This window comes from Lutibacter oricola (assembly GCF_900106565.1).
Taxonomy (GTDB): Bacteria; Bacteroidota; Bacteroidia; order Flavobacteriales; family Flavobacteriaceae; genus Lutibacter; species Lutibacter oricola.
Genome location: NZ_FNNJ01000002.1, coordinates 461,374 through 519,044, shown reverse-complemented (window position 1 = coordinate 519,044; position 57,671 = coordinate 461,374). Strand labels below are relative to the sequence as shown.

The 57,671-nt window shown below is 29.9% G+C and carries 44 protein-coding genes and 1 other RNA gene (2 of these 45 only partly in view); 21 read left to right on the top strand and 24 right to left on the bottom strand.

What is annotated here, in order from left to right; translation table 11 throughout:
* On the bottom strand, positions 1 to 70 hold the 5' portion of the coding sequence (locus BLU40_RS06870; RefSeq protein WP_090121506.1) for a zinc metalloprotease. Its footprint begins 1,076 nt before the window's first position; 70 of the gene's 1,146 nt are visible here — the first part of the coding sequence; it begins with the start codon at positions 68 to 70; the stop codon falls past the left edge of the window.
* A gap of 99 nt (positions 71 to 169) precedes the next feature.
* Between BLU40_RS06870 and BLU40_RS06865 the strand changes: the two genes are divergently transcribed.
* From BLU40_RS06865 to BLU40_RS06825, 9 genes are all read left to right on the top strand, one after another.
* Positions 170 to 1,651 carry a S41 family peptidase gene (locus BLU40_RS06865; RefSeq protein ID WP_090121504.1) on the top strand — a complete coding sequence of 494 codons (1,482 nt, stop codon included), beginning with the start codon at positions 170 to 172 and terminating at the stop codon, positions 1,649 to 1,651.
* Between the two features lie 91 nt (positions 1,652 to 1,742).
* Complete coding sequence (locus tag BLU40_RS06860) at positions 1,743 to 2,783, top strand: WD40/YVTN/BNR-like repeat-containing protein (RefSeq protein WP_090121502.1); 1,041 nt, start codon at positions 1,743 to 1,745, stop codon at positions 2,781 to 2,783.
* 5 nt (positions 2,784 to 2,788) lie between these two features.
* The gene (locus BLU40_RS06855) at positions 2,789 to 3,346 is read left to right on the top strand and encodes a hypothetical protein (RefSeq protein ID WP_090121501.1); all 558 of its coding nucleotides are present in this window, start codon (positions 2,789 to 2,791) and stop codon (positions 3,344 to 3,346) included.
* 62 nt (positions 3,347 to 3,408) lie between these two features.
* The gene (gene pepT / locus BLU40_RS06850) at positions 3,409 to 4,644 is read left to right on the top strand and encodes a peptidase T (protein WP_090121499.1); all 1,236 of its coding nucleotides are present in this window, start codon (positions 3,409 to 3,411) and stop codon (positions 4,642 to 4,644) included.
* Between the two features lie 151 nt (positions 4,645 to 4,795).
* The gene (gene lysA, locus BLU40_RS06845) at positions 4,796 to 6,004 is read left to right on the top strand and encodes a diaminopimelate decarboxylase (protein ID WP_090121498.1); all 1,209 of its coding nucleotides are present in this window, start codon (positions 4,796 to 4,798) and stop codon (positions 6,002 to 6,004) included.
* Between the two features lie 356 nt (positions 6,005 to 6,360).
* Complete coding sequence (gene thrA / locus BLU40_RS06840; RefSeq protein ID WP_090121496.1) at positions 6,361 to 8,805, top strand: bifunctional aspartate kinase/homoserine dehydrogenase I; 2,445 nt, start codon at positions 6,361 to 6,363, stop codon at positions 8,803 to 8,805.
* A 3-nt stretch (positions 8,806 to 8,808) separates the two neighbouring features.
* The gene (locus tag BLU40_RS06835) at positions 8,809 to 9,732 is read left to right on the top strand and encodes a homoserine kinase (protein ID WP_090121492.1); all 924 of its coding nucleotides are present in this window, start codon (positions 8,809 to 8,811) and stop codon (positions 9,730 to 9,732) included.
* A 70-nt stretch (positions 9,733 to 9,802) separates the two neighbouring features.
* A complete protein-coding gene (gene thrC / locus BLU40_RS06830) occupies positions 9,803 to 11,098 on the top strand; it encodes a threonine synthase (RefSeq protein WP_090121489.1) in 1,296 nt (431 codons plus the stop codon).
* A gap of 54 nt (positions 11,099 to 11,152) precedes the next feature.
* Entirely contained in the window at positions 11,153 to 11,650 is a 498-nt protein-coding gene (locus BLU40_RS06825; protein ID WP_090121486.1) for a DUF6265 family protein, read from the top strand.
* Between the two features lie 3 nt (positions 11,651 to 11,653).
* On the opposite strand, the gene BLU40_RS06820 is transcribed toward BLU40_RS06825, so the two are convergent.
* The gene (locus tag BLU40_RS06820; RefSeq protein ID WP_090121485.1) at positions 11,654 to 13,114 is read right to left on the bottom strand and encodes an aminopeptidase P N-terminal domain-containing protein; all 1,461 of its coding nucleotides are present in this window, start codon (positions 13,112 to 13,114) and stop codon (positions 11,654 to 11,656) included.
* A gap of 192 nt (positions 13,115 to 13,306) precedes the next feature.
* Here BLU40_RS06820 and gcvT point away from each other — a divergent pair, with 192 nt between their 5' ends.
* Complete coding sequence (gcvT, locus tag BLU40_RS06815; RefSeq protein ID WP_090121483.1) at positions 13,307 to 14,389, top strand: glycine cleavage system aminomethyltransferase GcvT; 1,083 nt, start codon at positions 13,307 to 13,309, stop codon at positions 14,387 to 14,389.
* A gap of 51 nt (positions 14,390 to 14,440) precedes the next feature.
* On the opposite strand, the gene BLU40_RS06810 is transcribed toward gcvT, so the two are convergent.
* Both BLU40_RS06810 and BLU40_RS06805 read right to left on the bottom strand, forming a co-directional pair.
* Entirely contained in the window at positions 14,441 to 14,986 is a 546-nt protein-coding gene (locus BLU40_RS06810) for a 1-acyl-sn-glycerol-3-phosphate acyltransferase (protein ID WP_090121481.1), read from the bottom strand.
* 70 nt (positions 14,987 to 15,056) lie between these two features.
* Positions 15,057 to 15,812 (bottom strand): hypothetical protein, encoded by a 756-nt coding sequence (locus BLU40_RS06805; RefSeq protein ID WP_090121478.1) that lies wholly within the window; start codon positions 15,810 to 15,812, stop codon positions 15,057 to 15,059.
* Between the two features lie 471 nt (positions 15,813 to 16,283).
* On the opposite strand from BLU40_RS06805, the gene BLU40_RS06800 reads away from it, so the two are divergent.
* Both BLU40_RS06800 and rmuC read left to right on the top strand, forming a co-directional pair.
* Positions 16,284 to 17,786, top strand: a complete 1,503-nt coding sequence (locus BLU40_RS06800; protein WP_090121475.1) for a reverse transcriptase domain-containing protein — start codon at positions 16,284 to 16,286, stop codon at positions 17,784 to 17,786.
* Positions 17,787 to 17,828: 42 nt separating this feature from the next.
* Positions 17,829 to 19,151, top strand: a complete 1,323-nt coding sequence (gene rmuC / locus BLU40_RS06795; RefSeq protein WP_090121472.1) for a DNA recombination protein RmuC — start codon at positions 17,829 to 17,831, stop codon at positions 19,149 to 19,151.
* A gap of 172 nt (positions 19,152 to 19,323) precedes the next feature.
* Here rmuC and BLU40_RS06790 read toward each other — a convergent pair whose 3' ends face one another.
* Positions 19,324 to 20,490 (bottom strand): proline dehydrogenase family protein, encoded by a 1,167-nt coding sequence (locus tag BLU40_RS06790; protein ID WP_090121468.1) that lies wholly within the window; start codon positions 20,488 to 20,490, stop codon positions 19,324 to 19,326.
* Positions 20,491 to 20,576: 86 nt separating this feature from the next.
* Here BLU40_RS06790 and aroB point away from each other — a divergent pair, with 86 nt between their 5' ends.
* Entirely contained in the window at positions 20,577 to 21,644 is a 1,068-nt protein-coding gene (gene aroB, locus BLU40_RS06785; RefSeq protein WP_090121465.1) for a 3-dehydroquinate synthase, read from the top strand.
* On the opposite strand, the gene bshA is transcribed toward aroB, so the two are convergent.
* The 4 genes from bshA to dnaB form a co-directional block, all read right to left on the bottom strand.
* Entirely contained in the window at positions 21,641 to 22,774 is a 1,134-nt protein-coding gene (bshA, locus tag BLU40_RS06780; protein ID WP_090121462.1) for an N-acetyl-alpha-D-glucosaminyl L-malate synthase BshA, read from the bottom strand. The two genes, aroB and bshA, sit on opposite strands and share 4 nt — an antisense overlap.
* A 173-nt stretch (positions 22,775 to 22,947) precedes the next feature.
* Positions 22,948 to 23,793, bottom strand: coding sequence for a transketolase (locus tag BLU40_RS06775; protein WP_090121460.1), 846 nt, complete (start codon positions 23,791 to 23,793; stop codon positions 22,948 to 22,950).
* A 96-nt stretch (positions 23,794 to 23,889) separates the two neighbouring features.
* Complete coding sequence (locus tag BLU40_RS06770; protein WP_090121456.1) at positions 23,890 to 25,203, bottom strand: asparagine synthetase B; 1,314 nt, start codon at positions 25,201 to 25,203, stop codon at positions 23,890 to 23,892.
* Positions 25,184 to 26,701 (bottom strand): replicative DNA helicase, encoded by a 1,518-nt coding sequence (gene dnaB, locus BLU40_RS06765; RefSeq protein ID WP_090121453.1) that lies wholly within the window; start codon positions 26,699 to 26,701, stop codon positions 25,184 to 25,186. The genes BLU40_RS06770 and dnaB overlap by 20 nt, the downstream gene beginning before the upstream one ends.
* A gap of 252 nt (positions 26,702 to 26,953) precedes the next feature.
* Between dnaB and BLU40_RS06760 the strand changes: the two genes are divergently transcribed.
* The 8 genes from BLU40_RS06760 to BLU40_RS06725 all read left to right on the top strand — a co-directional run bounded on the left by BLU40_RS06760 (position 26,954) and on the right by BLU40_RS06725 (position 37,152).
* A complete protein-coding gene (locus BLU40_RS06760) occupies positions 26,954 to 28,027 on the top strand; it encodes a DUF3810 domain-containing protein (RefSeq protein WP_090121450.1) in 1,074 nt (357 codons plus the stop codon).
* A 25-nt stretch (positions 28,028 to 28,052) separates the two neighbouring features.
* Entirely contained in the window at positions 28,053 to 28,859 is an 807-nt protein-coding gene (locus BLU40_RS06755; RefSeq protein WP_090121446.1) for a TrmH family RNA methyltransferase, read from the top strand.
* Between the two features lie 3 nt (positions 28,860 to 28,862).
* Positions 28,863 to 30,095, top strand: a complete 1,233-nt coding sequence (locus tag BLU40_RS06750; protein ID WP_090121444.1) for a M48 family metallopeptidase — start codon at positions 28,863 to 28,865, stop codon at positions 30,093 to 30,095.
* Positions 30,096 to 30,142: 47 nt separating this feature from the next.
* Complete coding sequence (locus BLU40_RS06745; RefSeq protein WP_090121443.1) at positions 30,143 to 32,362, top strand: RelA/SpoT family protein; 2,220 nt, start codon at positions 30,143 to 30,145, stop codon at positions 32,360 to 32,362.
* 106 nt (positions 32,363 to 32,468) lie between these two features.
* On the top strand, positions 32,469 to 32,915 hold the full coding sequence (locus tag BLU40_RS06740; protein WP_090121441.1) for a Fur family transcriptional regulator: 447 nt from the start codon (positions 32,469 to 32,471) through the stop codon (positions 32,913 to 32,915).
* A gap of 14 nt (positions 32,916 to 32,929) precedes the next feature.
* Positions 32,930 to 34,201 carry an adenylosuccinate synthase gene (locus tag BLU40_RS06735; protein ID WP_090121440.1) on the top strand — a complete coding sequence of 424 codons (1,272 nt, stop codon included), beginning with the start codon at positions 32,930 to 32,932 and terminating at the stop codon, positions 34,199 to 34,201.
* Positions 34,202 to 34,351: 150 nt separating this feature from the next.
* Positions 34,352 to 35,968: an OstA-like protein gene (locus tag BLU40_RS06730; protein ID WP_090121438.1), complete on the top strand. Its 1,617-nt coding sequence runs from the start codon at positions 34,352 to 34,354 to the stop codon at positions 35,966 to 35,968.
* On the top strand, positions 35,965 to 37,152 hold the full coding sequence (locus tag BLU40_RS06725) for an aspartate aminotransferase family protein (RefSeq protein WP_090121436.1): 1,188 nt from the start codon (positions 35,965 to 35,967) through the stop codon (positions 37,150 to 37,152). Before BLU40_RS06730 ends, BLU40_RS06725 begins: the two co-directional genes overlap by 4 nt.
* Here BLU40_RS06725 and BLU40_RS06720 read toward each other — a convergent pair.
* The 15 genes from BLU40_RS06720 to BLU40_RS06650 all read right to left on the bottom strand — a co-directional run.
* A complete protein-coding gene (locus BLU40_RS06720) occupies positions 37,149 to 37,706 on the bottom strand; it encodes a TlpA family protein disulfide reductase (protein ID WP_090121433.1) in 558 nt (185 codons plus the stop codon). The genes BLU40_RS06725 and BLU40_RS06720 overlap by 4 nt on opposite strands.
* A 112-nt stretch (positions 37,707 to 37,818) precedes the next feature.
* Positions 37,819 to 38,694, bottom strand: a complete 876-nt coding sequence (locus BLU40_RS06715) for an anti-sigma factor (RefSeq protein WP_090121429.1) — start codon at positions 38,692 to 38,694, stop codon at positions 37,819 to 37,821.
* A gap of 71 nt (positions 38,695 to 38,765) precedes the next feature.
* Positions 38,766 to 39,437: a Crp/Fnr family transcriptional regulator gene (locus BLU40_RS06710; protein ID WP_090121427.1), complete on the bottom strand. Its 672-nt coding sequence runs from the start codon at positions 39,435 to 39,437 to the stop codon at positions 38,766 to 38,768.
* 97 nt (positions 39,438 to 39,534) lie between these two features.
* The gene (locus tag BLU40_RS06705) at positions 39,535 to 41,931 is read right to left on the bottom strand and encodes a glycoside hydrolase family 31 protein (RefSeq protein ID WP_090121426.1); all 2,397 of its coding nucleotides are present in this window, start codon (positions 41,929 to 41,931) and stop codon (positions 39,535 to 39,537) included.
* Positions 41,932 to 42,070: 139 nt separating this feature from the next.
* A complete protein-coding gene (gene glgB / locus BLU40_RS06700; protein WP_090121424.1) occupies positions 42,071 to 43,978 on the bottom strand; it encodes a 1,4-alpha-glucan branching protein GlgB in 1,908 nt (635 codons plus the stop codon).
* A 3-nt stretch (positions 43,979 to 43,981) separates the two neighbouring features.
* Positions 43,982 to 45,241, bottom strand: coding sequence for a glucose-1-phosphate adenylyltransferase (locus tag BLU40_RS06695; RefSeq protein ID WP_090121423.1), 1,260 nt, complete (start codon positions 45,239 to 45,241; stop codon positions 43,982 to 43,984).
* A complete protein-coding gene (locus BLU40_RS06690; RefSeq protein WP_090121421.1) occupies positions 45,228 to 46,652 on the bottom strand; it encodes a glycogen synthase in 1,425 nt (474 codons plus the stop codon). Before BLU40_RS06690 ends, BLU40_RS06695 begins: the two co-directional genes overlap by 14 nt.
* 332 nt (positions 46,653 to 46,984) lie before the next feature.
* On the bottom strand, positions 46,985 to 49,762 hold the full coding sequence (locus BLU40_RS06685) for a bifunctional aconitate hydratase 2/2-methylisocitrate dehydratase (RefSeq protein WP_090121419.1): 2,778 nt from the start codon (positions 49,760 to 49,762) through the stop codon (positions 46,985 to 46,987).
* Between the two features lie 233 nt (positions 49,763 to 49,995).
* Positions 49,996 to 50,293: RNase P RNA component class A (gene rnpB / locus BLU40_RS06680), an RNA gene on the bottom strand.
* Between the two features lie 157 nt (positions 50,294 to 50,450).
* Positions 50,451 to 51,584, bottom strand: a complete 1,134-nt coding sequence (gene dnaJ, locus BLU40_RS06675) for a molecular chaperone DnaJ (protein ID WP_090121417.1) — start codon at positions 51,582 to 51,584, stop codon at positions 50,451 to 50,453.
* A gap of 76 nt (positions 51,585 to 51,660) precedes the next feature.
* Positions 51,661 to 52,188, bottom strand: coding sequence for a nucleotide exchange factor GrpE (locus BLU40_RS06670; protein WP_090121415.1), 528 nt, complete (start codon positions 52,186 to 52,188; stop codon positions 51,661 to 51,663).
* A gap of 193 nt (positions 52,189 to 52,381) precedes the next feature.
* Positions 52,382 to 53,689: a UDP-N-acetylglucosamine 1-carboxyvinyltransferase gene (murA, locus tag BLU40_RS06665; RefSeq protein WP_090121414.1), complete on the bottom strand. Its 1,308-nt coding sequence runs from the start codon at positions 53,687 to 53,689 to the stop codon at positions 52,382 to 52,384.
* 16 nt (positions 53,690 to 53,705) lie between these two features.
* Entirely contained in the window at positions 53,706 to 54,332 is a 627-nt protein-coding gene (locus BLU40_RS06660; protein ID WP_090121412.1) for a DUF4290 domain-containing protein, read from the bottom strand.
* Positions 54,333 to 54,394: 62 nt separating this feature from the next.
* Entirely contained in the window at positions 54,395 to 56,734 is a 2,340-nt protein-coding gene (locus BLU40_RS06655; protein ID WP_090121411.1) for an ATP-dependent helicase, read from the bottom strand.
* Between the two features lie 71 nt (positions 56,735 to 56,805).
* Positions 56,806 to 57,671, bottom strand: partial view of a hypothetical protein gene (locus BLU40_RS06650; protein WP_090121409.1) — the 3' portion only. The gene runs 358 nt beyond the window's last position; 866 of the gene's 1,224 nt are visible here — the last part of the coding sequence; the start codon falls outside the window, past its right edge — the gene reads right to left on this strand; it ends in the stop codon at positions 56,806 to 56,808.

Here is a 57,671-nt window from a genome sequence, read left to right as displayed (position 1 = left end):
TTAAACCTTCTTTTTCACACCCTGCAAATAACAGGACAAATAACATAATAAATAAATAATTCTTTTTCATATTTTTTCATTTAAATTTAAACAAATATATAATTATTTAAATATAATTATATTATTTTTTTGTAATTTTCGGAATAATTCAAATCTAATTAAATCAAGAATGAAAAAAATCATAAAACTTTATATTTCTGCATTTATATTAATTATAATTTCCTGCTGTAGTAATAAAAATGACAACTTTACACCAACTGCTAGTTTAGAAATTCAAGATTTTGTTTGGAAAGGTTTAAATACTTATTATTTATGGAAAAATGATGTTCCTAACCTAAACGATAGCAGATTTTCATCTGATAAGGAGTATTCAGATTATTTAAGTGACTACCCACAACCTGAAGATTTGTTTGAAAGTTTGATTTACAATAGATCAACAACTGACAAATGGTCTTGGATTGTTGATGACTATATAGATTTAGAAAATTCTTTTAGCGGTATTAGTACTAGTAATGGTATGGAGTATGGTCTAACTTATGAAGCTAATAGTACTACTGATATTTTTGGGTATGTTCGCTACGTATTACCAAATACAGATGCGGCTAATAAAGGAGTTAAAAGAGGAGATGTGTTTGACGCTATTAATGGAGTGCAATTAACTATTAATAATTATAAGGAACTTTTAAGTTTGGATTCTTACACGCTTAATTTTGCAGATATAAATGGTGGGAATCCGACTTCTAATAATACTTCTGCAAATTTGGTAAAAAGCGAATATCAAGAAAATCCAGTTTATATTGTTAAAACAATTGATGTTGACGGTACTAAAATTGGTTATTTAATGTATAATAGTTTTACAAGTAATTATGATGTTGATTTAAATAATGCTTTTGCACAATTAAAAAATGAAGGAGCTACTGAGTTGGTTTTAGATTTAAGATATAATGGAGGTGGAGATATAAAAACAGCTGTTTACTTGTCGCAAATGATAACGGGACAATTTACTGGAGAATTATTTGCTAAAGAAAGATGGAATGATGAAATACAAGAATGGTTTGAAAACAATGAGCCAACATATTTAGTGAATAATTTTGTTGATAGAATTAGAAAATATAACGATGATGATGAGCTTATCGTTGATGACTTTATAAGCAGTTTAAACCTTACTCGTTTATATGTTTTAACAAGTGGTAGTTCTGCTTCAGCAAGTGAATTGGTTATAAATGGTTTAAACCCATATATTGATGTTGTTACTATTGGTACAACTACTTTTGGTAAATATACAGGGTCAATTACGCTATATGATTCAGATGATTTCTCTAAAGATGGAGATAATTTTAATCAAAACCACACTTGGGCAATGCAGCCTATTGTTTTAGAAACTCTAAATAAAGTTGGAGAAAATAGTCCTTCTGGCTTTACACCAACTCATGAACTAATTGATTATATAGATTTAATGCAACCTTTAGGAGACAAGAGCGAACCTTTATTGGCTAAAGCAATATCTTTAATCACTGGAGCTTCAACAAAAAGTAAGGCTAGAGTTAGCTCTTTTGAAGTTAGAGATTTTAAAAACTCTAACAGCTTTAAACCTTTCGGTAATGAAATGTATGTAGATAAAAAATTACCTCTTAGTTTATTTATAAAATAAACGTAAAATATAAATTTAAAGACAGACTTAGGTCTGTCTTTTTTTTGTTAAATAATTAAGTATTTTTGCTTTAATAAAACTAATCAATACAATGAAAATTAAAATTGCATCTCTGCTCCTGTTTAGTATACTAATTAGCTGTGGAAAAGGTTACAAATCAAGAGAGTCTGTAACTGTTGAATTTGAATATGTAAAAAAAGATAGTACTGCAAGTTATAGAGCTATTGAAATTGCAAATGATTCTACAGTTGTTTATGCAGGTTCAAATGGTAGTTTTGGAGTTATAACTGGAGGTAAAGATTTAAAATTAGCAACGAGTATTAATACAGACACTTTGGTTCCTAATTTTAGAGCACTTGCGTTTCATAAAGATGCAGCTTTCGCTATAAACATTGGAAATCCGGCTTACATTTATAAATTTATTAATGGAGCTATTGAAATGACATACAAAGAAGAGGGTGAAAAAGTTTTTTACAATTCTATGAAGTTTTTTGATGAATTAAATGGTATTGCAGTTGGAGATCCAACAGAAAATTGCTTATCTATATTAATTACAAGAGATGGTGGTAAAAATTGGGGTAAAATTCCTTGCGAATATTTACCTGCTACTGCTGAAGGTGAAGCTGCATTTGCTGCAAGTAACACTAATATTTCTATTGTAGGTAAAGAGGCTTGGATAGCAACCGGAGGAAAAAAGGCTAGAGTTTTTCATACAAGTGATATGGGTATAAATTGGGAGGTTTTTGAAACACCTATTGTACAAGGAAAAGAAGCTACAGGTATTTATTCTATTCATTTTAGAAATAAAAAAAATGGAATTATTGCTGGTGGAGATTATACAGATAAGTTTGGGGATTCAGCAAACAAAGCAATTACTAAAGATGGTGGTAAAACCTGGAACTTAATTGCAGAAAATGAAGCTCCAAAGTATGTTAGTTGTGTGCAATTTGTTCCAAAAACAAGAGGTAAAGAAATTATGGCTGTTTCTACAAACGGACTATTCTACTCTAATAACGCTGGTAAAAATTGGCAAAAAATTAGTGATGAAGCTTTTTATAGTATTCGTTTTTACGATAAAAATAATGCTTGGGTTGCTGGTAATGGTAAAATTGCTAAAGTAAAAATCAACTAAATTTAATGAAGAAAATTGGTTTAATCATTTTACTTACAGTGTTAGTAATAAGCTGTAAAAAACAGTCGCAATTAAGTGCTAGGTTTGATTGTGGTAACGAAAGTGTTTCTAATACTAAACAAATTTTAGACTTCAATAAAAACTTTAAAGTAAGCATACCAAGTAGTTGGAATACACAGCTTCACTACAGCACTTCTCAATCTCAAATTTTTACTGCAGATACTACAAAACAACTTTCTAAAACCTATATTTTAGATACTTCGTTTAATTATGGAGAAATAAATTTTGATTCTGATTTCATTAAAAAAACAGATTCCATAATTAAAAGTAAAAACTTAATTTTAGTAACTTCAGAAAAAGAAAAATTTAAAAATAAAGACTCGTTTTGGTATGTGGTTAAAGGCTTAAAACAAAAAATGACCTATCACCAATTAAATATGATTATTAAATTATCCAACAATACATATTTTAGTGCAAATGTAGATGTTTATGGAGACACTCGAATAAATGAACGTTTATGCGAGTCTTTGTCGATATTAAATTCCGTAGAATTTTTAGAATAATTTATGAATATTCAATTGTATAAACATTACCTATATTGTACTTTTGATAAAAATATAAAAAAATGCAAAAAATAATAGATAGATTTGTTAAGTATATTACTGTAGATACACAGTCTGACCCAGAAAACCCAGCTTTTCCAAGTACTGAAAAACAATGGGATTTAGCCAAAATTTTAGTTGAAGAGCTAAAAGAAATTGGAATGGAAGATGTAACGTTAGATGATAACTGTTATGTAATGGCTACATTACCATCTAATGTAGATTTTGAAGTACCTACAATTGGTTTTATTGCGCATATAGATACAAGTCCAGATTATTCTGGAACAAACGTTAAACCGCAATTTCACCCTAATTACAATGGAGAAGATATTGTGCTTAATAAAGAAGAAAACATTATTTTATCTCCAAGTTATTTTGAAGATTTATTAATGTACAAAGGTCAAACTTTAATTACTACTGATGGTACTACACTATTAGGAGCTGATGATAAAGCAGGAATTACAGAGATAGTTTCGGCGATGGAATTTTTAATTAATAATCCAGAAATTAAGCACGGTAAAATAAGAGTTGGTTTTACGCCAGATGAAGAAGTTGGTAAAGGTGCCCATATGTTTGATGTAGATAAATTTGGTGCGGAATGGGCTTATACTATGGATGGTAGCCAAGTTGGTGAGTTAGAGTATGAAAACTTTAATGCAGCTGGTGCTAAAGTTACTATTAATGGTAAAATTGTTCATCCTGGTTATGCAAAAGGAAAAATGATTAATTCTATGACTATTGCTGCGGACTTTATTAAAAGCTTGCCAGCAAACGAAGTTCCTGAGCACACTACAAATTATGAAGGTTTTTTCCATTTACATACTATGAATGGTGAAGTTGAAAAAACAACTTTAGAGTATATTATTAGAGATCACGACTTAAAATTATTTGAAGGAAGAAAAGAACTTTTTCAAAAATTAGTTGATGATTTAAACAAAAAATTAGGAGCAGATTTAATTGAAGTTGAAATTAAAGATCAATACTTTAATATGCGCGAGAAAATTGAGCCTGTAATGCATATTGTTGATATTGCCGAAGAAGCAATGAATCACCTAAATATTACTCCGCTAATTAAAGCTATTAGAGGTGGTACAGATGGTTCGCAATTATCATACAAAGGTTTGCCTTGTCCAAATATTTTTGCTGGTGGACATAATTTCCACGGAAGATACGAGTATGTACCTGCAGAATCTTTACAATTAGCAACTGATGTTATTGTAGAAATTGCACGTATTACAGCCAAAAGAGCTAGAAAATAATAATTAAAAAAAAACAAGAAACTCCCATCTAATAATTATTAGATGGGAGTTTCTTGTTTTTTAACAAAATGTTAAATATTGTTATTATAATAAATATTGTTTTGTTAGAATAGAAAACATTCTACTTTTGAATCACTAAAAAAATAAGTAGATGAACAATCAACAATTGGTAGCGCTAGCACAAAAATATGGTGATCCTTTGTATGTGTACGATGCAAACAAAATTGAAGAGCAATACAACCGAATGGCTAATGCTTTTTCAACAGTAAATAAATTGAAAATAAATTATGCTGTAAAGGCAAATTCAAACATAAATATATTAAAGGTATTAAAAAAGCTTAATTCTGGTGTTGATTGTGTTTCAATCCAAGAGGTTAAATTAGCTATTGAGGCAGGTTTTAATGTAAAAGATATCTTCTTTACTCCTAGCGGAATTTCATTTGAAGAAATGGAACAAGCTGTAAATTTAGGCGTGCAAATAACATTAGATAGTTTATCTATTTTAGAAAAATTTGGAAATAAGTATCCAACTATTCCAGTGTGTTTAAGAATCAATCCGCATGTTATGGCTGGTGGTAATCATAAAATATCTGTAGGTCATATAGATTCTAAATTTGGTATTTCAATATATCAAATTGAAGGAATTAAAGATATTGTAAAAGAAACAGGACTAGTTATTAATGGTATTCATATGCATACAGGTTCTGATATTTATAATATTGATGCATTTTTACATGCAACTGAAATATTATTAAATACCGTAAAAGAATTTGATACGATTGAATTTGTTGATTTTGGTAGTGGTTTTAAAGTACCTTATAAAGAAGGCGATATTGAAACCAATATTGAAGAAATGGGAATTACATTAAGCAATCGCTTTAATGAGTTTTGCAAAGAATATGGTCGAGATTTAACAATGATTTTTGAGCCCGGTAAATTTTTAGTGAGTTCTGCTGGTAGCTTATTAGTTAAAGTGAATGTTGTTAAGCCAACTCCAAATATTGTATTTATAGGTGTAGATAGTGGTTTAAATCACTTATTACGCCCTATGATGTACGATGCTTATCACCATATTACAAACATTTCAAATCCTGAAGGAACAGAAAAAATTTACGATATAGTAGGATATATTTGCGAAAACGATACGTTTGGCTCGAACAGAAGCATAAGTGAAGTTTCAGAAAATGATATTTTATGCATACATAATGCTGGAGCTTATAGCTTCTCTATGGCTTCAAATTACAACTCTAGATACAGGCCTGCTGAAGTAATGGTTTACAATGGAGAGGATTATTTAATACGTAAACGTGAAAATTTTGATGATTTAATTAAAAATCAAGTTATAATAGATTTAGAATAATATAAAAAACTCCGTTGCTTAGCACGGAGTTTTTTGTTATTCATAAAAAGTTCTTTAAAATAATGATTAGAGTATATTCAAAATAGTTGAAAATTAATTTTTCAGCAATTTTAACAACAAACTATTGTAGTTTTAAAAAAATACCTATTTTTGAACAATGCAAATAGCAAATAAATATAAGTTAACAACAAACGCAATTACTATGCGCAACTTTACTATTGCTACAACTACTACAATTACCCTTTAGGGGTTCTATTCTATTCATATCAGGTCGTATATATACTCGTTTTTTTCAAGATGAAAAAACTAGGGGTATTAAAAATAATATTGAAATAAACATATAAAATTAATACATAATGAAAGTATTAAAATTTGGAGGATCATCAGTAGCCTCTTCAGAAAACATAAATAAAGTAATAAGAATTGTTAAAGAAAATTCGTTTAAAAACAATGTAGCTGTTGTTGTATCTGCTCTTGGAGGTGTTACAGATTTATTATTAGAGTCTGGTAAATTGGCCTGCGAAGGAAATGAAGATTATAAAAATAGCTTTAAAACTATTGAAGAACGACATATTGAAGTTGTTAGAGAATTAATACCTGTTAATGGTCAAAGCAGTGTTCTTGGTCAAATAAAACTGATGTTGAATAAATTAGAAAACACATTAGAAGGTGTATTTTTAATTAATGAACTTTCTGCAAAAACTTCAGATAAAATAGTAAGCTACGGAGAGTTATTTTCTTCATATATTATTGCTGAAGCAATGAAAAGTAAAGAATTAGATGCTGTTCTTAAAAACTCACAAGAACTTATTGTTACTGATGAAAATTTTTCGAACGCAGCAGTAATTTTTAACAAAACAGAAAAAAATATTCAAAATTTCTTCAACAAAAACAAAGCTAAAGTAGTAATGCTTCCAGGTTTTGTTGCTAAAACAGAACAAGGAGAAGTTTCAACTTTAGGTCGTGGAGGATCGGATTATACAGCAGCAATTATAGCTTCTTCGGTAGACGCATCAATATTAGAAATATGGACAGATGTTAGTGGAATGTTTACTGCAAACCCAAAATTTGTTCGTCAGGCCTTCCCTATTAAAAGTATTTCGTATCAAGAAGCAATGGAATTGTCGCATTTTGGTGCAAAAGTTTTATATCCACCAACAATTCAACCAGTATTAGAAAAGGAAATTCCAATTTGTATAAAAAATACATTTGATGCTAAAGCAGAAGGAACATTAATTACTAAAGTTTCATCTAATCACGAACCAATTAAAGGTATTAGTCATATAGAAAATATGGCACTTCTTACTTTAGAAGGAAGTGGAATGATTGGTATTCCTGGTTTTTCTAAGCGTTTATTTGGATGTTTAGCTTCAAATAAAATCAATATTTCGTTAATTACACAGGCTTCATCAGAACATTCAATTTGTTTTGCAATAAGTAATAATGACGCTGAGAGAGCAGAAAACATTATAAATGATGAGTTTAGTTACGAAATTGAGCGAAACAAAATAGACCCTGTAATTGTTGAAAAAGACAAAGCAATTATTGCTGTAGTTGGTGATAATATGAAAAGCCACCAAGGTATTAGTGGTAAAATGTTTAGTACACTTGGTAAAAACAATGTAAACATAATTGCTATTGCTCAAGGTGCTTCAGAAAAAAATATTTCAGCAGTTATAGATCATAAGGATATTAAAAAAGCATTAAACACTTTACATTCAGAGTTTTTCGAAAACCAAACAAAACAATTAAACCTATTTGTTGTAGGAGTTGGTAATGTTGGAGGTAAGTTATTAGAACAAATTAAACAACAACAACAATATTTATTAGATAATTTAAAATTACAAGTTAGGGTTATAGCACTTACAAACTCTAAAAAAATGTATTTTAATGAAGATGGTATTGACTTAGAGAATTGGCAAAACCAATTACCAAAAGGAGAAGCTTTAGATATGGACTTGTTTCATAAAAAAGTAACAGATTTAAACTACCGTAACAGTATTTTTGTAGATAATACAGCAAACGAAAATGTATCTAAATTATACGCTAGTTACTTAAAAGAAAGTGTTGCTGTTGTTACTTGTAACAAAATTGCATGTTCATCTAATTACACTAATTATTTAAACTTAAAACAGTTAGCTAGAGAGTACAATGCTCCTTTCCTTTTTGAAACAAATGTTGGTGCAGGTTTACCTATAATTGACACTCTTAAAAACTTAATAGCATCAGGAGATAAAGTAACTAAAATACAAGCAGTTCTGTCTGGTAGCTTAAACTTTGTGTTTAATAATTTTAATAGCGAAACTTCTTTTGCTGAAGTTGTTGACCAAGCAGGAATTCAAGGATATACAGAGCCTGATCCACGTATCGATTTAAGTGGTGTGGATGTAATGCGTAAAATATTAATTTTAGCTCGTGAAAGCGGAACAAAATTAGAATTAAGCGATATTGAAAATGATTCGTTTTTACCAAAAGCATCGTTAGATGCAGACTCTGTTCCAGATTTTTTAGAAACTTTAAAATCTGAAGCTGCACATTTCAATAAAATTTATGAAAAAGCGGCTGCAAATGATTGTAGATTAAAATTTGTTGCAGAATTTGACAATGGAAAATCTAAAGTTGGTTTAAATGAAATACCTTCAGATCATCCTTTTTATAATTTAGATGGAAGTGATAATATTGTATTGTTCTTTACAGAAAGATATCCTATTCAACCGTTAATTATAAAAGGTGCTGGTGCTGGTGCAGATGTTACTGCCTCTGGATTATTTGCCGATATTATTAGAATTGGTAACAATTAAATTATGAATGAGTTAAAGATTTTTACTCCGGCTACAATAGCAAACGTTTCTTGCGGTTTTGATGTTTTGGGTTTGGCGTTAGATAATGTTGGTGATGAAATGATTATTCGTAAAATTCCTGAAAATGGAATTATAATTTCTAAAATAGAAGGTCAAGATTTACCGTTAGAAACTCATAAAAATGTTGCAGGTGTTGCAGGTTTGGCTTTGTTAGCAGAAGCTGAAGCAACCCACGGTTTTGAAATAGAAATTATTAAGCGTATTAAACCTGGTAGTGGAATTGGTAGCAGTGCTGCTAGTTCTGCAGGTGCAGTTTGGGCAATTAATGAGTTATTAGGAAAGCCTTTCAATACAAGCGATTTGGTTCGCTTTGCTATGGAAGGTGAGCGTTTAGCAACAGGTGTTGCGCACGCAGATAATGTAGCTCCTGCCCTTTTTGGTGGATTTACATTAGTAAGAAGCTATGAACCTTTAGATATTATAAGTGTAAACACACCTTCTGAGTTATATGCAACGGTAATTCACCCTCAAATTGAAGTTAAAACTTCTGATGCACGTGAAATTTTAAGAACAACCGTGCAATTAAAAGACGCTATTAAGCAATGGGGAAATGTTGGAGGTTTAATTAGTGGTTTGTATACTGAAGATTACGATTTAATTGGTCGATCTCTTCAAGACCATATAATTGAGCCAATACGTTCTATTTTAATACCTGCGTTTGATTCGGTTAAAAAGAATTCAATAAAAGCAGGTGCTTTAGGTTGTGGTATATCTGGCTCTGGTCCTTCTATTTTTGCTTTAAGTAAAGGAGAAGAAACAGCATTAAATGTTGGTGAAGCAATGAAAGCTGCTTATAATAAAGTAGGTATTAAATACGATGTACACGTTTCGAAAGTTAATAAGCAAGGAATAAAAATAATTAATTGATAATTATCTATTACGAATTTGAAATTATCAATTCGTAATTTGAAATTAATAATTCATAATTGAATAAAAAATGAATTTTTACAGTTTAAATAAAAAAGCACCAGACGTTTCGTTTAAAGAAGCTGTGGTAAAAGGATTAGCACCAGATAAAGGATTGTATTTTCCTGAGAGTATTACACCCTTAGAAAAAGATTTTTTTAATCATATAGAATACTTTACTAATACTGAAATTGCTTACGAAGTAATTAAACAATTTGTTGCTGATGAAATTCCAGAAAAAGAATTAAAGCAAATTATTGAAGAAACTTTAAGCTTTGATTTTCCGGTTGTTCCAATTACTGAAGACATATCAACTTTAGAATTGTTTCACGGTCCTACAATGGCATTTAAAGATGTAGGAGCGCGTTTTATGGCGCGTTGTTTTGGATATTTCAACAAAGAAAAAAACGCTACTAAAGTTACTGTTTTAGTTGCTACTTCTGGAGATACTGGTGGTGCCGTTGCAAGTGGTTTTTTAGGTGTTGAAGGTGTAGATGTTGTAATTCTATATCCTAGCGGAAAAGTGAGCGATGTTCAAGAAAAACAGCTAACTACCTTAGGGCAAAACATTAAAGCTCTAGAAGTTAATGGTACATTTGACGATTGCCAAGCAATGGTTAAAACTGCTTTTTTAGATGAAGAATTAACGTCTCAGAGAAATTTAACTTCTGCAAACTCTATTAACGTTGCTCGTTGGTTACCACAAATGTTTTATTTCTTTTTTGCTTACAAACAATTACAAAACAAAAAGAAAGACTTGGTTTTTTCTGTACCAAGTGGAAATTTTGGAAATATTTGCGCTGGTATTATGGCGCAGCAATTAGGTTTACCAATTAAGCAATTTATTGCTTCAACAAACATAAATGACATTGTTCCTAATTATTTAAAAACTGGAGTTTATAGCCCAAAACCTTCTAAACAAACTATTTCTAACGCAATGGATGTAGGTGATCCGAGTAATTTTATTCGAATTCAAGAAATTTATAAAAATGACGATAAGTTAAAGAAAAACTTAACTTCTTATTCTTTTGATGATGCTACTACAAAAAATGCAATGAAAGAAATTAAAGCCGAAAGTGGCTATATTGCAGATCCACACGGAGCTGTTGGTTATTTAGGTTTAAAAAAGTATCTAAAAGATAATAAAGCACAAGGAATTTTCTTAGAAACGGCACATCCCGTGAAGTTTTTAGATGTAGTTGAGCCAGTTTTAGGTGATACTATCGAGTACCCACAACAGATTTTAGATGTTATTGATAAAGAGAAAGTTTCTAAAGTTATTTCTACTTACAAAGAGCTAAAACAATACTTAATAGAAACTAAGTAAACACTTAATTAAAATAAAACTATTAAATTAGCTAGGTAACTAAATTTTTTTTAAATGAAATTTTACCTAGCTTTTTTATGCTTAATATGTACATTAAGTATAACATCTCAAAACACATTAAAATTAAACAATTCTAAATCTCCAAAAGCAACTCTTACCGATGTTTCGTGGATTTCTGGCTATTGGACAGGTGAAGCTTTAGGTGGTTTTGTAGAAGAAATTTGGTCGGATCCTTATGGAAAATCAATGATGGGTTCGTTTAAACTCGTTACCGAAGGAGGTGAAATAAGTTTTTATGAGTTATGTGCTATTTCTGAAGAAAATAACACGTTAATTTTACGTATTAAACATTTTTCGAAAGATTTAAAAGGTTGGGAAGAAAAAAATGAGACAACTGATTTTAAGCTAGTTAAAATTGAAAAGCATAAAGCCTATTTTGATGGTTTAACTTTTGATTTAATAGATGAAAACAACTTAGATATGTATGTTGTTTTCAAAGAAAATGGAAAAGAAGAGCAAGAAATGAAATTTAGTTATGTATTAAAAAAATAATTTCTAATCTAATTGAGGAAGTAAAAAACCATCAAGTACACTAGGCTGTAGCATCATTTTTTCAATAGCCTCAGAAGTTCTTGGCGCTCTTGCAGATAAGTTTTCTGGTCCATTTTTAGTAATTAAAATATCATCTTCAATTCTAACAGCAATATCCCACCATTTTTCATCGCAATCACTACCTTTTGGAATGTAAATACCAGGTTCTACGGTAATTACCATATTTTCTTTAAGTTTGCCATAATTTGAAGTGTCGTGAACATCTAAACCAATGTGATGCGATGCTCCGTGAGGAAAATATGTATGATACTCTTTTTCATTAGAAATAATACCTAATTCAGCTAAACCTTTATTTATTATTTTTTGCGAAACAATTGTTAGTTTCCCAAAATGTGCACCTTCTTTACAAGCTTTAATTGCTTCGGTTTGTGCTTTAAATACCAAATCGTAAATAGCTTTTTGTTCTTTAGAAAATTTTCCGTTTGTAGGTATTGTTCTTGTAACATCTGCCGTGTAGCCGTGGTATTCTGCTCCTAAATCCATTAAAACTAACTTACCATCCTCAATTTCGGTTTTATTATTCTCTATATAGTGTAAAATACAACCATTACCTCCTGCTCCAACAATTGATGGGTAACCTTCGTATTCTGCTCCGTATTTTTTATAAACAAATTCGTGAATTCCTTGCACTTCTAATTCAGACATTTTTGGGTGCATTGCTTTCATTACCTCAATTTGTCCAACTGCAGATATATCAACTGCTTTTCTTAATAGTTTTAATTCTTCTTTTGTTTTAATTTCTCGTAACGTGGCCATATAATATGGCAACAAGTTTAAATTCGATTTTTTACTACTGTAAAAATTATCATCACTTTTTACAGTTTCAGCATTTAATAAACTGTATGAGATTTTACTTTTAAATGTTTTAATTAAATCAAATAAATCTGCTGTGTTATTAGAGTTTCTAACATCGTTATTAAAAGCTTCAAAAAGCACCTTGTTAAATTTTGAAAAGTCTAGATTAAAGCTTTTAAAGTCCTTACCATTATATGCAACTCTAAAACCTAAATCATCTTGTGCGCCTTTTATTCCAAGCCTTTTTCCATCCCAAAGCTCTGCTGTTTCATTTCGCTCTTGAACAAATAAAACTTCATTAAAAACATTTCCATTTACAGTTTGATTTTCTTTAAAAATTAAAACCAAAGAATGTGGCTCGTTAGAACCTGTTAAATAATAAAAATTTGGATCCTGATGGTAATGAAAATTAACATCATTTGCTCTATTTCTTACTGGGTTTGCGAAAAATACTGCAACACTATTTTTTGGCATTAAGTTTCGTAAAGCTTCTCTTCTTTCTTTATGAAAGTCTTTACTTAAATAATCTTGAGGTAAATGTTGGTGCTGAGCATTTACATTCAATAAAAAACATAAAGTTAAGACTAATAGTAGTTGAAATTTCTTCATTTTTGAATATTACCAATAAATTTAGCTCAAATATAGAAAAATATTGAAGCTTACTTTGTTTAGACTAACACATTTCTACATCTATCTTTAATTCTTTGTTTAAAAAGAAAGTTATTGATAGAGATATGATAACTTAATACAGATTAAATATTACAATTATTAGTAATTTAGCGAACCTAAAAAATAACTACAATGAAAAATACTGCATTATCGCATATACATGAACAATTAGGTGCAAAAATGGTACCATTTGCTGGTTACAATATGCCAGTACAATATGAAGGAGTTAACGCTGAACACGAAACTGTAAGAACTGGAGTTGGTGTTTTTGATGTTTCGCATATGGGAGAATTCTTAATTGAAGGAGAGTTTGCATTAGAATTAATACAGTTTGTAACATCTAATGATGCTTCTAAATTAGAAATTGGAGAAGCACAATATAGTTGTTTACCTAACGATAAAGGTGGTATTGTAGACGATTTAATTGTTTACAGAGTAAAAGAAGAAACTTATTTATTAGTTGTAAATGCTTCTAATATAGAAAAAGATTGGAACTGGATTTCTGTTCATAATTCTATGAATGCTGAGATGAAAAACATCTCTGAAGGTTATTCTTTATTAGCTATTCAAGGTCCAAAAGCTGTTGAAGCAATGCAAAGTTTAACTTCGGAAGATTTATCGGCTATTAAGTTTTACACATTTAAGGTTGCCGATTTTGCTGGTATTGATCACGTAATTATTTCGGCAACGGGTTATACTGGTTCTGGTGGTTTTGAAATTTACTGTAAAAACAGTGAAGTTGAACAAGTTTGGAATAAAGTTTTTGAAGCTGGTAAAGACTTCGGAATAAAACCAATTGGTTTAGCTGCTCGTGATACTTTACGTTTAGAAATGGGTTATTGCTTATACGGTAACGATATAAACGACACAACATCGCCTATTGAAGCTGGTTTAGGGTGGATTACTAAGTTTACGAAGAACTTTACTAATTCTGAAGCTTTAAAAAAGCAAAAAGAAGAAGGTGTAACTAAAAAATTAGTGGCATTTGAAATGATTGATAGAGGAATTCCTCGTCAGCACTACGCTATTGTTGATGCTGATGGAAATGAAATAGGAGAAGTTACTTCTGGAACTATGAGTCCTTCTCTAAAAAAAGCTATTGGTTTAGGTTATGTTGCTAAAGAATTTTCTAAAAGAGATACTGAAATATATATTCAAGTAAGAAAGAAAACTTTAAAAGCTAAAGTTGTTAGATTGCCTTTTTATAAAGGGTAATTTTAAAATAGACATAAAAAAAACCTACTATTTTTAGTAGGTTTTTTTGTTTTATAAGTTGAAATACTCAGGGATTTTACCTTTTACTCCTCTATAAAAATCATAAATAAAGTTCATATCTTTTTCCATATCATTGGTTAAATAATAAGGTTCAGAAAGTTTAACCTGCTTTTTACCAAAATCAAAAGTCATCATAACAATTGGTACGTTTGCGCCTTTAGCAATATGGTAAAAGCCTGTTTTCCATTTGTCGTTTCTTTTTCTTGTGCCTTCAGGAGATAAGGCTAATATAAACTGTTCTTTTTCTTTAAAAATATCAATAATAGCATCTACTCTATTAGCGCTTTTACTTCTATCAACAGGAGTACCGCCTAAAGCTTTAAAAATAAATCCAAAAGGTGGTTTAAATAATGAAGCTTTACCGATGTAGTTTGCAGGTGAATTTTGAGAAAGTTTTATAGCTAAACCTAAAAAAAAATCTTGCCAATGGGTATGAGGTGCACCAATAATTATATACTTTTTTATATCTGTTGGTAACAAGCCAACTGTTTTCCAACCAAATAAAGTATGAAATATAAATTTTGTAATTGTTTTCATATGTTAATAACTCAATGCGTAAATAATTTGATACATTGGTCGGCAAAGATAAAAACAATAAATAATAATCCTAACTTTGATTTGGTGTTACCTCTTTTGATACTAATTCCTCCTCTAAAACTTCTGATTTAAAATTCATTCTATCTGTAAAAAATTCAATTGGTAAAAATTGTTCGCTAAATTTTTTCTGAATTGGATTAAACCACTTAACTTTTAATAGTGTTTCCGAAACTTGTTTCTTTACTTGACCGTTTTCATAAAATAAATTTTTATCATCATTTTTCTTTAAACCACACATTACAAAGTCAGGAGAAGCATAGTTTACAACATATTGAATTGTTGATTTAATATTATCCTTTTCTATTTCTCCTTTTTTTTCTGTTATTTTTTTTGATGAACGCTTCTTATAAATTTCTATTTTTTTTGTGATAAACCTAACTATTCCACCAAATTTATATACTAATGGTTTTTTAAAATAACTTTTTATCTCTTTAATAATTGTATCAGTATCATCTCTTAATTCACCAATTTCTGAAATTCTTTCTATTTTTAATTTTTTATACGATCTTAAAAAACTCTCATAAATTGTGTTTTCGGTAAATTGACTTTTATCATCATCAAAATAAACACAAGTATATTTAACCTTATCAGATATTTTTTTACCAGTTTCTTCATCGTGAGTTCTTTTCTTATTATTTTCAATAAAAACTTCTTTAACCATCATTACAGGAGGTACATATTTTCCATCTCCTTGTATTCTGAAATCATTAAATAACGGGTGTGTTTTGAAAGTAACAATACTTCCTACTGAATATTTATTTTTCATACCAAATTTTTCTATAAAATTAATTAAAAATCTTAAATTTACAGTATAAAGTAAGAAAGTTCTTTAGTTAAAGAAAATAAAACATTTGTTGAACTATTGTATTGATTAATTTCAATCACTTAATCCAACCTTTTATTATAAAAGGGTTAATAAATATGGTGATTAGGTAAGATGTAATCATTTGAATTAATGTCTTAAGCACCGTTGCATAAGAAACTAATTCAAATACAAAGTTACAAATTCTATGCCATTCTTTCACCTTTAGGTCAAGAAATTGGAGAACTGTTTGTATCACAGAGGTAATTAAACTTATTTGCTTCATAATTGATATTATTTCTAGTTCATTAGGATATATTAACGTATAAATGCAGCGTGAGTCGAGAATTTGGCTAATGGTTCAATCTTCAAAAGATGTACGTTTTATTTTGTTGTAAATACGTGCGAGAACTTTTTTACTTTTTATTTAAAGCTATGATAAAAGAAAAAGACTGGTTTAAAGACAGAGGATATCCTCATTTTTCTAACAAAACACCATTATCAGTTAGAAAAAGAGTATTATATTATGTTTCAAATTCTAAAAAAGTTACGAAGCATTCTTTTTCACCTCTTATTTATAAAGAAATTAAGCAAAGAAGGTATAAAACATCTAATTTTAATGGAGAAATAAAACGTTCTCATAAAAAAATTGAAAATGATAAAATAGTTTCTAATTCAAAAATAAGAAAGATTCTATATGCCTCTCATATTGATGCCCACATATATTCATATTATGCACAACAAATAATTACTCCCAAATACGAAGAATATTTAAGTAAAAACTTTGAGTTATCTAATTCAATTACAGCTTATAGACAAATTGAAACAGATGATAAAGTTAAATTCAAAAACAATGTCCACTTTGCTAAAGATGTATTTAATGAGATTAAAAAAAGACAAAACTGTGTTGCCTTAGTTTTAGATATTGAGAACTTCTTCCCTACCTTAAATCATAAAAAGTTAAAACTTGCTTGGTCAAAATTATTAGGAACTAAAACGTTACCAAAAGATCATTACAATTTATTCAAAGCTATAACAAGGTTTTCTTATGTAAAACTGAAAGATTTGAAAACTAAAAATGGTCATTTTGATGAAAAAGAATTAGCTAGATTAAAAAGAATAGGAAAACACACTTTTTTTGAAAGTATCAAAGATTTAATTGATTCTGATATAATAATTCATAAAAACCAAGTTAAAAAGGATGGTAAATTAATTGGAATTCCACAGGGATTACCTATTAGCGCACTTTTAGCTAATATTTATATGCTTTCTTTTGATGAAGCTATTATTGAAAGATTAACTTTAAAACATAACGTATTTTATAGAAGATATTCTGACGATATTGTTGTTATATGCAAAAAAGATCAAATTTCAATCATTGAAAAGGTTGTTGAAGAGGAAATTAATAAGATTGATTTAAAAGTATCATTTGAGAAAACAGAAAAATCACTTTTCAAAATTGATAACAATAGATTGCAATCCTATAAAATTGAAGAAGATAGCTTAATTAAAAATATTCCTTTAAATTATTTAGGTTTTGAGTTTTATGGATATCAAACTTTACTAAAATCTAAGAACTTAGCAAAGTTTTATAGAACAATGAAAGAATCTATAAAAAGAAAACATAAAAGAGTTGAAATTCAAAAAGAAAAATATTTATTAGATGACGCCCCTATTTTTAAACGGAAAATATATAGGTTATATAGTTTTAAAGGTGTTAAATCAAGACTTATACCTTCAACAAGAACCGAGTTTGTAAAAGAAAAAGCAATTACAACTCCTTTTCAGCGAAAATTTAGAGGCAATTATTTACGATATGCATATAGAGCTGCAGATGAGCTCGATGCTCCTGAAATAAAAAGACAATTAAGAAATCATTGGAAAATACTTCAAAAAACAATATTGAAGTATGAATTTTCTAATTCAAAAAAAGATTAAGAGTTAGTATATTTTCTTACTTTTACAAAATAACAAAACGATATGAACAACTATTTAATTTTTGGAATTATTGCAGTTCTTTTTGCTGTAATTGGATATGTTATTGGTAAACTTTTAACCAAAAATAGTTATGAGAAAGTAATTTCTGAACTTGAAACTAAAAGCAAACTATTACTTCAAGAAAAAGACACTAATTTTAACACTATTAAAGAGTTAAAACACACAATTGAATCAGTTTCAGGAGAGAAACATCAATTAGATATTACTCTAGCTGAACGAAATTCTGCATTAAATTCTTTACAAGAAAAATTAGATTCAAATAAAGAAGAAGTTTCAAAACTACAAGAAAAATTTACGAAGGATTTTGAAATTTTAGCTAATAAAATACTAGAAGAAAAATCGTCTAAGTTTACAGAACAGAACAAAGAAAACATAAAATCTATATTAAATCCGCTTCAAGAAAAAATTCAAACATTTGAAAAGAAAGTTGAAGACACCCAAAAGGAAAGTATAGGGATGCACTCTGCTTTAAAAGAACAACTACTTGGTTTAAAAGAGCTGAATTTACAAATGAGTAAAGAGGCTATTAATTTAACCAAAGCATTAAAAGGAGATAGTAAAACCCAAGGAAACTGGGGAGAATTAGTATTAGAACGTGTTTTGGAAAAATCTGGTTTAGAGAAAGATAGCGAGTATTTTGTACAACAAAGCTTTACAAATGAAGAAGGAAAAAGAATACTACCTGATGTGGTAATTCATTTACCAGATGAAAAAAAGATGATTATTGATTCTAAAGTTTCACTTACTGCTTATGAGCAATATGTAAATGCTGATACCGATGAAACTAAAGAAATTGCAATAAAAGAACACGTAAACTCTTTAAAAAGACATATTGAACAATTAAGCGAAAAGAAATATCAAGATATATATGATATTGATTCTCCTGATTTTGTATTGTTATTTATACCTATTGAGCCTGCGTTTGCAGCTGCACTGAATAAAGATAACCAACTGTATAACAAAGCATTTGAGAAAAATATAGTTATTGTTACACCAACTACGCTTTTAGCTACTTTACGTACTATTGATAGTATGTGGAATAATGAAAAACAACAAAGAAACGCACAAGACATAGCATTACAAGCGGGTAGATTGTACGATCAATTTGTGAATTTAACAAACGACCTTATTAAGGTTGGAAATCAGCTAAAAACTGTGCAAGGCTCTTATGATGGAACTATGAAAAAATTAACTGGTAATGGTAACCTAATTCGAAAAGTGGAAAACATTAAAAAATTAGGTGCCAAAGGCTCTAAAAACTTTAATGATAAGCTTTTAGAACGCGCTTTAGAGGACGAAGATTAACTGAAAACTACTAATTCTTCATAAAATTGAATTATTTTAATTCCATACTTTAGTATAAAAGTAAAGTTTCAAAATTCGAATTTTCAACAACATTAAAAGATTAAGAATTGTAAGAAAGTGTTAATGTTAGTATTTCTTAAGGTGTAAATATTAACCTCTTTTTAGTTTTACCTTATAACTTTCGTCGTTTTCTCTCTGTTTTTAGTAAATTTAGCTCTCTACTTGTTTGCCCTGCAACGGATGTATTCTCTTCTGCCCTTCTAATTAAATACGGCATAACATCTCTTACGGGGCCATAAGGTAAATATTTGGCTACATTATAATTGTGTGAAGATAAATTGTAACTAATATGATCACTCATACCATATAATTGCCCAAACCATACTCTAGTATCGTCCTTATCTACACCAGATTTAGCTAATAAATCCATTAATAAATAAGAACTTTCTTCATTATGAGTACCAGCAAATAACGCCATATTATCAATGTTTTTAAACATATACGTCATTACTTCATTATACATATTATCTGTGTCTTGCTTTGTAGCACAAATAGGAGATTTATAACCTTTTTTCTCTGCGCGTTCGCGCTCTTTTTCCATATAAGCACCTCTAACTAGCTTCATACCTATTTTAAAGCCTTGTTCATTTGCTCTATTATGAAGGCTTTTAAGATAGTCTAATCTATCCCAACGATATAATTGAAGTGTTCCAAATACAATAACTTTTGTTTTATTGTATTTCATCATCATTTCTTCAATTAAATCATCAGCTGCAGTTTGCATCCAGCTTTCTTCTGCATCTATTAACAAAGGAACATCTCTATCAAAAGCAGCTTTGCAAACAATATCATAACGTTCTTTTATACGCTTCCACTCTACAGTTTCGTGTGCATCAAGTTCTTTTCCTTCTGTAATTTTCTGATAAATTTTAAATCGTCCAAATCCACTAGGCTTAAATACAGCAAAAGGCACACTATTCTTTTCTTTACCAAACTTAATGTTGTTTAACGTTTTTTCCATTGTTAAATCAAACATTTGCTCGTCTTCTTTTCCTTCAGCAGAATAATCTAATACAGAATGTACTCTTTTAGTGTACATTTTTTCAATAACAGTCATACAATCTTCTTCAGTAACTCCACCACAAAAATGATCAAAAACTGTAGCCCTTATAATTCCTTCAACAGGTAAGTGGGTTTTTAAAGCAAACTTGGTCATTACAGTACCAATTTTTACTAAAGGTTCTCGTTTTATCATTTCAAATAAATAGAAAGCTCTATCTAACTCAACGTTAGTCTTTAACGCAAAGGCTATTTCGGTGTTATTAAATATTTTATCCATTATAAACTGTCTTTAAACAAATATACTTCACAAAATATTTATTAATTTGTTTTTTTCTGTTTAATTTGCGGCAAATTTTATCCAAAATGACACCAATATTATCAAATAACTACTTTGTTAATTTTAAAGAGGAAGCTTACGCTAAATTAAACGACTTAATTTTGCAAAAAAATCCATCAACAATTTTTATTCTAGTTGATGAAAATACGAATGAAAATTGCTTACCTATTTTACTTCAACAAATAGCTACAACAAAGGCTATTGAAATAATTGAAATTGAGGCTGGTGAAGAGAATAAAAATTTAGACACTTGTACTGGTGTCTGGAATGCTTTAACCGAGTTAGGAGCTGACAGAAAAAGCTTACTTATAAACCTTGGTGGTGGTGTTATTACAGATTTAGGTGGTTTTGTAGCTTCAACTTTTAAAAGAGGTATTTCTTTTGTAAATATTCCAACTACGCTATTAAGTATGGTTGATGCTTCTGTTGGTGGAAAAACCGGTGTTGATTTGGGTGTTTTAAAAAATCAGATAGGATTATTTTCTGACCCTGAAATGGTTTTAATAGATCCATTATTTTTGCATACTATTACCGAAAGAGAATTACGTTCTGGTTTAGCTGAAATTATTAAATACGGACTTACTTACGATGTTAATATTTGGAACAACGTTAATGATTTTGATGAACTTTCCATCAGTAATATTGAAGGTTTAATTCACCGTTCTATTGAAATTAAAAATGAAGTTGTGACAGAAGACCCTAGAGAAGGTGGAATACGTAAAGTTTTAAATTACGGTCATACTTTAGGGCACGCAATTGAATCGTACTTTTTAGATAGTGATGCTAAAGAAAAATTAACTCACGGCGAAGCTATTGCTATAGGTATGATTACTGAAGCTTATCTATCAGATAAACTACTTGGTTTTCCAACTAAAAACCTAGAATATATTAAAAATCAATTACTACAAATTTATCCGAAAGCTCCAATTATAAAAGAGGATTACGAACCAATTTTGGAATACTTAATTCACGATAAGAAAAATGTTGGTGGCCAAGTAAACTTTGTATTACTTACTGATTACGAAAAATATAAGTTTGATTGTAAAGTTGAAAAAAATCTTTTAATTGATGCTTTAGATTATTATTTAGCTTAACAACAATCTGTAATTAACTCTCTATAAACCTCTTTATAAGAAGGTAATACGTTTGGTAAACTAAATCTTTCAGCTTGCTTTAATGCGTTTTGCTTAAATACTTCTAATCTATCTTGTTTTTTTAGAATGTGAATACCGTTTTTTGCCATATCGTCGGTATCTCCAACATTGCTTAAAAACCCGGTAACACCTTGAATGTTAACTTCTGGCAATCCTCCTGAATTTGAAGAGATAACTGGTGTTCTAGCTGCCATTGCTTCTAACGCGGCTAATCCAAAACTTTCTGTTTCTGAAGGCAATAAAAACAAATCTGAATAACAAAGTAATTTATTAACTTCATTACTGTTACCCATAAATAAAACACGGTCTAAAATACCTAAATCTTTGGCTTGGCACTCTATTCGTTCTCTATCTGGTCCTTCACCTACTAATAATAATTTTGAAGGAACTTCTTTTTGAATTTTATAAAATACATCCATTACATCCCACGCACGTTTTACTGGGCGTAAATTACTTATATGCGTTATAATTCGTTCATTTTTATTAGCTATAGTACTTCTTTGACATTCTTCTGTACCAATTTCTGGGTATTTTTCAAAATCTATAAAATTATAAATTACATGAATTTCTTTACTTATATTAAAAAGTCTTAAAGTATCTTGTTTTAAACTTTCTGAAACTGTTGTAACAACATCAGAATTATTAATGCTAAATTCTACAGCACTTTTATAATTTGGGTGGCTACCAACCAAAGTAATATCTGTACCGTGTAATGTAGTTACAACCTTAATATTTATGCCCTTTTCTTTTAGCATTTGTTTAGCCATATAAGCGGCATATGCGTGTGGTATTGCGTAATGTACGTGTAGTATTTCCAAATCGTACATTTCTACAACTTCTACCATTTTACTTGATAGAGCTAACTCGTATGGTTGAAATTGAAATAAAGGGTATTCTTCAACAAATACTTCGTGAAAATGAATGTTATTTGTAATAAAATCTAGTCTAACAGGTTGTTTATATGTTATAAAATGAACGTGATGACCTTTTTGTGCCAATGCCATTCCTAATTCTGTAGCTACTACTCCACTACCTCCAAATGTTGGATAACATACAATACCTATTTTCATAATATATTAAAGAATTGAATTTTTATTAATTGAATCTAATTTATTTGCCATTTTATAGTTGTAAATATAAATGGAAACTTACAATTAAAATGTGAAAATTTACATAAATTAAAAAAGTAGCTACAACACTTGTTGCAACTACTTTTTTATATATAATATTTTTAAAAAAAAACTTAGTAATCTCCTAATGTTTCTGGGTTTTGTCTTAATGCTTCAGCAAGTTGTTCATCACTTGGTGGTTTTCCGTGCCAAGCGTGTGTATACATCATAAAGTCAATTCCATTACCCATTTCTGTATGTAATAAAACACAAACAGGTTTTCCTTTACCAGTTAAAGCTTTGGCTTCTGCTAAACCAGCTTTAATACTATCTATATCATTCCCTTTTTCAACATCTAAAACAGTCCAACCAAAAGCTTCAAACTTAGCTTTTAAATCTCCCATAGGAAGTACATCATTTGTAGAACCATCAATTTGCTGTCCGTTATAATCAATAGTAGCAATATAATTATCTATATTTTTACCGGCAGCATACATTGCAGCTTCCCAAATTTGACCTTCTTGTAATTCGCCATCTCCGTGTAATGAATACACTAATTTATCATCTCCATTCAACTTTTTAGCTTCTGCAGCTCCAATTGCATTACTCATTCCTTGACCTAAAGAACCAGATGCCATTCTAACACCAGGTAATTTGTCGTGAGTAGTTGGGTGCCCTTGTAAACGTGTGTTTAACAATCTAAAAGTTGCTAATTCTTCAACAGGAAAAAATCCACTACGTGCCAAAACACTATAAAATACTGGAGAAATATGGCCGTTTGATAAAAAGAATAAATCTTCATTTTTACCGTCCATATCAAACTCAGTTGAATATTCCATCACTTCTTGATATAATACCGTTAAAAACTCGTTACAACCTAATGAACCACCTGGATGCCCAGATTTCACCGCGTGTACCATTCTAACAATATCTCTTCTAACTTGTTGTGCAAAATCTTGCAGCTGTTGTGTTGTTGGCATTTTTATATGAATTAATTATAATTAGTGCAAAAATATCATTTTAGTTTTCTGAAACAATGTTTTTTTTAATTAAAGTTATTTCTAATTATTAACAAATTAAGTTTTTTGCTTTTTCTTTTTTGCGGCTGGAAATAAAACATTATTTAAAATTAGTCTGTAACCTGGAGAATTTGGATGTAAATCTAATTCAGTTTTTGGATCTCCTACTCTATGCTGATAGTCTTCTGGATCGTGTCCACCATAAAAAGTAAACATTCCTTTTCCTTTTACACCGTGAATATAACGAGCCTCTTTATTAGATTCTACTTCACCCATTACTAACACGTTAGACTTGACAGATTCTCTTTCGAAAGATGTTGTTTGCCCCATAAAACCTTTAACAAGCATAGTATGGTTTTGACAAAGCATAGTTGGAATTGGATCCCATTTAGCTGAGTATTCCTTTAATGAAAAATAATCTGCTGTACGCCTAATTCCTTTTCTTTTCATAGACATATCTATCGAAGAGAACTCGTATTGTTCTGGGTTTTTTACTAATGTATAATTTTTAAAAGCAAAGGTTTTGTTGAAATCTATATGATTGTGATAATCTAATTCCGAAGGATCTCCGTCAAACATAGTCTCACAAATATCGGTTCCTTCTGCAGAAAGTGCAATATCAAAACTTTCAGTAGCCGAACACATTGCAAACATAAATCCACCTCCAATTACAAAATCTCGTATTTTTAAGGCCACAGCTAATTTTTCTTCTGAAACTTTTTTATACCCTAAACTAGTTGCTAATTTTTCTGCATTTTTCTTTTGTTCTATATACCAAGGCGCTCTTCTGTAAGAGCCATAAAACTTACCATATTGACCCGTAAAATCCTCGTGATGTAAGTGCAACCACTCATACAGCAATAATTTTTCTTCTAACACTTCTGTATCATATACAACATCAAATGGAATTTCGGCATAGGTTAACACCATTGTTACAGCATCATCCCAAGGCATTTTATTTTTTGGTGAATACACCGCAATTTTTGGAGCTTTTTCTAAAACAACAGCTTCCATATTTTTTGAAGGACTCGCAATTTCTGCTAAAATTTGAGCTGCTTCAGTATCAGAAATAACATTAAATGTTACACCTCTTATTTTACATTCATTTCTAGTAGCTTCATTATCTTCTAGTAGAAATGAACCTCCTTCATAATTTAACAACCATTTTGCCTTATTACCTTTGTTTAAAGACCAATATGTAATACCGTAAGCTTTTAAATGATTTGTCTGCGTTACATCATCCATAGGGATTAAAATGAACGACGCTAGAGATATTTGGGTAGCAAATAATAAAAGAACCGTCCATATTACTGATAATACAGATAGTTTATTGTTTTTATTTATGTTGTTTTTAAAACGGAACACCATCATCATTACCTTGGCTTGGTGGTGGGTCAAAAGCATCAGAAGGAGATACAGAACTCTCTTCAATTGCACTATTCATTTTAGATTGGAATTCATTACCAAATCCATCATCTAAATCGCTAAACAATGCTAAATGCCCTGTAAATTTCAATCTAATATTATCTAAACCACCATTTCTATGCTTTGCTAAAATAAACTCCGCTTGACCTTCACAAGGAGAACGTTCATCATCATCCCATTCTGTTAAACCATAATATTCAGGTCTAAAAATAAACGACACAATATCCGCATCTTGTTCAATTGCACCGGATTCACGTAAATCGGATAATAAAGGTCTTTTACTTCCTCCACGTGTTTCAACCGCACGAGACAGCTGAGAAAGTGCTATAACCGGAATATTTAATTCTTTTGCTAATGCTTTTAAGTTTCGAGAAATCATAGAAATTTCTTGCTCACGATTTCCTCCAGCTGCATTACCGGCAGTCATTAATTGCAAATAATCAATAATAATTATCTTAATTCCGTGTTGCGATGCTAAACGTCTAGCTTTTGCACGTAAATCAAAAATTGATAAAGATGGTGTGTCATCTATAAATATTGGAGCTTTAGATAAGTTTTTAACTTTAACATTTAATTGCTCCCATTCGTGACGTTCTAAACTACCTTTTCTAAGTTTTCCAGATGAAATACCGGTTTCACTAGAAATCATACGTGTAATTAATTGTACTGATGACATCTCTAAAGAAAAAATTGCAACTGGCTCATTAAAATCAATAGCCATATTTTTTGCCATAGACATTACAAATGCTGTTTTTCCCATACCAGGACGAGCGGCAAGAATAACTAAATCAGAAGGTTGCCAACCAGAAGTTAATTCATCTAAACGAGTAAAACCGGTAGCTATACCACTCATACCCTGCTTTTTAGATATTTCCTCAATCTTTTTAATTGCTTGGTTTACAAGTCCTTCAGCATCTTCAGACCCTTTCTTTAAGTTTCCTTGTGTTACTTCGAATAATTTTGCCTCTGCATCATCTAACAAGTCAAAAACATCCACGGTTTCATCATAAGCTTCTTCAATAATTTCTGAAGAAATTGAAATTAATCTTCTTTGAATATATTTTTGAAGAATAATACGTGCGTGAAATTCTATATGTGCAGATGAAGATACCTTTTGAGTAAGGTTTACAATGTAAAAATCACCTCCGGCAGCTTCTAAATTACCATCTTTTCGTAACTGATTAGAAACTGACAATAAGTCAATTGGCTCAGAATTTTGAAACAATGTAAAAATTGCATTGTAAATTAATTGATGAGATTCCTTATAAAAAACATCATCATTTAAAATGTCAATAACATCATCAACACCTTTCTTGTCAATCATCATTGCTCCTAAAACGGCTTCTTCCAAATCAAGAGCTTGTGGCGGTAGTTTTCCTTTTTCAAGATTAATTACTGCACTTTTCTTTTTGTTTTTAAATGTTGCTGGCTGTGTGTTTTTCACTCAAAAAAATATTTATACTTATTTATAAATCAATAATTTAACTTTGTTCTTTTTTTAGAAATAGAAAATACACTAATTCTAATTGAAAAGCAATTTTTTGGTATAATTGTTTCAACAAAAATAATTTTTAAATGCTGAAACAAAAGGTAAATTTGATTTTTATTTTTACACATTATCTGTTAACAAGTCATAAAAATGTTAATAACTTGATTATTATGTTTTTCTGAACTTTTATTTTTCTACTTTTGATTTATGAATAAAGAAAAAACGTATAAAATTCTTTCTGCCATTTTAATTTTTCAATGGGCATTTTATCAGTTTGTTGCACAATACCCAAGTTTTATTGAATCTTATTATTCAAAAGGGATTTACCCTATAATTTCGAATATATTACATTTTACACTGGGTTGGATTCCATTTTCTTTTGGGGATTTATTATATTTTTTACTTGTAGTATTACTTTTATTGAGTTTATTTAAATTTATAAAAAACAGAAAGTTAGATGTTATAAAAACACTATACAAATCACTAGCATTTTTATCTGTTGTGTATTTTATTTTTAATGTTGGTTGGGGCTTAAATTATTATAGAAATCCAATAAATGAACGCTTGAATTTTGAAAATACCGAGTATTCTAAAACCGAATTGATAAACTTTACAAAGCAATTAATTACTAAATTAAATTCAGTTCAAAAATCTATAACTTTAAACGATTCTATTGTAGTTGAAAACCCTATGAATAGAACTATTATTCAGGAAAATGCGTTTAAAAGCTACGAAGTTTTAGGTAAAATAAACTCCGATTTTACTATTAAAAATAAATCAGTAAAAAAATCTCTTTTAAGTACACCACTTACATATGCCGGTTTTGCTGGTTATTTAAATCCATTTACTAATGAAGCTCAAGTAAACAGATTAATTCCTAAAAATAATTATGCTGCCACAGCTTGCCACGAAATAGCACATCAAATTGGAATTGCTTCAGAAAATGAAGCAAATTTTGTTGGCTTTTTAGCTGCAACACATTCCGATAGTAAATATTTTAATTATTCTGGATATTTAATGGCGCTTCGATACTGTTTATCGGATTTATATAGAAACGACAAAGTAGCTTTTGAAGAGTTAAAACTTACAATAAATAAAGGTATTCTAAAAGATATGCAAAACTCTCAAAACTTTTGGATGTCTTATCAAAATAGATCAGAAAAGTACTTTAAATGGTTCTACGATTTCTTTTTAAAAGCTAATAAACAAAAGGATGGCATTAGAAGTTACAGTAAAATGGTATCTCTTTTAATAAATTACTATAAAACTTCTGCATTATAGCCAATTATCTGCTATTTTTGTATTTATGTTTAAAAAAATTACAAGCACTCAAAATTCATATATTAAAGAGCTTGTTCAACTTAAAGAAAAATCTAAAGTTAGAACAAAAAAAGGGCTGTTTTTAATTGAAGGTTACAGAGAAATTTCATTAGCTATACAAGGCAAATACGCTATACATACAGTTATTTTTAACAATGAAATTACATCGATAGATACAGTAAATAAATTAATTGAAAATATAGATGCTATTGACATTATTGAAGTTCCGTTTGAGGTTTATAAAAAAATTGCTTTACGAGAATCTACCGAAGGTGTTATTGCCATTGCAAAACAAAAAAACCATCAATTAGAAAATTTAGAATTCAATAAAAAAAATCCTCTTATTTTAATTGCTGAAGCTCCTGAAAAACCTGGTAATATTGGCGCATTACTTAGAACTGCAGATGCTGCAGCTGTTGATGCAGTAATAATAGCAAACCCAAAAACGGACTTATACAACGGAAATATTATTAGATCGAGTGTTGGATGTATTTTTACAACTAATGTTGCAATTGGCTCAACAAATGAAATTATTGAGTTTTTAAAAAAGAACTCTATAAATATCTACGGAGCTGCTTTAACTGCTTCTGTACCATACGACACTATCGATTACAACCAACCAAGCGCTATAGTTGTTGGTACTGAAGCCACAGGATTATCTAATGAATGGCTTCAAAATTCAACAAAAAATATTATTATTCCTATGAATGGAAAAATTGACTCTATGAATGTTTCTGTAAGCGCTGCAATTATTGTTTTTGAAGCTGTTAGACAACGTATAATAACAAATTAATAAATGACTCCAACTACTGTTTTTACCATATTAATTGCTATAATACTAATCAAATTTATTTTTGATACTATTTTAGATGCTCTAAACGCTAAACATTATAATGATGTATTACCAAATGAACTAGCTGATGTTTATGATGAAAAAGAATATTTAAAATCTCAGGAATATAAAAAAGTTAATTATAAATTCTCGTTAATAACTAGTTCATTTTCACTAGTATTAACCATTTTATTTTTTGGATTTAATGGCTTTGCTTTTGTTGATGGTTTAGCTAAACAAGTTTCTAGCAACAATATTTTGATTACCTTAATTTTCTTCGGAATTATATTTATTTCTAGCGATGTGTTATCATTACCACTCGCCTATTATAAAACATTTGTAATTGAAGAAAAATTTGGCTTTAATAAATCTACTTTAAAATTATTTATACTCGATAAAATTAAAGGTTGGCTAATGTTAATAATAGTTGGAGGTGGAATTTTAGCTTTAATTACTTGGTTTTACCAATTAACAACCAATAATTTTTGGCTATATGCTTGGCTATTAATTAGTGTGTTTTCTGTTTTTATGAATATGTTTTATTCTAAACTTATTGTACCGCTATTTAACAAGCAAACACCTTTAGAAAATGGAGAACTTAAAACTGCTATCGAAAACTTTGCAACTAAAGTAGGATTTAAATTAGATAATATTTTTGTTATAGATGGCTCTAAAAGATCTACCAAAGCTAATGCCTATTTTTCTGGTTTTGGTTCTCAAAAAAGAATAACATTATATGATACTTTAATTAATGATTTAGAAACAGATGAAATTGTAGCTGTTTTAGCCCACGAAGTTGGGCATTATAAAAAGAAACATATTATTTATAATCTAGTTTTATCTATAGCTTTAATGGGACTTACTTTGTTTATTTTATCACTTTTGGTAGGTAACCTTACATTATCTCAAGCTTTAGGTGTTGATAAAGCAAGTTTTCATATAGGGTTAATTGCTTTTGGAATTTTATACAGTCCAATTTCTGAAATAACTTCATTTTTTATGAACCTATTATCTCGTAAATTTGAATATCAAGCAGATAATTATGCAAAGTATAATTTTGGTGCTAAACCACTTATAACTTCATTAAAAAAATTATCTAAAAATAGTTTGAGTAATTTAACACCACATAGCTTATATGTAAAATTTCATTACTCACACCCTACGTTGTTACAACGAATTGTAAATTTGAAAAAATAAACATAAAGAGTAAGCAATCTATTTAAATTAAAACGTATTTTTAAGCAATGGCATACACTTTAACACCTGAAGAAGAAAATAAAGAAATAGCAAAACGTTATAAAGACTTGTTAAAAGGAGCTTACCAAACGTTTTCTAAAGAAGATAAAAAAGAAATAAGAAAAGCTTTTGATTTATCATTAGAAGCTCATAGTTCTCAGCGCCGTAAAACGGGAGAACCTTATATATTTCACCCCATAGCAGTTGCCAAAATTGTAGCATATGAAATTGGTTTAGACACCACTTCTATTGTTGCAGCATTGTTACACGATGTTGTTGAAGATACAGATTATACACTAGAAGATATTGAACGCTTGTTTGGTGAAAACGTTGCGCGTATTGTAAATGGCCTTACAAAAATATCGCATTTAAAAAAGGATCAGGATGCCTCAGTTCAGGCAGAAAACTTTAGAAAAATGTTGTTAACCTTACACGATGATGTTCGTGTAATTTTAATAAAAATTGCAGATAGATTGCACAACATGCAAACTATGGATGCAATGCCGCAACATAAACAGGTAAAAATTTCTTCTGAAACTCTTTATATCTATGCTCCTCTAGCCCATCGATTAGGGTTGTATAATATTAAAACAGAATTAGAAAACCTAGGTTTAAAATATACTGAGCCAGATGTTTATAAAGATATTTTAAAAAATATAACTCAAAGTACTGAAGAACACGAAAAATATATAGAAACATTTTCAAATATTATAAGTGAATCTTTAACTGCTGAAGGTTTTAAATACAAAATAAAAGGTCGCAGAAAATCTATTTATTCTATTCGTAAAAAAATGCGTTCTCAAGGCGTTTCTTACGAAGAAGTTTACGATAAGTTTGCCATTCGTATTATTTACGATTCTACTAAAAAAGATGAAAAATTTGATGCTTGGAAAATCTACTCGATAGTAACCGATCATTTTGCTCCTAACCCAGTTAGAATGCGAGATTGGATTACCCAACCTAAATCTACAGGATACGAATCTTTACACATTACTGTAATGGGGCCACAAGGTAGATGGGTTGAAGTTCAAATTCGATCTAGTAGAATGGATGAAATTGCAGAGAAAGGGTATGCAGCACATTATAAATATAAAAACAAAGACGAAAAAGAAACTGGTTTAGATGACTGGTTAAATAAAATTAGAGAAACGCTAGAAAACTCCGATAGTAATGCTGTTGATTTTGTTGAAGATTTCAAATTAAATCTTTATTCAAAAGAAATATTTGTTTTTACACCACAAGGAGATTTAAAAGCACTACCTAAAAATGCAACAGCTTTAGATTTTGCCTTTTCTATACACACCCAAGTTGGTATGCGCTGTAGAGGAGCAAAAGTTAATGGTAAACTAAAACCAATTAGTCATATACTTAATAGTGGTGATCAAGTTGAAATTATAACTTCAAAAAGCCAAAAACCAAACATTGGCTGGCTAGATTTTGTAGTAACAGCAAGAGCTAGAACTCGTATTAAAAATGCGTTAAAAGAAGATCAAAAACGAATTGCTGTTGATGGTAAAGAAATTTTGACAAGAAAACTTCGTCATTTAAAAATTACTTTAGATGAAAAAGTAGTTAATGAATTAGTAAATCATTTTAAACTAAAAACAAGTTTAGATTTATTTTTTAGAATCGGAAATGGCTCTATAGATAATAATCAGTTAAAAGAGTTTGTTTCTAATAGAAGTAATGCGTTTGTAAATTTCTTTAAAAATAGAATTAAACGTACCAATAAATCAAACGAAACTATTGATAAAGATGAAGTAATCGATAATTACGATTCTTTAGTTTTTGGAAAGGAAGAAGAGCGTTTAGATTATAAAATGTCTCAATGTTGTAATCCAATTCCAGGAGATAAAGTATTTGGTTTTATTACTATTAATGATGGAATTAAAGTTCATAAAAAAGATTGTCCTAATGCAATTAGTTTACAAGCAAACTATGCGTACAGAATTATTCAAGCTAAATGGATTGACTCTTCTAAACAAGAGTTTAAGGCAATTTTAAAACTATATGGAGCAGATCACGTTGGTATGGTTAATGAAATAACTCAAGTTATTTCTCAAAATATGAGTGTTAATATTCAAAGCTTAAATATTGCAGGTAATAATGGAATATTTGAAGGTAAAATAACAGTAACGGTTAAAAATAAAACACAGCTTCAAAAATTAAGTGATACACTTAAAAAAATTGACGGCATCGATTCAGTAGATCGAATTTATAAACATTAGTTTTATTCACAATACAACGTTAATAAATAACAAAATTCATTATAAAAGATTAGAAAATAAGGGTTAACTTTGTGCATTAATTCTATAACTCAATCATAATATTAGTATGAGTAACGAAAATCAAAAAATAGTAAAAAGCGTATTTGTAAATTTTCTAGAAGCAAATAGCCATAGAAAAACACCCGAACGTTTTGCTATTTTACAAGAAATTTATGATTTAGAAGAACATTTTGATATAGAGTCTCTATATATTCAAATGAAAAATAAAAATTATCGAGTTAGTAGAGCTACTTTATATAATACTATAGAGCTTTTATTAGAGTCTGGCTTGGTAAGAAAACATCAGTTTGGAAAAAACCAAGCGCACTACGAAAAATCTTATTTCGATAAACAACACGATCACGTAATATTAACTGATACTGGTGAAGTTATTGAATTTTGCGATCCAAGGGTTCAAATTATCAAGAAAACAATTGAGGACACTTTTGGTATTGAAATTCATAACCACTCGCTTTATTTTTACGGAACAAAAACTAAAAAACAAAACAACTAACATAAATAATTAAAATGGCTGTAAATTTATTATTAGGACTTCAATGGGGAGATGAAGGAAAAGGTAAAATTGTTGATGTATTAACATCTGAATACGATATTATTGCTCGTTTCCAAGGAGGTCCAAATGCAGGACACACGTTAATTTTTGACGGACAAAAACACGTATTGCATACAATTCCTTCAGGAATATTTCATGACAAAGCAATGAACCTTGTTGGAAATGGTGTTGTAATTGATCCTGTTATTTTTAAAAAAGAGTTAGATAACTTATCTAAACACAATATAGATTTTGCATCTAAATTGGTTATTTCAAGAAAAGCACATTTAATTTTACCTACGCACAGATTATTAGATGCTGCAAGTGAAGCTTCAAAAGGAAAAGCTAAAATTGGTTCTACATTAAAAGGTATTGGCCCAACTTATATGGATAAAACCGGTAGAAATGGAATTAGAATTGGCGATACTGAATTGGCTGATTTTAAAGAACGTTACCAAGCTTTAGTAGAAAAGCATATAAAAATGATTGATTATTATGGTATTCAATTAGATTATAACTTAGAAGAATTAGAAGAAGAGTTTTTCGCTGCTTTAGATTATTTAAAACAAATTCCTTTTGTAGATAGTGAAGAGTATTTAAACGCTGCAATGAAAGCTGGAAAAACTATTTTAGCTGAAGGTGCACAAGGATCATTATTAGATGTTGATTTTGGAACATATCCATTTGTAACTTCATCTAACACAACTGCCGCTGGTGCTTGTACTGGTTTAGGTGTTGCACCAAATAAAATTGGTGAAGTTTATGGTATTTTTAAAGCATATACAACTCGTGTAGGTTCTGGACCATTTCCAACTGAATTATTTGATGAAAACGGAGCAACAATGTCTAAGGTTGGTCACGAATTTGGAGCTACAACAGGTAGACCAAGAAGATGTGGTTGGTTAGATTTAGTAGCTTTAAAATATGCTGTTCAAATAAACGGTGTTACTCAATTAATGATGATGAAAGGTGATGTTCTTTCTGGATTTGATACTTTAAAAGTATGTACATCTTACAATTACAAAGGTGAAGAAGTTAGTCACTTACCATATAATATTGAAGAACATAACGTTACTCCTATTTATACAGAAATTAAATGTTGGCAAGAAGATTTAACAAAAATGACAAGTGCAGACCAACTTCCAAAAGAATTAAACGATTACGTTAAATTTATTGAAGATTTTGTTGAAGTACCTGTAAAAATAGTTTCTGTTGGACCAGATAGAAAACAGACAATAATGAAATAGATTTTTAAAATATATTTTAACGCCATTATTTTTAGAATTTCTAAAGTAATGGCGTTTTTTTATACAATAGGTTTAAATACTTTATTTTAATATATTTTTATAAGTATCTACCTACTTTTTTCGTTAGTTTTGTAAACAAATTTTTTAGCATTGAAAAAACTACTTCTTTTAGTATTAATTATAACTAGTTCAATTACTTATTCTCAAACACGAAGAATAAAAATTTTACAAGCAGACAATACCTTTACCCTACCTGAATATCCAGGTGCAACCATATCATTAGGAAATGTTTTTGTAGAACATCAAGGCGCTACAATACGTTGTGACAAAGCATATATTTATCAAGAAAAACAATTGATAAAAGCAATGGGTAATGTAATTGTAAATCAAGGAGATACCATACATCAATATAGTAAATATACAGACTATGATGCCATTAATCAAATAGCTACATCTTGGGGAGATGTTCTTTTAAAAGATGAATTAATGGAATTAGAAACAGACACGTTAAAATTTGATAGAGTAACTCAAAAATTGTACTATCAAACTGGTGGAAAAATTAAAGATACTGCCAATGTTTTAACAAGTAGAATTGGTACATATCATTTGCAAAGTAATAAATTCGAAGCTCTTAAAAATGTAGTTGTGGTTAATAGAGATAGTAGCGAACTAAACTCTAACAACTTAAATTATTACACAAATACTGGTATTGCAGATTTATTTGGCCCGTCAACTATTGTAAATAAAGACAATAATATTTACACAGAAAATGGTCGCTATAACTCCAAAACCCATATTGCTCACTTCATTAAAAATTCTATTATTAAGTATAATGATAGAACTATAAAAGGAGACAGTTTATATTACAACAAAACAAAAGGTTTTGCTTCTGCAACTGGAAATATAAAACTAACCGACTCCTTAAACAAATCTGTTATAAAAGGAGGTTATGCAGAAATGTTTCGTTTAAAAGACTCTGTTTTTATTGAAGATAAGGCTGTTGCTATTTCTAAAATGGAAAATGATTCCATTTATATTCACGGTGAAAAATTAATGGTTACTGGTAAAGCTGAAGAACGCATTATTAAAGCTTTTTATAAAGTAAAAATATTTAAATCAGATTTACAAGGTAAATGCGACTCTCTTATTAGTAACGAAAAAACAGGTTTAACAGAACTATTTAACAAACCTGTTATGTGGGCACAAGGAAATCAAATTACTGGAGACACTATCCACTTAATTTCAAACAATAAAACTGAAAAGCTAGATTCTTTAAAAATTATTAATAATGGATTTATGATTCAAAAAGATTCTGCAGGTTTTAGCCAATTAAAAGGTAAAAACATGTATGGTAAATTTGAAGAAAATAAATTAAAATCATTAGATGTTGTTGGTAATAGCGAGGTTATTTTTTATGGTAGAGATGATGCTTATAAATTACTTGGTATTACAAAAATGCAGAGTAGTAAAAACATTTTCATCACATTTGATAAAAATGAAATTAATACCATAGATTTTAACGTAAAACCAGAAGGAAATACCTATCCTCCTTCTCAATTCCCTGAAGATTACGCAAAATTTCCTGGATTTATTTGGCGTGAACATGAACGCCCAAAAACAAAAGATGAAATTTTTATTCACGATAAAGTAATTACTGCTGAAGAAAATATTACATCAAAAAAAGAAACTGTTAAAGCACCCATAAAAAAAGAACTTCTACCCAAACCTAAAGGCGAAAAAAAAGACTTTAAACCTAAAAAAAATTGAAAAAAGACTTTTTAAAATATCAAGCTCAAACATCTCCTAACTCGTTAGCTTTAGAAATATCATATGCTAATGGTAGTTATGTTTATGACAAACAAGAAAAACAATATTTAGATTTTATTGCAGGAGTATCTGCAAACACTTTAGGTCATAATCATCCAAAAGTATCTCAAGCCATTAAAAAACAAGTTGATAGCTACACGCATGTAATGGTTTATGGAGAATTTATTCAACAGCCACCTGTTGATTTATGCAAATTTCTAATTCATAAATTACCATCAAATTTTGAAACGGTATATCTTACCAATTCTGGTACCGAAGCTACTGAAGGTGCTTTAAAACTTGCAAAAAGATTTACTGGTAGAAGTGAAATTATAGCTGCTAAAAATGGATATCACGGAAATACGCAAGGCTCTATGAGTGTTTGTGGTGCAGAAGAAAAGAACAGCGCTTTTAGACCATTGGTTCCTGGAGTAAAATTTATTGAGTTTAATAATGAAATTGATATTCAAAAAATAACTTCAAAAACTGCTGCTGTAATTTTAGAAACTATTCAAGGTGGTGCTGGTTTTATTGAGCCTAAAAATGACTATTTAAAAAAAGTTAAAGAAAAATGCACTAAAGTCGGTGCTTTATTAATTTTAGATGAAATTCAATCTGGTGTTGGAAGAACTGGAAAATTATATGGTTTTGAAAACTATAATGTAGTACCAGATATTATTGTAACCGGAAAAGGTTTAGGTGGTGGTATGCCAATTGGAGCATTTATTACTTCGCACAAACTAATGAGTTGTTTGCAAACGCAACCAAAATTGGGACACATTACAACATTTGGCGGTCATCCGGTTATTGCTGCTTCTGCCCTAGCAACAATCCAAGAAATTTACGAACAAAAATTAATGGAACAAATTGAAGCTAAAGAAGCTTTAATTCGAAAATTATTAATTCATCCATTAATTACTGAAATTAGAGGAAAAGGTTTAATGTTAGCAGCTATAGTCGAAACATCTGAAATTGCTTCATCGGTCATATTAAAATGCTTAGATAAAGGTTTACTCCTATTTTGGCTACTATTTGAAGGTAAAGCGGTTAGAATTACACCTCCGTTAACAATTTCAGAAGAAGAAATTTATAAGGGCTGTAATATTATTATTGAGGTATTAAACGAAATTTTAGAGAATTATTAATTTTTCAGTAAATCATCCAAAAGCGTTCTAACTTTATCACTATTCCAATTTGCTGAACCCACTTTATCTATAATTATATTTCCTCTTTTATCAATTAAATAACTTGCAGGAATACTATTTGTTTCAGTAAACAATTTTGGAGGAATACTTGTGGAGTTATAAACAGGTAACTTATAATTTTCTTTTTTGAAGTAAGTATTTACCTCATTCAAATTTTCTGAAGTTACAAATACAAATTTTACTTTATCCTTATAATCATTATATAATTCTTGTAACATAGGCATTTCTGCTCTACAAGGTGGACACCAAGTTGCCCAAAAATTTACAAAAACCACTCTATTTTCAAACTCGTTAAAGTTAACAGAGTCAGTATTTAACCCTTTTAAGCTCCAATTATAAGTATCTATTTTTTTCGAATCCTCTACATTATTTATTGATGGTGAAAATGCAATTTGTCTCATAAACCATTCTCTTGATGGTGGATACAATAGTACTGCAACAGCAATTAGAAATATAAAATTTGAAATGTTTTTCTTTTTTAAAATAGAATTCATAAATATTTATTTAAACTCTTAGTACCTTAAATTAGTGATTACTTACGCGCAAAAATAACAAAAGCGTTATTACTAAATGTAACAACGCTTTCATAATACTATTTTTTAAATACTAGCGTGAAGCCGTACCTGTTGGAAAATTTAAATTTTGACCAATTGTATAAACCGTATGTGCCATTACATCTGTTGGAATATCGCCAACTAATGGTTTTAGTAAAAATGGCGCTGGACTATTGTCTGGATCTGGTTCTATAGAAATTACTGCTTTACCTCCAGATAAATCTAATGGAAAAGTAATTCCACTAGGTGCATTTCTTAAAAAGTCTTCTCCTGGAAAAGGAGGACTTCCCATTGTACCACTAAAATCGTTAAATTCATCAGCTCCAGTAACTGAAGTAAAAGTCCCAGATGTTAATGGAGTGCCACCTGTTACTGCCCAACCTTCATATTTCCAACCCGCTGGCAATGTTGGTAAATTTAATCCAGCTACTGGAGATCCTGATGAATTATCAAGAAACCACACCCCACTTTTTTCATTAGTTCCATCACTATCTGTTGGTGTTGCTAAAATATATTTTCCACTAGCTGTAGAAAAATCGTTACCTAAAGCAGCTCCATGACCAATTGTTAAAGCACTTGAATTCCCTACAAAATCACCTGCTAAAATATGAACATCACTTGGAGCTGGGTCATCACCTACTTTAGGTTCAATTGTTAATACAAATTTTTCTGCTGCAGCTAATGTTTCAATGTTTAAAGTGAAATTAGTTTGTGATAAAGTTCCACTTCCATCGACTGAAAATCGACCTGTAGTTACAGGGCCATCGGCTAAAATAAGCCATCCTTCATATTCGTAATCAGCACCTAAATCTTCTAATCCTGAAATGTTTAAAGTTAAATCTTTTGTTGTTGGTTCATCGTCATCTGAACAAAATGTAACAGTAAATGCTAATACAAATAATGCTAATAGTTTAAAAATTTTTGTCATAATAATGTTTTTAATGTTTCTTAAGACAAATGTATTTCAACCAAAAATAAAAAAATGTTAGCTAGCTAACACTATGCACTTTTTTTCAAAAAAAGAATTTCTTTTCCTTTAAAATTGATTACTCCGTCATCTTTTAACTCATTCATAATCAAGTTTAAAGTAGGTCTTGAAGTGCCTATTAAATTTGCTATATCTTTTTGAGTATATGGATGCGAAGCTTTTAACTTACCTGTTTCTTCACAGCAAACACCATAATCTTCACATAATTCATCTAAAAAATCTAACAAACGAGTTTTAGCGTCTTTAAACATTAATAATTGTAAACGACGTTCCAATTTTTGAATTCTAAAACTTATGAATTTATATATTTTAAGAGTAAATGTCTGGTTATCACGCATTAAATCGTGTAAAGTAGTAACACCTATTGGACAAATCGATGTTTTATTATCCATTGATTGCGCAAACTCATTTCTTTTTTCTTCACCAAGTATAGCTTTTTCCCCAAATAATTCGCCTTTACAAAGTATTGCTTTAATTACTTCAGAGCCATCTTCGTTATAATAGCCTAATTTAACCTTTCCTTTTTCAATTAAATATACCTTGTTAGAAGCATCCTCTTCAAAATATATATAATCGCTTTTTGAATAATGGGTGAAATTATGACAGTCTTTATAATCTTTAAATTTATGAGGACATAATATTTTAAAAAGATTTACATTTTCTAGAAACCAAATTTTACTCATAGTTAAGTTTTTTTTGTTTGTCGAAAAAAAAAAGATTACTTACAAAAAAAGCCTCAAATTAATTGAGGCTTTTTTATTCTATTTAAAAGGTTTAAAATTATTTAATAATATAAATTTCTCTAAACTCTTTAGTAACTTCTAATGTAATTTTTCCGTTTAATTTAGAAATGTCAATTTCTTCGTTATCAACTTCAACTTTCTTTATTTTAAAAGGTAAACCGTGTATGTTTATTTTAAACGTATTATAACTTGTTATGTATTTACCTGATTTAAATTGTTGAATTGTTAAAGAATCTTCTTTACCAACTTGGTTAAAGTTTCTTAAACTATAACGTCCTTTTTTATAATCATACCCATCGTGTGCATCTTCATAAACTTCAGAAGATTCTTCTCCTTCTTTATAATAAACGTCTAATTCTAATTGCTCAATTACTTTTTCACCAACATACTGTTGAACAGGATATTTAGGAATAATGGAACCTTCTTTAACAAAAATAGGCATACTATCAATATCTGCATCTACCCATTGTTCTTCTCCCCCTTCAATAATAGAATTATCCCAGAAGTTATACCATTTACCTCTTGGAATGTACATTCTTCTACCTTTAGCATTTGCTTCAATAATAGGACAAACTAATATTTTTTCTCCAAAAATAAACTCATCATTTCTATAATGTGTGTTTTTATCTTCTTGATCAAATAATACTAACGATTTTAAAATTGGAATTCCTTCGCCTGCATATCTCCAAAAAGTGGTATATAAATAAGGTAATAATTGGTATCTTATTTCAATAAATTTTCTAACAATATCAGTAATTGAAGTTCCAAATACCCAAGGTTCTTGATCTCCGTGATCTCCAGATGAGTGAACTCTACAAAATGGGTGAAAAACACCTAATTGAATCCATCTTGCAAATAATTCTCCATTTGGTTGTTCAGCAAAACCTCCAATATCAGACCCTGCAAAAGAGAATCCAGACATACACATACGTTGCGCTTGTTGGTTTGCAATTGATAAATGATCCCAAGTTGCAACATTATCTCCAGTCCAAGTTGATGTATAACGTTGAGTTCCTGAATAAGCAGCTCTTGTAATTACAAACGGACGCTTTGGATAACTAAATTTCTTTAATCCATGATAGGTTGCACGTGCCATTTGCATACCGTAAACGTTATGCGCTTTTCTATGGCTACATTGGTTTCCATCATAATCGTGGCGAACATCATCAGGGAAAGATTTTCCAGGCACATCCATTACAGCAGGTTCATTCATATCATTCCAAACACCACTAACGCCAACTTCTTCTATTAATTCTTGGAATAAACCAGACCACCATTCTCGTACTTCTGGATTTGTAAAGTCTGGAAAATAACACTCTCCAGGCCAAACTTTACCTTTCATATAAGGCCCATCTGCACGTTTACAGAAATAATCTTTTTCTAAACCTTCTTTAAATACACTATATTCATTATCAATTTTAATACCTGGATCGATAATTACAATTGTTTTAAATCCGTCTTCAGCTAATTCCTTTACCATTCTTTTAGGCTCAGGAAAGTATTCTTTACTCCATGTAAAACATCTAAAGCCTTCCATATAATCAATATCTAAATACAAGGCATCACAAGGTATTTGCAATTCTCTAAATTTAGCTGCTACGTCTTTAACTTTAGATTCTGGATAATAACTCCATTTACATTGGTGATAACCTAATGCCCATAATGGTGGAATATGTTGTGGTCTTCCTGTTAAATCTGTGTAGTTAGATACAACCTCAGTCATTTCTGGACCATAAATGAAATAGTAATTCATTTCACCACCTTGCGCCCAAAAACTTGTTATATTTCTTCTTTCACTACAAAAATCGAAATAACTACGGAAAGTATTGTCAAAAAACACACCGTACGATTTATCATGGTGTAAAGCCGTATAAAAAGGAATTGCTTTATAAATAGGGTCACTTCCTCTACCATAAGCGTAAGAATCTGTTACCCAATTTTGAAAACGTTTACCTTTTAAATTATTTTCTACAGGTTTATCTCCTAATCCATAATAGTTTTCACTTTGTTGTGATTTTAAAGACATTTTTACAATATCTCCACCTAACTCGTAACTTTCTTCCCAGTGAAAACCAAGTTCATCCTCGCAAATTAAAGTCTTATCCTTTACATCATAAATTGTTTTGCGCATATCTACTTTTGAAATATGGCAAATTAATTTAGATGTTGTAATTATATATTTATCATCATCTTCTTCAATTTCTAAATGATTATACCCCTTACTAGCATACATAGTAATACCATAAGAAAAATCATTATCAAACATTCCTGTTGTACTATATCTAAAACGTAAAACACTATCTCTTTCTACAGTTAGTTGCAAAACAGCATTGTTTTCACTTTTAAAATATAACGTATTAACGTCTTTTTTATAAAATACAATTTTCGATGGAAATAAATTCCCTTTGTGTTCTAATTCTGTATTTAAAATCATAATCTTATCTCATTTAATCGAACTGCAAACCTACTAATTTTTAATATTTTGAAGCTCTTTTATTCATTAAAAAAACATCAATAATTTTATGTTTATGGTAAAATTATTGATGCTTTTTATGTTACTCCTAATTTTGATGTTATTTTAACTCAAAAATGGTTATTCCTAACGGAGATAGCTTAATTTCGGCGGAGTATGGCTTTCCATTCCAAGAATCCTTTTCTGCTTTTATTAATTTAGAATTAGTAATTCCACTTCCTCCATACTTCTTTTTATCACTATTAAATACCTCTTTTAATTTATTCTCGGTAGGTAATCCAATTTTATAACTATCAATAACTGCAGGTGTAAAATTACAAACCACTACTAAATTTTCTTCTTCTTTATTTCCTTTTCTTATAAATGAAATAACCGAATTTTGAGAGTCATCTAAACTAATCCATTCAAAACCTTCGTTAGAAAATCCTTTTTCAAATAATGCTGGGTTCGTTTTATAAAATTTATTTAAATCTTTATAAAAAGCTTTTGTTTTTTTATGTGGATCAAATTCTAATAAATTCCAATCTAAGCTTCCTTGAAAATCCCATTCTTCATATTGTCCAAATTCACTTCCCATAAACAATAGCTTTGTTCCTGGGTGTGTAAACATATAACCATAAAGTAAACGTAAATTAGCAAAACGTTGCCATTCATCTCCAGGCATTCGTCCTAAAATTGAATTTTTACCATAAACTACTTCATCATGAGAAAGAGGTAACATAAAGTTTTCAGTAAAAGCATATGCTAAACTAAAAGTTATATCGTTTTGATGATGACTTCTAAACATTGGATCTTTACCAAAGTATTTTAACGTATCATGCATCCATCCCATCATCCATTTCATTCCAAATCCTAAACCACCCATAAAAGTTGGTTGCGATACCATTGGAAATGCAGTAGATTCTTCAGCAATTGTTTGAACATCTGGAAAAGATTTATAAACTTCTTCGTTCAATTCTTTTAAGAATGAAATTGCCGCTAAGTTTTCTTTACCTCCATATTCATTTGGTTCCCACTCTCCATCTTCTCTAGAGTAATCTAAAAATAGCATAGATGCAACAGCATCTACACGTAAACCATCTGCGTGGTATTGCTCTAGCCAATAAATTGCATTACTAATTAAAAATGAACGAACTTCGTTTCTTTCATAATTAAAAATTAAACTTTTCCAATCTGGATGATATCCTTTCTTACGGTCTGGATGTTCGTATAAATGAGATCCATCAAAAAATCCTAAACCGTGATCATCACTAGGAAAATGAGAAGGTACCCAATCTAAAATTAGACCTATTCCATTTTGATGAAGCTTATCAACCAACAATTTAAACTCTTCTGGATAACCAAATCTACACGTAGGTGCATAATAACCTGTTAATTGATATCCCCAAGAAGGATCATAAGGATATTCCATAATTGGCATTAACTCAACATGTGTAAAATTCATTTCTTTAACATAAGAAACCAATTCATCTGCCAATTCAAAATATGATAGTGACCTATCTTCTTCCATTTTTCTTCTCCAAGAACCTAAATGAACTTCATAAACAGAATAAGGCGCATCTAATGCGTTGTTCTTTTTTCTGTTTTTCATCCATTTTTTATCCTTCCAAGTGTAATCATCATCCCAAATTACGGATGCTGTACTTGGTGGATGTTCATTTCTTCTTGAATATGGATCGGCCTTTTCTGTAACTATTCCACTATTATTTGAATGAATTTTATATTTATATAAGTTTCCTTTTCCTATTTTAGGAATAAAACCTTCCCAAATACCAGAAGAATCCCAACGTACATTTAGTTTAAACTCACCATCATTCCAAAAATTGAAATCACCTACTACAGAAACTTGGTTTGCGCTTGGTGCCCAAACTGCAAAATAAGTTCCTTCAACTCCGTTAACAGTAGTTATATGAGATCCGAATTTCTTGTACAAACGGTAATGCTTACCAGATTTAAATAAGTCTACATCAAAGTCAGTAAAAAGGCTATGTGCTATTACTTTCCCCATGTATTATATTATTGTTCCATTAGTAATTATCGCTCCTTTTTTAACCACAACAATACCGTCTCTTACTACATAAGTATCCGTTTCATGGTCTTTTAAATCTTCTCCATTAATTCTAACGTCATCGCCAATACAACAGTTTTTATCTAATATCGCATTTTTAATAAAGCATCTTTTTCCAATTCCCATTGAAATAATATTATCGTCCATTATTTCTTCTAATGGCTGATAAAAATCACTACCCATCATATAGGTATTAATTACCGTAGATTCTGCGTCGATTTTTGAACGAATTCCAATTACAGAATGTTGAATTTTACTTGCGTTAATAATACAACCTTCAGCAATTACAGTTTTATCTAAATTTGTACCTGATACTTTTGTTGTAGGTAACATTCTGGCATGTGTATAAATACGCTTTTCTCTGCTATATAAATCAAACTTTGGAAATTCATCAGTTAAACCTAAATTAGCTTCAAAAAATGAATCAATATTTCCAATATCTGTCCAATAACCTTCATATTGATGGCTATATACTCTATTAGTTTCTATTGCTTGTGGTATAATTTCTTTACCAAAATCTATAGTATCTGGGTTATCCATTAATTTAACTAAAAGATCTCTATTAAAAATATAAATACCCATAGAAGCTAAATAATTTCTACCTTCACCTTTCATCTCATCACTTACTTCTGAAGTCCAGTCTGGTAATAGTTTAGCTTCTGGTTTTTCTATAAATGATGTTATTTTATTTTTATCATTTGTTTTTAAAATACCAAATGAAGTAGCGTCTTTTGCATTAACAGGAATTGTAGCTATAGAAATTTCAGCTTTATTCTTTTTATGCGCTTTTACCATTTCATTAAAGTCCATTTGATACAATTGATCTCCTGATAAAATCAATGCATAATCAAAATCGTGTTCTAAAAAGTGATGCATACTTTGTCTAACAGCATCGGCTGTTCCTTGAAACCAACCATCATTTCCTGGTGTTTGTTCTGCTGCTAAAACATCTACAAAAGCTGAACTAAAAAAACTAAAGTGATAAGTGTTTTTAATATGCCTATTTAGTGAAGCAGAATTAAATTGAGTTAGGACAAAAATACGTTTGATTTCTGAATTAATACAGTTTGAAATAGGGATATCAACCAATCTATATTTACCTGCTATTGGTACAGCTGGTTTAGATCTCGCTTTTGTAAGAGGATATAATCGGGATCCTTGCCCACCACCTAAAATAATTGATAATACTTTACTCGGCATAATTTTCGGTTTTTAAATTTTGGTATAAGTTTATATATTCTTTTGCTGAAGCACCCCACGAATGGTCAATGCTCATAATATTTTTTCTGTGTTTTTTATATGCTGTTTGATTTTTATATAATTCAACAGCCCTGTCAATTGCTGTTACAATTTCTTCTTTATTTACTTCATTATGACAAATTCCAAATCCATTTTCTTTTGAAATATCGATTACAGTATCTTTTAAACCTCCAATACTTCTAACAACAGGAATGGTTCCGTACCTTAATGAATACATTTGATTTAATCCACAAGGTTCAACACGCGATGGCATTAAAAGAAAATCTGCTCCTGCATAAATAATATGAGACAAACGCTCATCATAACCTATAAAAGCGTTATATGTGCCTTCAAAATCACCTTTTAATTCATTTAAAGCATTTTCAACTTCATTATTACCAGAGCCTAACAACAATATATTACATTCATTTTTTTCTAATACAGCTCTAAAAACTTCAGGAAACAAATCAGAGCCCTTTTCCCCTACTAATCTACCAATAAAAGCAAATAATGGTTTTTTCTCATCTAAATTAAACTCATTACAAAGCCATTTTTTATTTTCCTTACTACCAGATTGTACCGTACTAGTTTTATAATTTTTAATTAAATATGAATCAGTTTCTGGATTCCAAACATCAGTATCAATTCCATTTAAAATACCAACACATTTTTCACTTTCAGCACTTAATAAATGTTCTAATCCATTCGCTTCAAACTTTAATTCCTCCATATAACTAGGTGACACTGTATTAACTTTCCACGCGCATTTAATTGCTGCTGCTAAAGGATTTATGCTTCCTCCCCAATCTAACAAACCAACGTGGTCAAAATTAAACTCAGGAAACATATTCACTTTATCATGTGAAAACCAACCCTGATATTGTGCATTATGTATGGTAAAAACTGTAGGAATATCCTTTAAATCACTGTATACATATGATTCTGAGATTAAAAAAGGAATTAACCCAGTATGGTGGTCGTGGCAATGTAAAGTAGTTGGTTTATTTTCCCAAATAGTTACCCAATTAAGTACTGCTAACTGAAATGCAAAAAAACGTTCTGTATCATCATTCGAATACACATAATCTTTAAATAATAATTCAGGTATATCCACCAAAAATAAGTTGTAACCTAAATCAATACTTGTTGGTGTTAAAATTCTAAATTCATATTCATTTACATCTAAATTTACTTTTCCTTCATAAATAGATTTAAATTCATTTTGGTTTGTAAACTTGTTGTTATAATATGGCATTATAACTTCTGAAGTAACATTTTGGTTATTTTGATATTTAGGCAACGAACCTACTACATCAGCTAATCCTCCTACTTTAGCTATAGGATAGCATTCTGCACTAATATGAAGTATTTTCATAAAATTTACAATTATTTTATTGTTACAAAATTAGATGAAAAGCCTTAGACACCTAGTAATTAGCATCTTTTATTACGAAATCGTTAGAATTATCGATTTTTTATTGCTTGAAATTCAATCACTTATAGTTAGTTGTCTTTGGCTGAAATCTCTTTGTTTAAGATATAAAAAAAAGAGGATATAGCACTCCTATTTGACTATAAATAATTATAAAATTATGATTAATTCAATTTTACCCATAATCCTAGATCATTATTACAATTGAACACCTGTAATAATACAAAAAAGCCTAAGTTTTAAAACTTAGGCTTTAAAAAAATATGCTTTTTTAATTATTTTACTAACCTTTTTTTAGAAGGTTTAAATTTAGTTAAAACAATACCATCTACAGCAGCTTCATATTCTGCCATAGTTGGAGTTCTACCTAAAATTGTAGATAATACTACTACTGGAGTTGAAGATAATAAAGATTCACCTTTTTTACCATCTGCATCTTTTACAACTCTACCTTGAAATAAACGTGTAGAAGTTGCCATTACCGTATCTCCTGGTTCAGCTTTTTCTTGATTACCCATACATAAATTACATCCTGGACGTTCTAGGTACAACATATTTTCATATTTAGTACGAGCCAAACCTTTTGGTGCACTATCGTCAAACTCAAATCCAGAATATTTTACTAACACATCCCAATCTCCTTCTTCTTTTAATTCATCTACAATATTATATGTTGGAGGTGCAACAACTAGAGGCGCATTAAATACTACTTCTCCTTGTTGTTTCTCAATGTTTTTTAACATTTGAGCTAATATTTTCATATCTCCTTTATGAATCATACAAGAACCGATAAAACCTAAATCTACTTTTTTAGTTCCTCCGTAAAAAGATAATGGTTGAATATTATCGTGCGTGTAACGCTTAGATACATCTTCATTATTAACATCTGGATCTGCAATCATTGGTTCAACAATTTTATCTAAGTCAATAACAACTTCTTGATAATATTTAGCATCAGCATCTGGTTTTAAAGCAGAATTAGTTCCTGTTTTAATTTCTGAAATACGATTATTAGCCTTATCAACTAATCCTTTAAGATCTTGCTTAGGGTTGTCCATACCCTTATCAATCATAATTTGAATACGATCTCTAGAAATTTCTAATGATTCAATTAAAGTTTCATCTTCAGAAATACAGATAGATGCTTTTGCTTTCATTTCAGCAGTCCAATCTGTAAATGTAAATGCTTGATCTGATGTTAGAGTACCAATATGTACTTCTATAATTTTTCCTTGGAAAACATTTTCTCCATCAAACTGATCTAGCATTTGCTCTTGAGTAGCGTGAACAACATCACGGAAATCCATGTAAGGTTTCATTTCTCCTTTAAACGTAACCTTTACCGATTCTGGAATTGGCATAGTTGCCTCTCCTGTAGCCAAAGCTAAGGCAACTGTTCCTGAATCTGCTCCAAAAGCAACTCCTTTTGCCATACGTGTATGTGAATCTCCACCAATAATAACATCCCAATCATCTACAGCAATATCATTTAATACTTTATGAATAACATCTGTCATTGGAAAATATTTCCCTTTAGGGTCACGTGCAGTAACTAATCCAAAGTCATTCATAAACTTCATTAAACGTGGAATATTAGCTTTAGATTTATCATCCCAAACAGAAGCTGTATGACATCCTGATTGGTAACCACAATCTACAATTGGAGAAATAACAGTAGCAGCCATCATTTCTAATTCTTGAGAAGTCATTAAACCTGTAGTATCTTGAGAACCAACAATATTTACTTCAACTCTTACATTAGAACCTGCGTGTAATGTTTTTCCTGGAGTTGTTCCAACTGCATTTTTGTTAAATATTTTTTCAACAGCAGTTAACCCTTGACCTTCAATAGAAACCTCTTTTGATGCTGCATAAACTTGAGGAACATCAATTCCTAAAACTTTACAAGCAAACGTTTGTAATTTTTTACCGAAAACAACAGCATAAGAACCTCCTGCTTTAATAAACTCCATTTTTGGTGGCGTTAAAGCAGTAGAAATATCTTTTAATTCTTTATCTCCTTTGTATAATTTTTTCTTTTTTGTATTTATAGTAAGTACTGTTCCTGTTGCTACAGAATACTCTTCTTTCAAAATTGCTTCTCCTTCTTCATCAACTATTGTATTTCCATCAGCATCTTTTTGCTTTACCCAGTTTTTTAAATCAATACCTATACCTCCTGTAACTCCAACGGTAGTTAAAAAAATTGGTGCAATTCCATTTGTACCAGCAATTACTGGTGCAATATTAATAAATGGCACATATGGACTTGAAGAAATACCTGTCCATAATGCAACGTTATTTACACCAGACATTCTTGAAGATCCTACTCCCATTGTTCCTTTGTCAGCAATAAGCATTACACGCTTATCTGGATGTTTTTCTTTTAAAGCTAATAAATCATTTTGCATTTCTTTATTATGCTCAAACATACACTGTCCGTGCAATTCACGATCCGATCTTGAATGCGCATCTGCACCTGGAGACAATAAATCTGTAGAAATATCACCAATACCAGCTACAAAAGTTACAATTTCGATTTCTTCTTCAACTTCTGGTAATTTAGTAAAGAACTCTGCTTGAGAATAACTCTCTATTAATTCTTTAGCAATTGCGTTACCATTTTTATATGCTTTTTCTAATTGTTCTGTATCGGCTTCGTATAAGAACACTTGAGTTTTTAAAACTTCTGCCGCTTGTTTTGCAATAGCTGTATCATTTCCTAAAGCTAAATCTAATAAAACTTCTACTGAAGGTCCACCTTTCATATGAGATAATTGCTCAAAAGCAAAATCAGAAGAAATTTCTTCAACTATTTCTTTACCTAAAATAATTTCTTTTAAAAAGGTAGCTTTAACACCTGCAGCACTAGTTGTACCTGGTAAAACATTGTATATAAAGAAATTTAAAGACTCTTTCCTGTATTCATTATTTAAATCTTTTATTTGATCAATAATTTCACTTAGTAAGTCAGCTCCGTCAATTGGTTGTGGATGAAGTCCTAAACTTTTTCTTTCTTCAATCTGTTTAATGTAATCTTTATATATACTCATAATGTTTCTGAAATTTTTTAATCTGGCTTTAATAATTAAATTATCAAAAGCCTACATTTTAGAATCGTTTTTATTGTTAATTTAACTAAGCGAAGTTACAAAAAAAGGAGATTTGAATTGAAGTTTATATAAAACATAGCGTATTTTTAAAGATATAAATATCTCGAACCCTTATTTTTTACAATACTACAAAAAATGAGTGCGAAAACGTTGTAAATATAATATATTCGAAAAAAATAAGTAGACCTATAAGCCGGATTTTGTACTTCAAAGAAGCTCTTATCATTTATCTAAACTAAAAATTACTTAGTAGTTTTAGCTGCCTACCCCTTGAAATAAAGCGAGTGACTTTAAAATTTCAATATACGTGACATTGCACCGCATAGAGTTTACCTGGTTTCACTACAGCCGAACTGTACTTGCTTTCTGTTGCACTTGTCCTCAACTTACGCTGGACGGATGTTATCCGCTATGCTACTCTGTGGTGTCCGGACTTTCCTCTCATAAATGAGCGATAAGACGGTCTACTTATTTGGCAAAAGTACGTTAAATTATTACATAAAAAAACCCACTCAAATGTATTGAGTGGGAAAATTGCTATGAAAAAGAAAAAGTGTTACTAAATAAATCTAGTAACACTTCAAATATATAATTTTTTGTAATATTTATTAAAAATATTTACATTTTTTTACGAAAACATATCTTTAACTTTTTCGAAGAAAGATTTATCATGTTTTGAAGGTGAAGGCTCAAAATTATCATTCTCTAAGTTTGCTTCAAAAAACTTCTTTTGATCTTTACTTAAACTTTGAGGTGTCCATACATTTATATGTACTAACAAATCTCCAGTTCCGTAATGGTCAATACTTGGAAGTCCTTTACCTCTTAATCTTAAAATTTTACCAGATTGTGTACCTGCTTCAATTTTAATTTTCACTTTACCCGAAACTGTGTCAATATTCCTACTTACACCTAAAACTGCTTCAGAATAATTTACATATAAATCGAAGTGTAAATTAGTACCTTCTCTTTTTAAAGTTTCATGTTGTTGTTCTTCAATTACAACAAGTAAATCACCATCTACAGAGCTTGTTCCAGGTCCTGCATTTCCTTTTCCATTTACTTTCAACTGTACACCTTCAGTTACACCTGCTGGTATTTTAATTGAAACTGTTTCTTCTTCAACAATTAATCCGTCAGAATCTGCTCCTTTTGGTTTTTTATCTAAAGTTTCACCTGCTCCTTGACAACTTGGACAAGCTGAAGCCGATTGCATTCTACCTAAAATTGTATTGGTAACACGCATAACCTGTCCAGTACCATTACAAGTAGAACATGTTTTATAAGTTACTCCAGACGCCTTAACTTTACGTCTTACTTTTACTTTTTTCTCTACACCGTTGGCAATTTCTTCTAAAGTTAGTTTAACTCTAATACGTAAATTACTACCTTTTACACGGGCTCTTCCACGAGATTGGCCTCCGCCAAAACCTCCAAAACCACCACCAAAGCCTCCGCCTCCAAAGATATCTCCAAATTGGCTAAATATGTCATCCATATTCATTCCTCCACCACCGAAGCCACCGCCTCCAGCGCCACCTTCGAATGCTGCATGACCATACTGATCATAACGTGCTTTTTTGTTATCATCACTTAAAACCTCATACGCTTCAGCTGCTTCTTTAAACTTTTCTTCAGCAGTTTTATCATCTGGGTTTTTATCTGGATGATATTTAATAGCCATCTTACGATATGCTTTTTTAATTTCTGGTCCAGTTGCACTTTTTGAAATGCCTAGTATTTCGTAGTAATCTTGTTTCATTTTATTCTATTGAATGATCCAAAAATATTATTGAATCAAATTAAAATTGAAAATTCGTAATTCTGAAATTAAGTAATTATTGCCCTATAACTACTTTTGGATAACGGATAATTTTATCACCTAACTTATACCCTCTTTCAACAACATCAACTATTTTTCCTTTTAAATCTTCTGAAGGTGCCGGGATTTGTGTAATAGCTTCGTGTAACTCTACATCAAATACTTCACCTTGTTCTACTTCAACAGCCGTTAAACCTTTTTGAGTTAAAATATTACGAAGTTTACTGTTAATTAACTCCATACCTTTTAACAACTCTTTGTCATCAGTTTTCTTAATTTCATTTAAACCTCTGTCAAAATCATCAAGAATTGGCAATAAAACTGTCATTAATTCCTCATTGGCAGTTTTAAATAGTTCTATACGTTCTTTCGCTGTTCTTCTTTTATAATTTTCGAACTCTGCAAATAAACGTAAAAATTTATCTTTTTCTTGAGCTAACTCGTTCGTTAGCTTCTCTTCTTTGCTTATTTCCTGAGTTTCCTCTTGCTTAACTTCTTGTTCGTTAATCTCTTTATCGTCTTGTAAGTCTTCCTTTTTACTCATAATTTCTTATTAAAAAAATTTCAATATTTGAAGTTGCAAAAGTATTGCCATTTTTTGATTTATGCCAATATGACATTTAAATATTATTAAAAGATTTTTTCTTGAAGGATTTAAACATTCTTTATATATATAAAAACCCTGTGAAAACAGGGTTTTTTAATTCAATTTATAGATTTAAAAATAAAATTTTAAGCTAATCTACTCTTGTAATTTTAGCTCCAATTGCCTTTAAACGTTCATCTATATTTTCGTAACCTCTATCTATTTGTTCAATATTATGAATAGTAGATTTTCCTTTTGCTGAAAGTGCTGCAATTAATAATGAAATACCTGCTCTAATATCTGGTGAAGTCATTGTAGTTCCTTTTAAACTAGATTGATGATCCATACCTATTACAGTTGCTCTGTGCGGATCGCAAAGTATAACCTTTGCTCCCATATCAATTAATTTATCTACAAAAAACAAGCGGCTTTCAAACATTTTTTGATGTATTAACACACTACCTCTTGCTTGAGTTGCTACTACTAAAATAATACTTAATAAATCTGGTGTAAATCCAGGCCAAGGAGCATCAGAAATTGTTAATATTGAGCCGTCAATAAAGTTTTGAACCTCGTAACTTTCTTGTTCTGGCACAAAAACATCATCTCCTCGTCTTTCAATATTAATTCCCATTTTTTTAAACACTCTAGGAATTACTCCTAAATCGTCCCAGCTAACATCTTTAATTGTAATTGAAGATTTAGTCATAGCTGCCATACCAATCCAGCTACCAATTTCAATCATGTCTGGAAGTATTTTATGCTCACAACCTCCTAATTCTTCAACACCTTCAATAGTTAAAAGATTAGAACCAACACCTGTTATTTTAGCACCCATTTTATTCAACATTTTACATAATTGTTGAAGATATGGTTCACAAGCCGCATTATATATTGTAGTGGTTCCTTTGGCTAAAACTGCAGCCATAACAATATTGGCTGTTCCAGTTACAGAAGCTTCATCTAAAAGCATATCTGTACCGGTTAATTCATCTGCCTCTACACCGTAAAACTTTTCGTCTTTATTATAACGAAATTTAGCACCTAGTTTAATAAAACCTTCAAAGTGTGTATCTAAACGTCTTCGACCAATTTTATCTCCACCTGGTCTTGGAATATATCCTTTACCAAATCGAGCTAATAATGGCCCAACTATCATAATAGAACCTCTTAGTGAGCTTCCATCTTTTTTAAACTTGTCTGACTCTAAATAAAATAAATCTAAATCGTCTGCCTTAAATGTATAAGAATGCCTTCCTACTTTTTTGGTTTTTACACCTAATTCACCTAAAATAAAAATTAGCTTATTTACATCAATAATATCAGGAATATTACTAATGGTAACTTCTTCTTTTGTTAAAAGTACCGCGCAAATTACTTGAAGCGCTTCATTTTTGGCTCCTTGAGGTGTTATGCTTCCGCTTAACTTATGACCTCCTTCAATAATAAATGTAGACATTTAGTTAGTTAGGTGTTTAGTATTTCTTTTTCTTAGATTTATGCTTTGAATTGTTTTGGTTAGATGTTTTTCTTTTACGAAGTAAATCTTTAATTTCTGATAGTTTTTCTCCAGAATCTAACATGTTAATTTTGCCATCAGAAAGTTCAATTAAATGATTAAAAATTACTGTATCATCTACCGTATCTTTATTCCAATTTAAATAACATTTTTTCATATGGTTAGCTATAGTAAAGTACAGTGCTTCACGTGCTTCACCTTCTTCCCAAGTTAAAGCAATATCAATCATAGTTTGAATATTATGACCGTAAAATTTATATTTAGAAGCTACTTTTGGATAAGCTAAAGGTTCTGGTTTTGCTCTTAAAACCTCTTTTGAAGGCTTATCAAAAGGTGAGTCTACTTCCAATTTAAAATCGGACATAATAAATAATTGATCCCATAATTTATGTTTAAAATCAGGAACGTCACGTAAATGAGGTTGTAAATTACCCATTACATCTACAATAGCTTTCGCCATTTTATTTCGCTCTTCAATATCTTCTAAAGCAATGCAGTGATCAATTAATTTTTGTATGTGTCTACCGTATTCTGGTATAATTAAATGTGGTCTTTCTCCGTTATATTCTAAACTATATTCCATGTATCTTTTCTTCAATATATTTTGGCAAATTACAACTTAAATTTTGGTTTTACAATGCGTAACTAGCTTATAATTTTAAGCTTTGCAAATTGCAGTAATAATTTTTTAATTCCTACAGATGCAAATTGTATTTCAGCTTTTTTATTAGCTCCTCCACCTTCCATTCCAATAACTTTACCTTTACCAAACTTTAAATGCTCTACAATATTGCCCACATTTATATTGGTATCAAATAAATTTGGACCAGCATTAGCTGTAGGGTTTTTAGGAACTCTCTTTAAGTTTTTTGGTGCGGTAAATTCTGCTCTTACCGATGGTTTCTTTTTAATTGGCGGACGCTGTATTGGCTTTTTAAACCTTATTTTATCTTGCGGTACACTGCCAAAAATATCTTCGTTTAAAAACTTGTTTTGAGCTATTGGCGCTATTCTTGGCGATAATAATTCTAAATATTTTTCATCAATTTCTTGAATAAACCTACTTGGTTCGCAATCTACCAATTTACCCCAACGGTATCTATTTTGAGAATAACTTAAATACGCTTGTGTTTCTGCTCTAGTAAGTGCTACGTAAAACAACCTTCGTTCCTCTTCCAATTCACTTCGAGTATTCATACTCATTGCTGAAGGAAATAAGTTTTCTTCTAAACCAATAATATAAACATAAGGATATTCTAATCCTTTAGACATATGAATGGTCATTAACGATACTTTAGGAGTATCATCTTTGGCTTTTTTATCTAAATCTGAAGCCAATGCAGCATCTTCTAAAAAGAAAGCCAACGAATCGTCTTCTTTCTTTTCTTGTTGTTCATCGGTAAATCCTTTTATGGCATTTAATAATTCTTGAACATTTTCAACTTTACTAATTCCTTCGGGCGTACCATCTTTTTCTAGTTCCTTAACAATTCTAGTTTGTTTTACTATAAAATCTGCTACTTCAAAAGCATTTTTATTTTGTGCTTCAATTTCAAAATGCTTAATCATAGTAACAAAGTTTATCAACTTTGTTTTTGTTCCAGCATTTAAGTTTAAATCAACATTTTTTAAGTTGCAAAGTAACTCGAAAATTGATTTGTTATAATGGTTTGCAGCAACTGATAATTTATCTAATGTTGTAGCACCTATACCACGTGCAGGATAATTAATAATTCGCTTTAAAGCCTCTTCATCATTAGGATTTATTAAGATTCTTAAATACGATATTACATCCTTAATTTCTTTACGTTGATAAAAGGAAAGGCCTCCGTAAATTACATAATCAATATTGTAATTTCTATGCCTAAAAACATCTTCTATTGCACGAGTTTGCGAGTTTGTTCTATATAAAATAGCAACATCATTTAAACTAATTTCATTCTCTTCTACGTGTTGTAAAATTGATTGGGCAACAAACTGAGCTTCTTTAACCTCTGTTGCATTTCGCTTTACTTTTACAAGCTCACCATCTTTATTATCTGTCCAAACTTCCTTATCTAGCTTGGTTTTATTTTTTTCTATAACACTATTCGCAGCTTCAACAATATTGTTAGAAGATCTATAATTTTGTTCTAATTTAAATATTTTAACATCGTCATAATTATTCTGAAAGTTTAAAATATTTTGAATATTAGCACCACGAAACGCATAAATACTTTGTGAATCATCACCTACCACACAAATATTCTGAAAACGATCTGCCAATGCCCTAACAATCAAATATTGAGAGTGGTTTGTATCCTGGTACTCATCAACCAAAATATACTTAAACCTATCTTGATATCTAGAAAGCACTTCAGGAAAACGAGTTAATAACTCATTGGTTCTCAACAATAAATCATCAAAATCCATAGCGCCAGCTTTAAAACAACGCTCTACATATTGGTTATAAATTTCACCCATTTTTGGGCGTTGTGTCATTTTATCCGACTCTATTAAATCTGGATTGTTATAATATGCTTTTACAGTTATTAAACTGTTTTTAAACGAAGAAATTCTACTTAAAACCTGTTTTGCCTTGTACAATTCTTTATCCAATTGCATTTCCTTAATTATGGAGCCAATTAACCGAACTGAATCTTGAGAATCGTAAATTGTAAAATTTGAAGGAAACCCTAAATTATGACCTTCAGAACGTAAAATACGTGCAAAAACAGAGTGAAATGTTCCCATCCACAAGTTTTTAGCTTCACTTGTTCCAACTACTTGACCAATACGCTCTTTCATTTCACGAGCTGCTTTATTGGTAAATGTTAGCGATAAAATGTTAAAAGCATCTACGCCTCCATTCATTAAATGTGCAATTCTATAGGTTAAAACTCTTGTTTTACCAGAACCTGCACCAGCAATAATTATCATTGGGCCATTTTTATGCACAACAGCCGCTCTTTGCGATTCGTTAAGGTTTTCTAAATATTTATCCACAGGTATTCTTTAAATTTCAAATGTACTATTACAAAACTTGCAAAACAATAAAAGTTATTGACAAAACAATTTTACAATTTTTTGACTATAGAAAACTGATTTACAAACATTAACAGAATGCCAACTACCATAAACGTACTAAAAACTAGCATTAAATAAGTATAGTTTATAAGTATATTTACACCTACTAGAATAGAAAAACCTTTTGTAAATAGCACTAACTCAGTTACAAGTATACCAATTAACAATAAATAAACGCCAAATATACCCAACTTCAATTTTAAGTTTAACAGGCTTATTCTACTCAAAATTAATAGTAAAAAAACACTCATAAAACCTAGGGTAAACAAATGTAAATAGCCAATTATAAAAAATGGTTTTAAAGCTATAGATTTTTCAACAAAATATGGAAACGATGATAAAAATTGGGCAATAATTTTAAAGCAAAAAGCACTAACTCCAAACAAAAACAACTTTTTTTCAACTTTTAACAAGGTGTGGGATTTTAAAATTTCAACAGAAATTTTTATTAAATAAAATAAAGATAATACTTGTAATAATCCTCCAACGCCACCCAAAACATTAAAAATTATATGTTCTGAACTCCATAAAACTGACAAAAAATAAGTTGGAATACAGGCTAAATTCAACAACCAATAAAAAGTAGTACTATTTTTGGTTGAAATAGTTTTTAAACTGTTTTTAAAAATTTCTAAAACAACACCAAAAATAACAAATACAAAAAAGCCATTGTATAAAAAATGAAGATAAAAATAAACCGTATTATAATACAAATCTGTTTTACCATGTGAAATAATAACATAAGGTAAAAACCAAGTTGCTAAACTTGAAATTAAATAATAAACAACACCTGTTTTTATAAACCTAACGGATAATGATTTCTGTTTTAAATCTCTTAAAAATGAGATTGATGGCA

What these genes read in the sequence shown, in the direction of transcription:
- BLU40_RS06770 (WP_090121456.1), bottom strand. Translation starts at nt 25,203, where the DNA reads ATGATGGTGTTCCGTTTTAAAAACAACATAAATAAAAACAATAAACTA.
- BLU40_RS06705 (WP_090121426.1), bottom strand. Translation starts at nt 41,931, where the DNA reads ATGATTTTAAATACAGAATTAGAACACAAAGGGAATTTATTTCCATCG.
- BLU40_RS06835 (WP_090121492.1), top strand. Translation starts at nt 8,809, where the DNA reads ATGAATGAGTTAAAGATTTTTACTCCGGCTACAATAGCAAACGTTTCT.
- BLU40_RS06710 (WP_090121427.1), bottom strand. Translation starts at nt 39,437, where the DNA reads ATGAGTAAAATTTGGTTTCTAGAAAATGTAAATCTTTTTAAAATATTA.
- glgB (WP_090121424.1), bottom strand. Translation starts at nt 43,978, where the DNA reads ATGGGGAAAGTAATAGCACATAGCCTTTTTACTGACTTTGATGTAGAC.
- rmuC (WP_090121472.1), top strand. Translation starts at nt 17,829, where the DNA reads ATGAACAACTATTTAATTTTTGGAATTATTGCAGTTCTTTTTGCTGTA.
- BLU40_RS06685 (WP_090121419.1), bottom strand. Translation starts at nt 49,762, where the DNA reads ATGAGTATATATAAAGATTACATTAAACAGATTGAAGAAAGAAAAAGT.
- BLU40_RS06805 (WP_090121478.1), bottom strand. Translation starts at nt 15,812, where the DNA reads ATGAAAAATAAATATTCAGTAGGAAGTATTGTTACTTTCAAAACACAC.
- lysA (WP_090121498.1), top strand. Translation starts at nt 4,796, where the DNA reads ATGAACAATCAACAATTGGTAGCGCTAGCACAAAAATATGGTGATCCT.
- aroB (WP_090121465.1), top strand. Translation starts at nt 20,577, where the DNA reads ATGACACCAATATTATCAAATAACTACTTTGTTAATTTTAAAGAGGAA.
- pepT (WP_090121499.1), top strand. Translation starts at nt 3,409, where the DNA reads ATGCAAAAAATAATAGATAGATTTGTTAAGTATATTACTGTAGATACA.
- BLU40_RS06690 (WP_090121421.1), bottom strand. Translation starts at nt 46,652, where the DNA reads ATGAAAATACTTCATATTAGTGCAGAATGCTATCCTATAGCTAAAGTA.
- BLU40_RS06760 (WP_090121450.1), top strand. Translation starts at nt 26,954, where the DNA reads ATGAATAAAGAAAAAACGTATAAAATTCTTTCTGCCATTTTAATTTTT.
- BLU40_RS06735 (WP_090121440.1), top strand. Translation starts at nt 32,930, where the DNA reads ATGGCTGTAAATTTATTATTAGGACTTCAATGGGGAGATGAAGGAAAA.
- BLU40_RS06755 (WP_090121446.1), top strand. Translation starts at nt 28,053, where the DNA reads ATGTTTAAAAAAATTACAAGCACTCAAAATTCATATATTAAAGAGCTT.
- BLU40_RS06810 (WP_090121481.1), bottom strand. Translation starts at nt 14,986, where the DNA reads ATGAAAACAATTACAAAATTTATATTTCATACTTTATTTGGTTGGAAA.
- BLU40_RS06790 (WP_090121468.1), bottom strand. Translation starts at nt 20,490, where the DNA reads ATGGATAAAATATTTAATAACACCGAAATAGCCTTTGCGTTAAAGACT.
- BLU40_RS06715 (WP_090121429.1), bottom strand. Translation starts at nt 38,694, where the DNA reads ATGACAAAAATTTTTAAACTATTAGCATTATTTGTATTAGCATTTACT.
- thrC (WP_090121489.1), top strand. Translation starts at nt 9,803, where the DNA reads ATGAATTTTTACAGTTTAAATAAAAAAGCACCAGACGTTTCGTTTAAA.
- BLU40_RS06660 (WP_090121412.1), bottom strand. Translation starts at nt 54,332, where the DNA reads ATGGAATATAGTTTAGAATATAACGGAGAAAGACCACATTTAATTATA.
- BLU40_RS06745 (WP_090121443.1), top strand. Translation starts at nt 30,143, where the DNA reads ATGGCATACACTTTAACACCTGAAGAAGAAAATAAAGAAATAGCAAAA.
- murA (WP_090121414.1), bottom strand. Translation starts at nt 53,689, where the DNA reads ATGTCTACATTTATTATTGAAGGAGGTCATAAGTTAAGCGGAAGCATA.
- BLU40_RS06855 (WP_090121501.1), top strand. Translation starts at nt 2,789, where the DNA reads ATGAAGAAAATTGGTTTAATCATTTTACTTACAGTGTTAGTAATAAGC.
- BLU40_RS06775 (WP_090121460.1), bottom strand. Translation starts at nt 23,793, where the DNA reads ATGCCAACAACACAACAGCTGCAAGATTTTGCACAACAAGTTAGAAGA.
- bshA (WP_090121462.1), bottom strand. Translation starts at nt 22,774, where the DNA reads ATGAAAATAGGTATTGTATGTTATCCAACATTTGGAGGTAGTGGAGTA.
- BLU40_RS06825 (WP_090121486.1), top strand. Translation starts at nt 11,153, where the DNA reads ATGAAATTTTACCTAGCTTTTTTATGCTTAATATGTACATTAAGTATA.
- BLU40_RS06820 (WP_090121485.1), bottom strand. Translation starts at nt 13,114, where the DNA reads ATGAAGAAATTTCAACTACTATTAGTCTTAACTTTATGTTTTTTATTG.
- BLU40_RS06720 (WP_090121433.1), bottom strand. Translation starts at nt 37,706, where the DNA reads ATGAATTCTATTTTAAAAAAGAAAAACATTTCAAATTTTATATTTCTA.
- thrA (WP_090121496.1), top strand. Translation starts at nt 6,361, where the DNA reads ATGAAAGTATTAAAATTTGGAGGATCATCAGTAGCCTCTTCAGAAAAC.
- BLU40_RS06740 (WP_090121441.1), top strand. Translation starts at nt 32,469, where the DNA reads ATGAGTAACGAAAATCAAAAAATAGTAAAAAGCGTATTTGTAAATTTT.
- BLU40_RS06750 (WP_090121444.1), top strand. Translation starts at nt 28,863, where the DNA reads ATGACTCCAACTACTGTTTTTACCATATTAATTGCTATAATACTAATC.
- dnaJ (WP_090121417.1), bottom strand. Translation starts at nt 51,584, where the DNA reads ATGAAACAAGATTACTACGAAATACTAGGCATTTCAAAAAGTGCAACT.
- BLU40_RS06860 (WP_090121502.1), top strand. Translation starts at nt 1,743, where the DNA reads ATGAAAATTAAAATTGCATCTCTGCTCCTGTTTAGTATACTAATTAGC.
- BLU40_RS06800 (WP_090121475.1), top strand. Translation starts at nt 16,284, where the DNA reads ATGATAAAAGAAAAAGACTGGTTTAAAGACAGAGGATATCCTCATTTT.
- BLU40_RS06670 (WP_090121415.1), bottom strand. Translation starts at nt 52,188, where the DNA reads ATGAGTAAAAAGGAAGACTTACAAGACGATAAAGAGATTAACGAACAA.
- BLU40_RS06865 (WP_090121504.1), top strand. Translation starts at nt 170, where the DNA reads ATGAAAAAAATCATAAAACTTTATATTTCTGCATTTATATTAATTATA.
- gcvT (WP_090121483.1), top strand. Translation starts at nt 13,307, where the DNA reads ATGAAAAATACTGCATTATCGCATATACATGAACAATTAGGTGCAAAA.